This is a genomic window from Kitasatospora sp. NPDC001527, from assembly GCF_040298605.1.
Classification (GTDB): Bacteria; Actinomycetota; Actinomycetes; order Streptomycetales; family Streptomycetaceae; genus Kitasatospora.
Genome location: NZ_JBEPAM010000042.1, coordinates 1 through 56,541, shown reverse-complemented (window position 1 = coordinate 56,541; position 56,541 = coordinate 1). Strand labels below are relative to the sequence as shown.

Below are 56,541 nucleotides of genomic sequence, written 5' to 3'. Positions count from 1 at the left end.
GACGGCCCTGCTGGGCCGCAACGGCGCCGGCAAGACCACCACCGTCAAGGCCGTGATGGGCCTGGTGCCGAGGACCGGGAGCATTCGCTTCGCCGGCACCGAACTCGCCTCCCTTCCCACGCACCTGGTGGTCCGCCAGGGCGTCGGCTACGCCCCGGAGGACCGCGGGATCTTCGCCGGTCTGACGGTCGCCGAGAACCTCCGCCTCGCCGAACGCGGCGGGGGAGAGCCCGACTACCGGCTGGTCCACGAGCTGTTCCCCGAACTCGAACGACGAGCGGGCCAGTTGGCCGGCACGCTCTCCGGCGGGCAGCAGCAGATGGTGGCCATCGGCCGGACCCTGCTCAACCGGAACCGGCTGATCATCGCGGACGAGCCCACCAAGGGCCTGGCGCCGAAGATCGTCGGCGAGGTGGCCGAGGTGCTGGCCCGCGCCGCGCAGGCCGTGCCGGTCCTGCTGGTCGAACAGAACCTCGCCCTGGTCCGCCGGCTGGCCGGGACCTGCGCCGTCCTGGCGGACGGCCGCACCGCCCACCGGGGCGACACCGCCGAGCTGTTGGCCGACGAGGACGCCGCCCGCCGGCTGCTCGGCGTCGGCGGCCGACGCCCCGGTGGCACCGCCCCCGCACCTACGGAGGTGAACCTCTGATGGACACCGTCGTCCTCCTCTCCTGTACCGGGCTGGGCCTGGGAGCGCTGTACTTCCTGGTCGCCTCCGGTCTGTCGCTGATCTTCGGTCTGATGGACGTGCTCAACTTCGCGCACGGCGCCCTGCTCTCGATCGGCGCCTACGCCACCTGGTGGGCGGGGGCCGAGGCCGGTCTCTCCTTCTGGCTCGCCGTGCCCTTCGGCACGCTGGTCGGAACGGCCGCCGCCGTCCTGCTGGAACTCGCCCTGATCCGCCCGCTCTACAGCCGCCCGCGCGACCAGATCCTCGCCACCGTCGGCGTCGGGCTGGCCGTGCCCGCGCTGCTGATGGGCATCTGGGGTGCCGACGCCCGCCCCTTCCCGCAGCCGGCGCTGCTCTCCGGCACCTGGCACGTGCTCGGTGCGACCGTCCCGGTGAACCGCTTCGTGCTCGTGGCCGCGGCCGTGCTGCTCCTGCTCGCTCTGAAGGTGTTCCTCGCCCGGACCCGGTACGGCCTGATCGTCCGGGCCGGAGTCGAGGACCGGGCGATGGTCACCGCGCTCGGCATCGACGTCCGCAAGGCGTTCACACTCGTCTTCGCCATCGGGGGCGCCGCCGCCGCGCTCGGCGGCGCCCTCGGCGGCCTCTACTTCGGTTCGGTCAATCCTGGCCAGGGCACCGGTCTGCTCGTCTTCGCCTTCGTCGTGGTCGTGATGGGCGGCATGGGCTCCGTCACCGGTGCCGCCGTCGCCTCGGTGTGCGTGGGCCTGGTGCAGCAGTTCGCCAACTACTACACCGCCGCCGGCCTCGGCGACCTCTCGGTCGTCGTCCTGCTGGCCGTCCTGCTCCTGGTACGACCCCGTGGACTCACCGGGAGGCTCGCGTGAGTGCAAAGACCCCCGCCGCGAGCACCGGTGGCACCGCCGCCGACCGCACCGCCGGGACCGTTCGTCCCGGCACTGACATCGACGCCGCCGAAGGCCGTCCGGGAGGTCCCGAACGGACTGGAATCGCTCGAACAGGTGAATCGATCACAAATCGCTCGACAATCCTGCGCCGAGGGCTACGCTCGTGGCCGATCGCTCTGCTGATCCTGCTCCTTGTCGCCCCATACAGTGCGCTTCCCGTCCCGGGACTGCTCGACGGCCCGCTCGGCAGCCCCGGGAGTCTCCAACTCATCGCCCTGTGCCTGCTCTACGGGGCCCTCGCCTCCGGCTACGACCTCCTGCTCGGCCGTACCGGACTGCTCTCCTTCGGCCACGCGCTCTACTTCGCGACCGGCCTCTACGCCACCGACCTCGCCATGCTGGAGCTCCGGCTGCCGTTCGCGGCGGCGGCCGTCTTCGGCGTCGCCTGCACCGTCGCGCTGGCCCTGCTGCTCGGCTCGGTCAGCCTCCGCGTCACCGGCATCGGCTTCTCCATGGTCACCCTGGCCTTCGCGCAGGCCGGTTCGATCCTCGTCCAGCGCAACCCCGGTGGCCTGACCGGCGGCGAGGAGGGCCGGTCGGCGCCGGCCGACCGACTGCCCGCCGCCCTCCTGGGCATCGAGAACACCGCCAACCTCTACTGGATCGCCCTCGCCTACCTGGTCCTGACCCTTGCCGTCGTCCACTGGGCCGTCAGCTCCCCGGCCGGCCGGGTCTGGGAGGGCATCCGCGAGAACGAACGCCGGGTCGAGGTGCTCGGACTGCGGCCCTACGGCTACAAGTTGGTCGCCTTCGTACTCGCCGGAGGCCTCGCCGGGGCGGGCGGGGTGATCTACCTGCTGCTCACCGGTGGTGCGACCCCTCAGGCCGCCACGTCGGACGCGACCCTCTCGCTGCTGGTGATGGTCGTGCTCGGCGGATCCGGCACCCGTTGGGGCCCGCTGCTCGGCGGGGTCATCTACACCTGGGCCGGCCACCGGCTCGGCGACCTCGCCAACTCCACGGCCGTCGCCGACCTGCCGGCGATCCTGCGGGTCCCGCTCTCCCAGCCGCTCTTCCTGCTGGGTGGCCTCTTCGTCGCGGTGGTCTACGTCCTGCCGGGTGGCCTGGCCAGGCTGCCCGCCCGGATCCGCGCCGCCCGTTCCACCCGTTCGGCCCGCGCCGCCGGCCGGGTCGCCGTGCCGCCCGGCGCCAACCCCACAGGAGGTAGTCCAGCGTGAGCCAGTCCGAGAGTCCCTCGATACACCGGACGACCGACCGATCCGCCGATCCCGCTCCGCCGCCCGAGCGGTCCGGGGCCCCCGGCGGGCCGGCGGCACCGGAACAGCTGGGCGTCCCCGTCCCCGGCGGGGAACTGTCCGTGCTCCGCTGGCCCGCCACCGTGCCCGGCGCCCCGACCGTCGTGGCCGTGCACGGCATCACCGCGAACGGCCTCGCCTGGTTCGAGGTCGCCCGCCGGCTCGCCGGGCGGGCCACCCTGCTCGCGCCGGACCTGCGCGGGCGCGGTGGCAGCCGGGATCTCGGCGGCCCGTACGGACTGGCTCGCCACGCCGACGACGTGGCGGCCCTGATCGCCGCGCTCGACCTGGGGCCGACCGTCGTGGCCGGCCACTCCATGGGCGCCTGGGTGACGGCCCTGGCGGCCGTCCGCCACCCGGACCTCGTCAGCAGAGTGGTGCTGGTCGACGGCGCGGTCACCTTCCCGCTGCCCGAGGGTGTCAGCGAGGACGGTGCCCTGGCCGCCGTGCTCGGTCCGGCGCTGGCCAGGCTGTCGATGACCTTCCCCGACCGGCAGGCGTACCGCGACTTCTGGCAGCGGCACCCGGCCTTCGCCGACGACTGGTCCGACGGGATCGACGCCTACACCCAGCGCGATCTCGTCGGCGGGGAACCCGAGCTGCGCTCCTCCTGCGTGCTGGCGGCGGTCGAGACCGACGGGGCGCAGGTCCTGCTGGACCAGGAGGCGGCCGCCGCCGTGCACCGGCTGCCCTGCCCGGGCGAGCTGATCTGGGCGGAGCGCGGCCTCTTCGACGAGCCCCAGGGTCTCTACGACGAGAAGCGGCTCGCCGCCCTCGGGCTGGACCACACCCACCCGGTCGCGGTGTCCGGGGTGCCGGACACCAACCACTACTCGATCCTCTGGGGCACGGCCGGTGCCGAGGCGCTGGTCCGGGCCCTGCTCGGCACGGCTCCCGTCGCCGAGCAGCCGACGATCAGCCACTGAGCAGCCGTCGCGACGGGTCAGCCGGCCGTGCCGAGGAAGGACTCCCAGCCGCCGGCCGGCGCCTGTCCGACGTTGAGGGTGCGCAGCTTGCGGAGGGTGGACTGGTCCTGGACCTCCAGCCACTCGACGAGCTGCTTGAAGGAGACCAGCCGGACGTCGGGCTTGCCCGCGATGGTCTTGAGCGTCTCCTCGACGGCGTCCATGTAGATGCCGCCGTTCCACTGCTCGAAGTGGTTGCCGATGAAGAACGGCGCGCGGTTGCCGTTGTAGGCGCGGTCGAACCCGGCCAGGTAGGCGTCCCGGGCCTGGGTGCGCCAGTCGTTGTACTTGGCCGGGTCGCCCTTGGTGCTGCCGGCCGACTGGTTGGCCAGGACGTTGTAGTCCATGGAGAGGACCTGGAAGGAGTGCCCCGGGAAGGGGATGCTCTGCAGCGGGAGGTCCCAGACCTTGCCGTCCTGCACCTTCTGGGGCCAGATCTGCTGGCCGCCCGAGGAGCTGGCGTCGTACTTCCACCCCAGGTTGGCGATGGTCGGCAGCAGGGCTTTCTGCCCCTCCAGGCAGGGGGTGCGGCCGCCGACCAGCTCCTTCCGGTAGTCGAAGGGGAGCGGGTCGACGTCGGTGAAGCCGGTGTTGGTCCTCCACTGGGTCACGAAGCCGATGGCCTGGTCTATCTCGCTCTGCCAGTCCTCGGGGGTCCACTTGTTGACGCCGTTGCCGTCCGAGCGGGTCGAGCAGAAGTGGCCGTTGAAGTGGGTGCCTATCTCGTGGCCGGCCTGCCAGGCCTGGCTGATGAGCTTGAGGGTGTTCTTCACCGCGCCGTCCGACAGGTAGGGGATGTCGGAGGCGCCGACCCCGTGCTTCGGCGGGTGGTACAGGTCGGCCTTGCCCTTGGGCAGGGCGTAGATGCCGGAGAGGAAGAAGGTCATCGAGGCCTTGTGCTCCTCGGCGAGCTTGAGGAACCGGGGGAACTGGCCGTCCTCGGTGGCGCCGGCGCCGTCCCAGGAGAAGACGACGAACTGCGGCGGGCGCTCGCCCGGCTTGAGCTTCTCCGGCTTCGGCTGGTTCGGCTGCGGGCCGGTGTCGGAGGTCGAGCCGTCACCGATCGGCGTGCCCTTGGCCGGGGTCCCGGTGGGGGTGCCCGTGGTGGTCGGTCCGGCGCTGCCCGTGCCGGTGGTGGAGGCCGGGACGGAGCCGGGGGCCGATCCGGTGGGAGCGGTCGGGCCCGAGCCGCCCCCGGAACAGGCCGCCACCGCTCCGAGGGCCGCAGTCGCGGCGGTGGCTGTGAGCACGGTCCTGCGCGAGATGCTGCCCATGGTCTCCCCTGGCTGTCCGGACCGGGTCCTGGTCGCGACCGAGGCCGCGCCGGTCATATCGGACAATTGATTGATTATCCGTCGTTAGCATGTCATGCGAACACGGAGGTCACCAAGGGCCCGCGGTCCGCCGGGACTGAACACGCGGGGTACGCCTGTGCGGGATGCGAAGAAATGTCTTCTGTTGCCGTCCTGTGACGCTTCGCCCGATTCGTGGAAGGGGCGTTCGTGGAGGAACGGCCGCCGAGGCGTCAGCCGAGGGAGAGCCGGCGATTGCGGCGCACGACCCGCGCGATGGCGGTGCTCACCACGGTGGCGGCCGTGCAGGAGACCGCGAGGCTCAACCAGGCGGTTTCGAACCAGTGGCTGTTGAGCCAGCCCAGGGTCACGATGTACGCCGCCCAGATCATCGCGGCCAGTGCGGACCACCGCAGGAAGCGGTGGGGATGCGCGGGGGAGTGGCCGATGGCGAGGTCGAGGATGGTCCGCCCGGCCGGTACGAAGCGGGCGATCACCACCATGGCGGCCGCCGCCCGGGTGGTGCGCTCGTCCAGGGCCTGCTGGACCCGCGCCACACTGGCCGCCAGCTTCGGGCGGTGCTCCAGGCGCCGGTTGACCATCGGCGCACCACGGCGCGCCAGCCGGAGCAGCAGCAGATCGCCGAGGAAGGAGGCCGTGGCCACCCCGAGCCCGAGCAGCACGGGGGCGCCGTCTATCTGGGCCGTCTTGAGCACGGCGAGTATGACGAGCGTCCCGCTGGGAAGAAAGGGGAGGAAGGCGTCACCGAGGACGGCGCAGAGCGCCAGGGCACAGATCCACGAGGATCCGACCAGCGTCGCGATGTCCAAGACCGTTACTCCCTCCAGGCTGCCCGGGGGAGCAGTGGTTGCAGGGGACAACGCTAGCGCCTCGACTTTTCATGCCATGAAGCACCCCGGCTGTGCGCAGGGCCACAGCCGCCGCGTCCCGCAGTCGCCGTGTCCCGCAGCCGGTGCGGCGCGCCTCGGGCGGGGTGGGTGTCCGGCCCTGGGCCGCACATGGCACGAGCCCCCGGAGCGGGGTGCCGCTCCGGGGGCTCGCGGGGATCGGTCGGCGCTGGTCCAGCCCGACGATCTTGCTGGTGAGTGCGGATCCGGTTGGGTGATCCGCCTGAGCCCAAGCCTGCCGGAAGCCGGCCGCCGACCGCGAGCCCTCGGGCTGGCGACTTCCCGCGCTGGCGTGAAGTCGCCACGGGTGTTCGTCCGCTGGCTCTGCGTCAGCCTGCCGGCCCCCGGACGCCCCTCACGGAGCGGCCCGGCCGGCTCGCAGGTCGGACCGCCGGACGGGGAACAAGGGCACCCGGGGGCGGGGTTGACCAGTGTCGGCACCGGCCGCGGCACCGACCGCCACCGGTGGGCAGCACCGGTGGACCGCACCGGCGGACGGTACCGACCACGGCCAGGAGGACGGCAGGCATGACGAGCGAGGACAGGCAGGAGAACCAGCGGGAGAACGGGGCCGGGCAGCACCCCGCGGACGCCATCCGGGGCACCGTCCGGGGAACGGCGCCCGCCCCGCTGTCGATCCTCGACCTGGCCACCGTCGGGGCCGGTCACACACCCGCGCAGGCGCTCGCCGCGACCACCACCCTCGCCCGCAGCGCCGAACAGTGGGGCTACCACCGCTTCTGGGTGGCCGAGCACCACGGCATGCCCGGCGTCGCCAGCTCCACGCCCGCCGTCCTGCTGGCCCACCTCGGGGCCCACACCACCACCCTGCGCCTGGGCTCCGGCGGCGTGATGCTGCCCAACCACGCCCCGCTGGCGATCGCCGAGCAGTTCGGCCTGCTGGAGTCGCTCCACCCCGGTCGGATCGACATCGGCCTCGGCCGGGCCCCCGGCACCGACCAGGCCACCGCCAGGGCCCTGCGCCGGGGCCTCGGCGAGGGCGCCGACGACTTCCCCCGCCAGCTCGCCGAGCTGACCCACTTCCTCGACGGCAGCTTCCCCGCGGGACATCCGTACGAGCGGCTGACGGCCGTGCCGAAGGGGGAGGGGCGGCCGCCGGTCTGGCTGCTCGGCTCCTCCGGGTTCAGCGCCCAGCTGGCCGGCCGGCTCGGCCTGCCGTTCGCCTTCGCGCACCACTTCAGCAGCGCGAACACCGTCCCGGCGCTCGACCTCTACCGCTCGGAGTTCCGCCCCTCGGCGGTCCTCGACGAGCCGTACGCGCTGATCGGGGTGAGCGCGGTCGCGGCCGACGACGAGGCCTCCGCCCGCCGCCTCGCCCGCTCCGCGGCGCTCGGGATGCTGCGCCTGCGCCGGGGCAATCCGGGGCCGATCCCCACCCCCGAGGAGGCCGAGTCCTACCCGTACAGCCCGGTGGAGGCGGACTTCATCGACGAGTGGCTGGGCAATGTCGTCCTCGGCGCTCCGGGTGAGGTCGCCGACGGGCTGGAGGCGCTGCGCAAGCGGACCGGGGTGGACGAGCTGATGGTGACCTCGCACATCCACGGCCACGAGGCGCGGCTGCGGTCCTACGGGCTGATCGCCGAGGCGTACGGCCTGACCGGTACCCGGCCCGCGACCGCCTGAGCGGGCCCGGGGACACCCCGCCCCGGCGGCGCCCCTAGCGCCCGCCCGGGATGTCCCCGGCCTCCCGGACCTCCCGGACCTCGCGGCCGTCCCTGCCCTCGCGGCCGTCGCGGAGTATCGCCGCGACCAGCTCCGCCTCCCCGGGGCGGGCGAAGTACCAGCCCTGGGCGGTGTCGCAGCCGGTGAGCCGCAGCCGCTCGGCCTGGGCCGCGCTCTCGATGCCCTCGGCGGTCACCGTCAGGCCGAGCGTGTGGGCCAGCTGCACCATCGCGCCGACGATCTGCTCGTCGGCGTCACTGCGCCGCGAGCGGAGCTCGGGGAGCTCCGGCCGGCCGCCGGACGGGGCCGGGTCGCGGAACCCCTCGATGAAGGTGCCGTCCAGCTTCAGCACGTGCACCGGGAGCCGGGAGAGGTAGGCCAGGTTCGAGTAGCCCGTGCCGAAGTCGTCGATCGCGATGCGCACGCCCATGTCGGCGAGCGCCTGGAGCGCCTGGAGCGGGCGTCCGCCGGGGCCGAGCAGCGCGCTCTCGGTGATCTCCAGCTGCAGCAGCCGCGCCGGCAGGCCGGTGCGGTCGAGGGCCTGGGCGACGTCGGCGACCACGTCGGAGTCCCAGATCTGGCGGGCGGCCAGGTTGACGCTCACGAAGGTCTCGGTCTCGGGGAACTCGGTGAGCCAGCGCCGCGCCTGGCGGCAGGACTCCTCCAGGACCCACTTGCCGAGCGGCACGATCGCCCCGGACTCCTCGGCGAGCGGGATGAAGCGGTCCGGCGAGAGCGTCCCGTACCGGGGGTGGCGCCAGCGGACCAGGGCCTCGGCGCCGTGCACCGCGCCGTCGGCCAGGCCGACCAGCGGCTGGTACTCGATGGTGAACTCGCCGCGCTCCAGCGCCGGGCGCAGCGCGGTGGCCAGCAGCTGGCGGGTCAGCTGGTGGGCGCCCCGGTCGGGGTCGTAGAGCGTCCACCGGGCCCGGCCGTCGGCCTTGGACCAGTACAGGGTGGCGTCGGCGTCCTTGACCAGGTCGGTGGGCGTGGTCTCGTGCACGGAGCGCTCGACGACGCCGACGCTGGCGGTGACCACCAGCCGGTGCCCGGCCACGTCGAAGGGGCGCTCCAGCGCGTCGAGGATCCGTGCGGCGAGGTCGGTGAGCTGGTCGCTGCCGCGGCTGTCGGTCACCAGGACTGCGAACTCGTCGCCGCCCATCCGGGCGACCAGCTGGGTGCCGTGCGCGGAGAAGCCGCGCCGCAGGCGGGTCGCGACGGCGATCAGCAGCTGGTCACCGATGTGGTGGCCGAGGGCCTCGTTGATCGAGGCGAACCCGTCGAGGTCCAGGTAGCAGACGCCGACCCGGGGCCCGTCCGCCCCGGTCCCGCCGGCCGCGTCCCCGGCGGCCTCGACGACCCCGGCGAGGCCGGCGCCCCCGGCAACCGCCGTAACGGCGGCACCCCCGGCGCCCGCGGCGGGGACGCCGACCGCGCCGGTGGCCCGGTCGGGGGTGAGGCAGGCGGCGTCGAGGCGTTCGAAGAAGTACGTCCGGTTGGGCAGCCGGGTCAGTGGATCGTGCAGGGCCTGGTACTCCAGGCGGTCGCCGAGGCGGCGCTGTTCGGTGATGTCCTCGACCAGGGCGAGCGTGTACAGCGGGCCGCCCTCGGCGTCCCGGATCAGCGAGACGGTCACCTTGCTCCAGACCGTCCGCCCCGCGCGGTGCTTGAGCTGCTTCTCGACCCGGAGCCGCTCGTGCTCGCCGTGCACGAGCGCGCGGAACAGCCGGCGCGGCATGCCCTCGGGGTCGACGATCTCGTGGATGTGGGTCCCCACCAGGTCGTCGACGGTGCGGCCGGTCAGCGCGGCGAAGGCGGGGTTGACCTCGATGATCCGGTCCTCGGGATCGATCAGGGCCATGCCGATGCCGGCGTCGCAGAAGGCGGCCCGCAGCCGGGACTCGCTGGCCCGCAGGGCGGCCAGCTGCCGGTCGTCGCCCCCGGTCACCGGCCGTCCGTCCGTACCGCTGCCGTCCGTGCCAGTGCCGTCCGTGCCAGTGCCGTCAGATCCGCCGCCGTCCGTGCCACCGCCGTGGGTACCGCCGCCGTGGGCGGCGAGCGGGGCCGAGCAGGCGGGGCAGTGGAGGGCGCCGTCGCCGACCGGGTGGCCCTGCGGCCCGGCCAGGGCGGCTCGCAGCGCGCCGCCGGCGGTGCCGGTGGTCCTGCCGTTGGCCGTGCTGCCGGCCGTGCCATTGGCCGGGGCGGCGTGGAGGGCGGGCGGCGGGAGGCGGCGTGGCCGTGGTTCCTCGTGCCGCACGCCTGGGTGGTGTGCGTCGGCCCCCTCGTTCTGGCCCGGCACGGCATGCTCCCGTCCGCTGCTGACGCTTGACGCTGGTCCGGCCGGTCACCCGACTTCGGCGGCCGGCTCCGCGCTCTGCCGCACTCGCGGAGGCCGGACTCCGGTGCGGGACGCTCGGGACGGAGCGGCCGGGTGGAACCCGCCTGAGGAACCGTGAGGAACAGGGCGCTGCGGCCGATCATAAGACGCGATGGCAACGCGCGGTGACCGCCGCCGGAGTGATTCGTCTGGTTTGGGGGCAAGTGTGGTGATACATGCGGACGCCCCCGGTGCACATCACATGATGTGCACCGGGGGCGTGTGCTCCGAGCGTGCGCCCTCGGGCTCCGGTCCAGCGCTGGACGCGCGACCGGCCGCAGCCGTGGGGCGCACCGCGGACCGGGAAGGCCGGTCGGTCGGGTCAGCCGGCCAGGTTGGCCGTGAGGGTGATGGTGGTGCCGGTCAGGGCCTGGCTCACCGGGCAGTTCGCCTTGGCGTCCTCGGCGGCCTTCACGAAGCCGGCCTCGTCCAGCCCGGGCACCTCGCCGGTGACCGTCAGGTGGATGCCGGTGATGCCGGTGCCCGGCTGGAAGGTGACGTCGGCCTGGGTGTCGAGCTTGGTGGGCGGGGTGCCCGCGCCGGTCAGACCGTGCGAGAGGGCCATCGAGAAGCAGGCGGAGTGCGCGGCCGCGATGAGCTCCTCCGGGCTGGTCTTGCCGTTCGGGGCCTCGGCGCGGGCCGGCCAGGAGACCGGGTACTCGCCGATGCCGGACGACGCGAACGTCACCTGGCCCTTGCCGTCGACCAGGTTGCCTTCCCAAGCGGTGCGGGCGGTGCGGGTGGTTGCCACGATCGGTACCTCCGTTACTGAGGAACTGCTGCTTCGTCACGTCCGGTCATGCCGTGACTCAGCCTACGGGCAGGTCGGGGGCTTGCCACAAGTAGCGCACCGGCCCGCCGCGTCCGAAAATGCCCCAGGGGTGCGCGCGGGCCGGGCCGTGCGCGGGCGGACCCCGGCAGCTCGGAGCCCGGTCCGCGGGTCGCTCCGTGTGCCGTCCGTATCGTGGACGGTTGGGCCGAATGGTGCGGGCCCGTGCCGGGCGCCCTGTTAGATTGGCCCGGGCCCGGGCCCGGCCGCAGCACGGTCGGGCGCACCACCGACAGAGCCGCGGAGCCGCCCCGATGACGGACCACCCCACGACCCCCGACGCCGGACTTCCCGAGGGGGTCGACGATGCCGTGCGGGCCGAGCTGACCAGCTTGCGCGAGAGCATCGACAACATCGACGCCGCGGTGGTCCACATGCTGGCCGAGCGCTTCAAGGCGACCCAGCGGGTCGGCCGGCTCAAGGCCGAGCACAAGCTCCCGCCGGCCGATCCGGCCCGCGAGCGCACCCAGATCAAGCGTCTGCGCGAACTGGCCGCGGGCGCGCACCTGGACCCGGTGTTCGCGGAGAAGTTCCTCAACTTCATCATCGCCGAGGTCATCCGCCACCACGAGGCCATCGCGAGCGACGCCGTGACCGGCGGCGCGACCGGCGGTGTGACGGGTGGCGCCCGCGCCTGACGGCCGGCCCCGCCGACGGGTCCCGCGGGGCCGGCGGGATGTCTGGTGCGGGTAAACGACCGATTTCGCCTGGCTCCCCGGTTGGCGTAGCGTGCAGGTTCCCCCGCAGCCGGAGAGTGGAGCAGCGACGATGGCGGTGAACCTGCCCGATACGCACGGCGGCGAGGCCGGGGCCGGGCCCGCCGCCCCGGTCGGGGGCCGGGCCGAGGCCCGGCGGGCGCGCCGCGCCGCCGAGGGCCGCCGGAGCGGGTCGCCGAAGAAGGCGCGCAAGTCCGGTCCCCGCAAGTCCGGCCGCCGGCCGCGGCCGTGGTGGATCGAGATCCCGGCGATGGCGGCGGTCGGCCTGGTGGTCGCCCTGCTGATCAAGACCTGCCTGTTCCAGGTGTTCACCATCCCCTCCGGTTCGATGGAGAACACCCTGCGGATCGGTGACCGGGTCGCCGTGAACAAGCTCGCCCCGCTGACCGGCTGGGAGCCGGAGCGGGGCCAGCCGGTGGTGTTCAAGGACCCGGGGGAGTGGCTGCCGCCGCAGCCGACCGGCGGGAACCCCGTCACCAACGCGCTGGGCTCGGTGCTCTCCTTCGTCGGCCTGGTGCCGCCCAAGGACGACAACTACCTGGTCAAGCGGGTCATCGCGACGGGCGGGCAGACCGTCCAGTGTTCGGGCACCACGCTGACCGTCGACGGCGCCGCGGTCGACGAGCCGTACCTGCACCCCGGGAACGACTCCTGCGCCGGGATGGACTTCGGTCCGGTGACGGTGCCGCAGGGCTACGTCTGGGTCGAGGGCGACCACCGCAGCGACTCCGCGGACTCGCGCTACCACCAGCACGGCCCCGGCGGCGGGGCCGTGCCGGTGGAGAACGTGGTCGGCCCGGTGTCGGCCGTCGTCTGGCCGCTCGGCCACCTCGACTGGTTCGGCTGGGTCGGCCGCTGACCCCGCCCGGGGCGACGCGCCTCGGCCCGTACCCCGTTCCCGGCGCTGCTCCCGGGTTCCGGGCGCCGTTCCCAGCGCGGTTACTGCTGCCGTACTGCCGCCGTTCCTGGCGCCGTTACTGCCGCCGCCCCTGCTCCCGGCCCCGGTGGGCCTCGGCGCCGCCGGCCCGGGCGGGTCGCTTGCCGAGCGCCGTCGCCCCGGCCGGCACCGCCACCGGACGCGGGCCCTCGGCCTCCGCCTGCACGCCCACCGCCTCCGCCTGCACGCCCACTGCCTCCGGCGGCAGGCCCGCCGCCTGCACGCTCACCGCCGGGGCCGGTCCGGACGCCGCCGCCCCGGTGGGCTTGCTCGCCTGGGCGGCGAACGCCCCGGCCAGCACCAGCAGGCCGCCGGCCGTCTGCGGCACGCCGAGGTGCTCGCCCAGCAGCACCCAGGCCAGCGCGGTGGCCACGACGGCCTCCAGGTTGGCCACCACTCCGGCGACCGGCGGCGACAGGTGCTGGACGGCGACGACGCCGGTCAGATAGGCGAGCACGGTCGCGACCAGGACCATCCAGGCCGCCGGGAGCAGCGCGGGCAGGGAGTGCCCGTTCATCACCACGTCCCCGCCGAGCTTGCCCCAGTCCGCCTCCCACGGGCGGGTCAGCGCGGTGAGCACGACCGAGCCGATCAGCAGGCCGTACGCGCTGACGGCGACCGGGTCGATCGGGCGCTCGCCCCGGCGGCCGGCGTCGGCGAGCACGAAGTATCCGACCTGGCAGCAGGCCGCCCCCAGGGCGAACAGCACGCCGAGGGCGTCGAAGCTCAGCCCGTTCCAGACCTCGACCACGCAGGCGAGGCCGGCGACCGCGACGCCCGCGCCGATCGCCGCGCCCCGGCTGATCGGCCGGCGCTGGACGAACCGTACGTAGCCGAGGAGCAGCGGCGGGCCGAGGTACTCGATCAGCAGGGCGACGCCGACCGGTATCCGGGAGATCGCCGCGAAGTAGCAGGCCTGGACGCCGGCTACGGCGAGCAGGCCGAAGCCGATCAGCAGACCCGGGCGTTGCCGGACGGCCGCGCGGTGGCGGTAGGCCAGCGGCAGCAGGACGACGGCGGCGCCGGTGACCCGGAGCCAGACCACGTGGACGGGGGAGAGCCCTGCCTCGATCAGCGGTTTGGCCGCGGTGCCGGAGCCACCGAAGGCGAACGCGGAGACCAGGGCGAGGGTGAGACCGAGGGTCCGGCCGGAGAAACGGCCGGTCAGGGGCTTGGAGCTGTACACCGACGAATTGTGACAGCCGGACCGGAGATTGGTAAGGGGTCATTCCATCATTTGGTCCTGCACGGTCCCGTGCGGGCGCTCACCCGTGCGCGGGACCGCCTGCTCACTCGTGCGCGGGACCGCCCGCCCACCCGTGCGCGGGACCGAACCGACCGCCCGCCTGCCCGATCGCCGCGTGCTCGCTATCCGCCGGATCCGGTCCCGGCCCCGGTGCCCGCGTCCGTCCCGCTGCCGCCGGACCCGGAGCCCGACCCCGACCCCGAGCCACCGGTTCCCCCGGTCGGCTGCGGCGGCGTGGTCGGCCCGGTGGTGGGAGCGGTGGTCGGCTGCGGCGGCCTGGTCGGCTTGGTGCTCGGCTGCGGTGTCGACGGCTGGGTCGGCGCGGTGCCCGACCCGCCGGACCCGGACCCGGACCCGGACCCGGACCCGCCCGAACCGGAGCCGCCCGACCCGGAACCGCCGGACCCCGAGCCCGACCCGCCCGCGCCGCCCGGGGGCTGCGGGGCGGTGGTCGGCCCGGACGAGGGCGCCGTGGACGGCGCCGAGCCCGTGTCGCCGGAAGAGCCGGAACCGCCCTGGCCGCCCTGGGAGGACGGCCCGCCGGACGGCGTCGCCGACCCGTCGGGGGTGCTCGACGGCGTGTTCGAGGGACCGGAGGAGGCACCGGAGCCCGAGGAGCCCGAGGAGCCCGAGCCGCTGCGCGCGGAGTCGTCCGCACCCGAGGGAGCGGGGAAGTCGGCGACCGGCTGGCCCTTCAGGGCGGCCTTCATGTACGTGGTCCAGATCTTCGCGGGGTACTGGCCGCCCGCCGCGCCGTCGATCCCGCCGGTGCCGCTCAGGCTGACCTGCGCGCCGGTGGCCGGGTCCTGACCGAACAGCGCGACCGAGGTGACCAGCTCCGGGGTGTACCCGACGAACCAGACCGACTTCTGGTCGTCCGTCGTACCGGTCTTGCCCGCCGCCGGCCGGCCCAGCTCCTTCGCGCGCCAGCCGGTGCCGCCCTGGTTGCTCACCACGCCCTGGAGCATCGAGGTGACCTCGCGCGCGGTCTGCTCGCTGATCGCCTGGGTGGTCTTGTGCGCGGGCAGCTCGACCGGCTCGCCCTCGCGGTCGACCGACTGCACCAGCCACGGGGTGATCTGCTTGCCGCCGTTGTCCAGCGTGGCGTACACGCCCGCCAGGTCGAGCACGCTCGGGGTGGCGGTGCCCAGCGGGATCGACGGCACCGGGTCCAGCCCGGGGGTGTTGCTGGGCAGGCCGAGCGCGATCGCGGTCTCCCGCACCTTGGCCAGCCCGGTGTCCTGGGCGAGCTGGGCGAAGGCCGAGTTCACCGACCAGTCGGTGGCCTGCTGCAGGGTGATCTGGCCGTAGCTCTTGTCGCCCTCGTTCGGCGGCGCGTACGGGGTGCCCTTCCCGCCGCGGACCTTGCGGCCGCTGGTGCCGTCGTAGACGGTGCGCGGGGTGATGGTCTGGCCGGACTGGGTCTTGGCGTCGTTCTCCAGCGCCGCGGCCAGCGCGATCGCCTTGAAGGTCGAGCCCGCCTGGTAGTCCCGCCGGGTCGCGTTGTCGACGTAGTGCTTGGTGTAGTCGACGCCGCCGTACAGGGCGACCACGGCACCGGTCTTCGGGTCCACGGAGACGGCGCCGGGCTGGGCGGCGGCGTCCTTCTTCCGCTTCTCCGGGTTGAGGGTGTCGTGCAGCTGGGCCTGGACGGCGCCTTCGAGGGCCTGCTGGCGGGCCGGGTCGACGGTCAGCCTGATCGTGTAGCCGCCCTTGGCCAGCTCCGACTCGCTGATGATCTGGTTGGTGGTGAGGTACTCGGTCGCGGCGTTGACCAGGTAGCCGGCCTGACCGGAGAGCCCGAGCTGCGCCTGGGGGCCCCTGACCTCGGGGAACGTGGTGGCGGCCCGCTCCTCGGCGGAGAGCCAGCCCTCCTTCACCATGCCGTCGAGCACGTAGTTCCAGCGGTTGACGGCGTTCTGCTTGCCCGCCGGGGTCGCGGTGGCGACGTCGTAGGCGCTCGGGGCGTTCAGCAGCGCGGCCAGGTAGGCGCCCTGGGCGGCGTTGAGCTCGGAGGCGTCGACGCCGAAGTACTGCTGCGCGGCGGCCTGGATGCCGTACGCGCCGCGCCCGTAGTAGGAGGTGTTGAGGTAGCTGGCGAGGATCTCGTCCTTGCTCTCGGTGGCGTCCACCTTGATCGCGATGAAGAGTTCCTTCACCTTGCGGCTGATCGACTGCTTCTGGCTCAGGTACGTGTTCTTCACGTACTGCTGGGTGATCGTGGAGCCGCCCTGGGTGCCCTCGCCCTTGGCGGTGTTGACGGCGGCGCGGACCAGACCGGGTATGTTGACGGCGCCCTCGTTGTAGAAGTTGCGGTCCTCGGCGGCCAGTGTGGCGTGCTGCGCGGCGGGGGAGACCTTGTCCAGTGCCACGTTCTGCCGGTTGGTCTGGCCGGTCCGGGCGATCACCGAGCCGTCCTGGTAGAGCCAGTTGTTGCTCTGCGCGGTCGCGGCGGCGTGCGCGTCCGGCACCTTCACCAGGGCGATGCCGAGGGCGAAGAGGCCGACCCCGAGCAGCAGCGCGGTCGCGAAGCCGATCAGGGTCATCCGCCAGGTGGGTATCAGTCTGCGCCAGCCGGTGCGCCGGGTCCTGCGGGGCCGACGGGCCTTCGGTCTGCGGGTGCGCTGCGCGCCGCTCAGGGCGATACGGGACAAAGCGGCGGCCTTTCCTGCGGGCGGGCGGCTGAGCGGGCGGCGGGACGCATGGCGGTGCCGTGCCGGCTCGCTCAGACGGGATCGTCGGCGGTCGGGGACCTTTGTCCCTTTTCCGGTTTACAGCCCAGAACGCGCCGAAGGTACCGGTTGGCTCCGCGGCGACGGGAAGCGAGACCGACATCACACACAAATCGGACGTCAATGGGCAGCGAAAAGCCGGGGAGCCCCTCGCTGTGTACGAGAGGCTCCCCGGTGTCGGTGCGCCGCCAGGGACTCGAACCCCGGACCCGCTGATTAAGAGTCAGCTGCTCTAACCAACTGAGCTAGCGGCGCCTGCTGACGGGGAAAACAATACACGCTTCCGGGGGGTGCCTCGAACCGCGCGCGGCGTCACCGGGGCGGAGCTGTCCGTTTCCTCCTGGTTGGGGAGGGGTTTACGGCCGGTTAGGGTGGAATCGTGCCCAGCTCCCACCCCGGTGGCGCCCGTGCGGTCGCCGTCCTGTTGCTGCTCAGCGCGGTCGCGTACACCGCGTGGGTGCTGGAGGTCGTGCTCAGCACCGGGCTCGACCCGGTCCAGGCGTACATCAGCGAGCTGGCCGCCGAGGACCAGCCGCTGGGCGGCCTCTTCCGGGCCACCGACCTGGTCGCCGGCCTCGCGGTGCTGGCGGCCGCCGTCCTCGCCCTGACCACGTTCCACGGCCCGGCCCGCGTCCGTGCCCGCCTCGGAGCCTCCGCCCGCCGCGGAGCCGGCGCCGGAGCCTCCGCCCGCCTCGGAGTCCGCGCCGGAGCCCGCGCCCGCTTCGGCCACGGCGGCCGGAGCCGCTGGGCGGTGGCCGGATGGGCCGCCCTCGCGCTGTTCGGCGCGGCCACCGCCGCCGACTCCCGGCTGCCGCTGAGCTGCGCGCCCACCAGTGACGAGATGTGCGCCGCCCGCGAGACCGCCGGCCTCGTCCCCGCCACCCACACCGCCCACGCCGTGACCAGCAGCCTGGCCATGCTCGGGGCGCTCGGCGGGCTGATCGCGCTCACCGTCGCCGCCCGGCGCCACGGCTGGTGGTCGCCGGTGCGCCGGTACGGGCCGTGGCTGCTGGGCGCCGAACTGCTCGCCACCGGGTGGAGCCTGGGCGCGATCGCCGCCTTCGAGGCGGGCCGCGGCACCTGGGCGCTGGGGGCCGGTCAGCGCCTCCAGGTCCTGCTCGTCGCGCTCTGGCTGGCGCTGCTCGCGGCCGCCCTGCGCCCCGGCGCCACCGCCGGGGAGATCCGCCCCGCCGCCCCTTCGTCCGCCACCGTCCCCGCGCCCACCGTCCCCACGCCCGCCGCCGCCGAGGCCCGGCGGGCCGAGCGGCGGGACCCGGTATGACCGGTGCCCGCCCCGCCCTCCCGTCCGGCGCCGGCCGGGCCGTCTTCCTGCGGATCGACGGCACCCCGCTGCACGTCCGCGCCGAGGGCCGGGGCCCGGCCTGCCTGCTCACCGGGGGACTCGGCAGCAGCTGGTTCGACTGGGACCTCGTCGTCCCCTTCCTCACCCCGTACCGCACCGTGGTCCGCTTCGACCGCCCCGGCTACGGTCTGAGCGCGCCCGAGCCGGCCGACCGGCCGCCGCCGACCGCCGCCGGCGAGGCGCACCGGATCCGGGCCGTGCTGGACGCGCTCGGCCTGCCCGGTCCGTGCACGGTGGCCGGGCACTCGCTCGCCGCCTTCCACGTCGAGGCCTTCGCCCGGCTGTACCCGGCGCGCACGGCCGGTCTGGTCCTGCTGGACGGCAGCGTGGAGGCCGATCCGCGCCCGCTCCCGGCCCCGGGCCTGCGCGATCTCGCGGCGCGCGCCGCCGCCGGGGCGGCCACCGCCGTCGCCGTGCCCTACCTGCTCGGTCCCACCGCGCGCCGGCTGGCCGCGCGGGCCACCACGGTACGGCGCGAGGACCTCGCCCCCGCGCCGCTGGTCCGGCACTGCTACCGCACCGGGCGCTCCCTGCGGGCGCTGCTCCGGGAGAACGCCCGCTACCTGGACGCGGCCGCCGAACTGGCCGGACTGCGCCGCACCGCCCCGCTGCCCGCGGGCCTTCCGGTCACCGTGCTCGCCGCCGACGACGGCCTGCGCGGGCGCCGGACCGAGCAGTGGCTGGCCGCCCAGCGCGACCTGGCCGCGCTGCTCGGCGCCGAGTACCGCCGTACGGCCCCGGCGGGGCACCTGCTGATGTTCGACCGCCCGGACGCGGTGGCCTCGGCGGTCCTGGACACGGTCCGCTGAGGGCCGAAGACGCTCCGCCCCGGTCGCGGGGAACGCCGAAGGCCCCCTCGCTGCTGCGAGGGGGCCTTCGGCCGTCGGTGCGCCGCCAGGGACTCGAACCCCGGACCCGCTGATTAAGAGTCAGCTGCTCTAACCAACTGAGCTAGCGGCGCCTGCTGACCTGGAAGACATTACACGCAGTCGGACCGTTCCGCCGAATCGCCACCGATCGGCTACCGAGGGTGACGGACGGGTCGATCTCAGCGGCTCGCCGGGAGCCGGTTCAGGAAGACCTGGAAGGCATCGGGCCGGACGGCGTTCACGCCGTCGAAGGGGTAGTTCATCTCCTTGATCACGATCAGCACCACGCAGATCATCGCGGTCATGGTCAGCGCCATCGTGAGGTGCAGCCGGACGCTGGAGGTGCCGAACGCGAAGGCGAAGCCGACGGTCAGCACCGCGCCGGCGATCAGCGGGATCCAGAGCAGTGGCGGCACCGCGTCCTGGACCTGGTTGAGCCGGCCGCGGCGTTCGGTGGCCAGGCCCTCGACGTGCTGGAGCGCGTTCTGGAACTGCGCCTGCTGGCGGAAGTCGAGGGGCTGCAGGGCATTGGTGGTGTCACGGATCCGGTACACCAGTTCGGTCATGTTCGGGTCGGTGCGGTGATCGGCCATCAGGTGCCACTCGTCGTCGACGACGGTGTGCGCGTACTGGAGGGTGAGATTGGTCAGCTCGATCCCCGCGGGGCTGTCGAACTGACGGGACGTCCAGTAGAGGCCGGCCAGCTGGTCGGCCTCCCGGAACGTGGTGGCCCGGGCGGCGTCGGCGGCCTCCCAGACGACGATCACCACGAAGGCGAGCAGGACGGCGTAGAGGACGCCGACCATGGCGAAGATGGCCGCCGTCACATCGTTGTGCGGCTTTCGGTCCTCGGCGGACACGAAGCGGGGCAGCAGCAGGAGCAGCACGGTGACGATGGCCATCGAGCCGAACAGGATCGTCAGGTTGGACCAGGTCATAGCAGCAGTTGTCGCACGGCCGCCGGGGGCCTGCCAGGCAGGTGTCCGCCGTTCGGAGGCGCCCGGCCGGGCGGTTCCCTCACCCCTCGGGGAAGTGGCAGGCGGCCTGGTGGTCCGTGCCCGCCGGGCCGGCCGCCGTGAGCGGTGGCGCCTCGTCCGCGCAGCGCCCGCGCGCCGCCGCGTCGAGCCCCGGGTGGACCGGACAGCGGGCCCGGAACGGGCAGCCGGCGTGCCGGACGGTGGGGGAGGGCGGGTCGCCGGCCAGCAGGACGCGGGTGCGGGCGCGTTCGGCGGCCGGGTCCGGCCGCGGGACGGCGGAGAGCAGGGCGCGGGTGTAGGGGTGCCGGGGGCGGTCGAAGACGGCGGACACCTCGCCCTGCTCGACCGTCCGCCCCAGGTACATGACGCTGACCCGGTCGGCGAGGTGCCGGATCACCGAGAGGTCGTGCGAGACGAAGAGATAGGAGAGGCCCAGCTCCGCCTTGAGCGACTGGAGCAGGTTGAGCACCCCGGCCTGGATCGAGACGTCCAGCGCGGAGACCGGCTCGTCGAGCACCAGCAGCCGGGGGCGGACGGCCAGCGCGCGGGCGATCGAGATCCGCTGCCGCTGCCCGCCGGAGAACTGGTGCGGGTAGCGCACCGCGTGCGCCGGGTCGAGGCCCACCTGGCGCAGCAGCGCGGGGACCCGGCGGGCGATCTCGTCCTTCGCGGCGCGCTGGGCGCGCAGCGGTTCGGCGACGATGTCGCCGACCGGCATCCGGGGGTCGAGGCTGGCCATCGGATCCTGGAAGACGATCTGCAGGTCCGACCGCATCCGGTGGGCCTCGGCGCGGGAGAGTCCGGCGGTGTCCCGGCCGAGCAGCTCGATCCGGCCGGACTCGGGGGCGGCGAGGCGCAGCAGTTCGAACAGGGTGGTGGACTTGCCGGAGCCGGATTCGCCGACCAGGCCGAGCGTCTCGCCCTCCCGGATCGACAGCTCCACGCCGTCCACGGCGTGGACCGAGCCGATCCGGCGCTTGAGGACGGTGCCCTTGAGCAGCGGGAAGGTCTTGGTGAGCCCGTGGACCTCCAGGACCGGCGGGCGCCGCTCCCGGGGCACCGGCGGGCCGGCCGGCGCCGGGAGCTCGGGCACCGGGTACACCTCGCCGGGCGCCGGCCGCCGTTCGGCGAGCTCGCCGGCCCGGACGCAGGCGGCCAGGTGGCCGGCGGCGCCGGCCAGCGGCGGTTCCGCCGTGCGGCAGCGGTCCTCCGCCAGCGGGCAGCGGGCGGCGAACGGGCAGCCGTCCGGCAGCCCGGCCATCGGCGCGGGCGTGCCGGGGATCGGGACCAGCGGTCCGCGCCGCCCGTCCAGCCGGGGGACGGCGCCGATCAGGCCGAGCGTGTACGGGTGGCGCGGCGCGGCGAACAGTTCGTCGACGCTCGCCGTCTCGACGACCCGCCCCGCGTACATCACGGCGACCCGGTCGGCCATCCCGGCGATCACCCCGAGGTCGTGGCTGACCAGGACGAGCGCGGCTCCGGTCTCCCGGCGGGCGGTGCGCAGCACGTCGAGCACCTGCGCCTGGATGGTGACGTCGAGGGCGGTGGTGGGTTCGTCGGCGAGCAGCACGTCGGGGTCGTTGGCGACGGCCATGGCGATCATGGCGCGCTGGCGCATGCCGCCGGAGAACTCGTGCGGGAAGCTGTCCAGGGCGCGACCGGGGGCCGGGATGCCGACCAGGTCGAGCAGTTCGGCGGCGCGCCGGCGGGCGGCGGTCCGGTCCAGGCCGGGGCGGTGGATGCGCAGTGCCTCGACGAGCTGGTCGCCGATCCGGTGGACGGGGGTGAAGGCGGAGAGCGGGTCCTGGAAGACCATGGCGATCCGCCGGCCGCGCACGGCGGCCAGTTCGCGCCCGGGCAGGCCGACCAGTTCGCGGCCGTCCAGCCGGACCGAGCCGCGCACGCGGGCGGTGCCGGGCAGCAGGCCGAGGACGGCCAGCGCGGTGACGGACTTGCCGGAGCCGGACTCGCCGACGATGCCGAGGGTCTCGCCCCGGCGCAGGGCGAGGTCGACGCCGCGCACGGCGGGGACGGGGGCGGCGCCGCGCGGGCCGGTGAAGTCGACCCGCAGGTCGCGCACGTCCAGCAGCGGGGTGCCGGCGGCGGTGGTCGCGGTGCCGGCCGCGGCGGTGCTGGTCACGCGCGGGTCCTCTTCCTCGGGGCGTGGTCGGGGGCGCCGTCACGGGTGCGGGCGGGGAAACGGGTGCGGGCGCGGCGGGGCCGGCGGGCGGCCTCGGCCGTGGGGTCGAGGGCGTCGCGCAGCCCGTCGCCGATCAGGTTGACGGCCAGCACGAAGAGCACCAGCAGCCCGGCGGCGAAGTAGAACAGCCAGGGGAAGACCGGGGCCTCGCTGGTGCCGGCGGCGAGCAGGGTGCCGAGCGAGACGTCCGGTGCCCTGACGCCGAAGCCGAAGTAGGAGAGCGCGGTCTCGCTCATCACGGCGCCGCCGACCGCGATGGTGGCGTCGATGATGAGGAAGGAGGCGACGTTCGGCAGCACGTGCCGGGTGATGACGCGCAGCGGGTGGACGCCCATGAACCGCGCGGCGCGGACGAACTCCCGCTCGCGCAGCGAGACCGTCATCGAGCGGACCACCCGGGCGGTGATCATCCAGTTGAACAGGGCGAGCAGGAGCACGAAGGCGAGCCAGCCCGCGCCCTTCAGCCGGGGCGAGACGATGGTGATGACCAGGAAGCCGGGGAAGACCAGCATGAGGTCGACCAGGAACATCAGCAGCCGGTCCGTCCAGCCGCCGAAGTAGCCGGCGCAGGCGCCCACCAGGGAGGCCAGCACGGTCGAGAACAGCGCCACCAGCAGGCCGATGACCAGCGACTTCTGCAGGCCGCGGAGGGTCTGCGCGAAGACGTCCTGGCCGATCCCGTTGGTGCCGAACCAGTGGGTGGTGGAGGGCGGTTGGCGCAGCGCGCCGTAGTCGGGGGTGGCGTAGTCCCAGGGGATCAGGTGCGGGCCGGCGAAGGCCAGCAGGAACAGCAGCAGGACGACGGCGGCGCCGAACACCGCCTGGCGGGCGGCGAGCAGGCGGGCGAGGACGATCCGGCCCCGCCCGGTCGGGCCGGGTGCGGCCGGGCCGGGGGAGACGGGCTCGGCGGGGCCGGTGATCGCGGCGGTCACGGGGTTCCTCCTCGGGTCAGGACCGCACGCGCGGATCGAGCGCGGCGTGCAGGGTGTCGGCGAGGAAGCCGGAGGCGAGCACCACGACCGCCGCGAACAGGTTGACCGCGACGACCGCGTTGACGTCCTGCTCGTTGACGGACTGGATGAACCACTCGCCCATGCCGTGCCAGCCGAAGATGGTCTCGGTGAAGGCGGCACCGGTGAAGATGCCGAGGAAGCTGTAGGCGAACATCGTCGACATCGGGATGACCGCCGTCCGCAGCCCGTGCCTGACCAGTGCCCGGCCCCGGGTGAGGCCCTTCGCCTCGGCGGTGCGCAGGTAGTCGGAGCCGAGCACGTCGAGCATGGTGCCGCGCTGGTAGCGGCTGTAGGTGGCGAGGCCGCCGAGCGCCAGCGAGAGGGTGGGCAGCAGCAGGTGCAGCGCCCAGTCGGCGAGGTGCGCGCCGAGGCCGCCGGTGAGGCCGGGCGTCTCGTACCCGGTGAAGGGGACGACCTCGTGGCCGACGGCGTTCTTGGCGGCGATGGCGCCGTTCTTGAGGAAGAGCGCGACCAGGAAGACCGGGGTGGAGAGCAGGACGAAGGACAGGACGGTCAGCAGCCGGTCGGAGAGCCGGTACTGGCGCACCGCGCTCCACGCCCCGGCGGCGACGCCGAGCACCATGCCGAGCAGGCTGCCGACCAGCAGCAGCCGCAGCGAGACCCAGATCCGGCGGCGGAAGTCGTCCATCACGGGGGTGTCGTGGATGGTGCGGCCGAGGTCGCCGTGCAGCAGCAGGCCGCCGGCCCAGCGGCCGAACCGCTGGACGACCGGGGTGTTGTCGTTCAGGTTGAGGTCGGTGAGCTGGCGCTCGACGGAGGCGGCGGCCGGGCGGGGCACCTTGGCCTCGAAGTAGGCGCGCGGCTGCAGGGCGGCGCCGGCCAGCGCGTACGCCAGGAAGACGGCGGCGACCAGCAGGACGGCGTAGTAGGCGAGCCGCTTGGTCAGGTAGCGGAGCATCAGCGGCCGCCCGGGGTGGGGGCGGGGCCGACGCGTCTGGTGGGCATCGGAGGCGGCCTTCGGGTCGAGGGTGAGGGTCCCGAGGAGAGGACGGGGTCGGGCGGGGGCGGGGCCCGGGGAGCCGGGTCGCGCGGTCACGCGGTCGCGGTTCTTGACCGTGGTCAGGAAAACTCAGCTCAGAGTGTGGCACCGGTGCGCGGCCGCGGTGTTGCGGCCGTGTTGCGCCCGGTTTCGTTTGGACCAGGTGTCAACTCGACCCCTTGGTACTCGCTCTGATCGGCTGTTACGTTCTGTCCCCGGCGCCGACTTGGCTGCCCACGATCAAGCGCCGCCACACCTCGCGGCGCTCGCCTCTCACCGACCGCCGGACATCACGGGGGACCCTCATGGACGCTTCCGCCACACCCGCGCGCCGACTCGGCCGCGCCGCCGCCCTCGCCCTCGCCGTCGCCCTGGCGGCCACCGCGTGCAGTTCGGGCGGCGGCGGTTCGGCGGACCAGGCGGTCAGGAGCGAGGCGCCCGGGCAGGGGTCCATCGACATCAACGCCAAGCCCCTGGACCAGGTCCGCGACGGCGGCGAGGTCCGCTTCCCGCTCTACCAGTGGATCACCCAGTGGAACCCGTTCCAGGTGGACGGCCGCTACGGCGACGCGGTCGAGATCATGCGCACGCTGGAGCCGAGCCTCTTCACCACCGACGAGACCGGCACCTTCAAGCCGGTCGCGGACTACCTGGTGGACGCCAAGGTCACCTCCAGCTCGCCGCAGGTGATCACCTACAAGCTGAACCCCAAGGCCAAGTGGTCGGACGGCAAGCCGTTGGGCTACCTCGACTTCAAGGCCGACTGGGAGGCGACCAACGGGAAGAAGGAGGGCTACAACATCGCCGACTCGGCGGGCTACGAGCTGATCTCCGCCGTCGAGCAGGGCGCCGACCCGTCCGAGGTCAAGGTGACCTTCTCCGAGCCGTACGCCGACTGGCAGAACCTGTTCCGCCCGCTGATCCCGGCGGCCGGGATCGCCACCGCCGAGGACTTCAACAAGGGCTGGGTGGAGCGGATCCCGATCACCGCCGGCCCGCTGAAGGTCGGCACCGCCGACAAGACCGCCCAGACCCTCACACTCGTCCCGGACCCGAACTGGTGGGGCGCCAAGCCGAAGGCGGAGAAGATCACCTTCCGGGTGATGGCGCAGTCGGCGACCACCCAGGCCTTCCTCAACAACGAGATCGACTTCGCCGCGGCCGGCACCGCCACCGCGTACGGGCAGCTCAAGGACGCCAAGGACGCGGTGATCCGTTCCGCCAGCCCGTGGGACGAGGTGCACATCTCCTTCGGCGGCGGCGGTCCGCTGGCCGACGTGAAGGTCCGCCGGGCGCTCGGCAAGGCCCTGGACCGGGGCGCGCTCGTCAAGATCGCCAACAACGGGGTGCCGGTGGAGTTCAAGCCGCTCGGCAATCACATCTTCATGCCCAACCAGAACGGCTACCGGGACAACTCCGGCGAGTGGGCGAAGTTCGACCTGGCCGCGGCCCGGAAGCTGCTGGACGAGGCCGGCTGGAAGGAGGCCGACAGCGGCCGTCCCCGCACCAAGGACGGTCAGCCGCTGACCCTGCACTGGGTGCTCAACGAGTCCACCCCGCAGGCCCAGGTGGACCTCGCCACCGCCGCCCAGGCGATGTGGCTGGCGGCCGGCGTCAAGGTGGAGATCGACAAGGTCGCGGCCAATGACTTCTTCACCAAGTACGTCAACCCCGGCAAGTGGGACATCGCCAGCTGGCGCAACACCGACTCGTTCCCGCTCTCCAGCAGCCTGACCAACTTCCGGCTGCCGCAGGGCGACAACGTCTTCGGCAACTACTCCAAGCTGGGCAGCGAGGAGATCGACGGCCTGCTGAAGAAGGCGGCCGGCACGATCGACCCGGTGGAGGCCGCGAAGCTCTACAACCAGGCGGACGCGAAGATCTGGGAGCTCGGCCACACCTTCGAGCTGTACCAGCGGCCGACCGTGGTCGCGGCCCGCAAGGGGCTCGCCAACTACGGCGCGTTCGGCCTGGCGAGCACGGACTACGCCAAGGTCGGCTGGGAGAAGTAGCCGCGAGGGCGACCCCCGCCGGAGGGGCGACCGTACGGCGGGCGCTGGCGAGCAGCGCGGTGATCACGAGGCCGGTGGCGCGGACACGGGGGGACCGGCACCGCCGCCCCCGCTGTCCCGCCACCCGCCTTGACCTTCCGCGATGCCCGCAGGCCACCCGTGCCGCGGGGACCGTCCCCGGGCCCCGTCCGCTCCGTACCGGGGACGAATCTAGCGGGCGGTCCGGGCCCCGGGGCCGTACGGCACGGGCGCGCCCGGAAACCCGCCGTGCTGTCACCCGGTTCGCGCACCTGGGCGTCAACTGGCGCTGACGAACGGGCTGTCGGGCGCGCCGGGCCGGGCGCCGGTGCGTGCGCGGCGCCCGGCCCGCTGCCAGGATGCGGCGGGTACAGCCCGCCCGTCCGGAGCCCGGAGACCCGTCGATGAGCAGCGATTCCGCCCCCGTGCCGGGCCGGCGCCGGCCCGGTCCGCGCCCCGCCGATCCGCGCCCGGTGCGCCGGATGGTCCCGCGCAGCAGGAACGAGCCGCACCGGGTGGCCACCCCGCTGGAGCTCTTCTTCGACCTCTGCTTCGTGGTCGCCGTCGGCCAGGCCGGACGGGAACTCGCCCACGACCTCGCGGACGGCCACTGGGGCGATGGCCTCACCGGCTACCTCTTCGCCTTCTTCGCCATCTGGTGGGCGTGGATGAACTTCACCTGGTTCGCCTCCGCCTACGACTGCGACGACGTCCCGTACCGGGTGACCACGCTGGTCCAGATCGCCGGTGTGCTGGTCCTCGCGGCCGGGGTGCCGCGGCTCTTCGCCGACCGGGACATCGTGCTGGTGGTGCTCGGCTACGTGGTGATGCGCCTCGCCATGGTCACCCAGTGGCTGCGCGCGGCGGCGGCCGAGGAGGGGGCGGCCCGCGGGGTGGCGGTGCGCTACGCCGTCGGGATCACGCTCTGCCAGATCGGCTGGGGCGTGGTGCTGCTGCTGCCGCACGACGTCCGGACGGTGGTGATCCCGTTCGGGATCCTGGCCGAGCTGGCCGTGCCCGCGATCGCCGAGCTGCGGCTGTCGACCCCCTGGCACCCGCACCACATCGCCGAGCGGTACGGCCTGTTCACGCTGATCGTGCTCGGCGAGACGGTGGCGGCGGCGACCGTGGCGGTGCAGTCCGCGGTGGACGAGCACGAGGGCCTCGGCCGGCTGCTGCCGGTCGCGGCCGGCGGTCTGCTGATCTGTTTCTCGGCCTGGTGGATCTACTTCGCCCGGCCGGTCCACGAGCACCTGCGGTCCAACCGCCAGGGCTTCCTCTGGGGGTACGGCCACTACCTGGTCTTCGGCGCGGCGGCGGCGATCGGCGCCGGACTGGAGGTGGCGGTCGAATCGGCCGTGCACAAGGCGCACGTCTCCGAGACGGCCGCCACCGCGACGGTGACCGTGCCGACCGCGCTCTACCTGCTCACCGTCTGGGGGCTGCACGCCCGGTACGCCAAGACCGGCCCGTTTCAGCTGTCGCTGCTGCCGGCGGCCTCGGTGGCGGTGCTCGCCTGTACGGCGGCGGGCGGCGCCGGTGTCCTCGCGGCGGGCCTGGTGACGGCGGTCACGGTGGCGGCCGGGGTGGCGCTGCACGCCAGGGAGCGCTGAGCGAGGGCCGCCGGACGGTGCTGCGGTGCGCCCTCCCGCGGCTGCCCGTCGCGGGGGTGCTCCTCGTCCCGGCCGTCGGCCCCGTACGGCGGGCCCGTGCCGTTCACCGGCGCTGTCCCGTTGACCGGGGCTGTCCCGTGCGCCGGTGCCGTTCCGTGCGCCGGTGCCGTCCCGTTCGGCCCGCCCCGCGCCGGCTGCCCGTGCGCGCGCGGCGGGTCCGGCGGGGCCGGCCCCAGCAGGCCGCGCAGCACCTCGTCGTGCCCGGCGAGCCAGGCCCGGTACGCCGGGCTGGCCTGGGCGAGGTCCAGGTAGGCCGCCCGCAGCTCCTCGTACAGCGCCTCGCGGGCCGGCGGGCCGAGCGCGCGCGGACGCCAGACCAGCAGCAGCCGCACGGCCAGCGGGTCGCCGTGCAGCCGGCGCGCCACGGTGCCCGGCCCGGGCACGGAGGTCGGCTGGCAGGGGCGGACCGCCTCCCCGGAGGCGACCAGTTCGGCGGCGGTGGCGTTGTCCCGCACCTGGACCACCCGGGGGTTGAGCCCGGCGGCCCGGAACACCCGGCGCATCGCGGCGTACTCGTGGTCGGCGGTCGGGTCCACCATCCAGGTGTCCTCGGCGAGTTCGGCCAGCCGGACGGACGGCCGGGCGGCCGCCGGATGGCCGGCCGCGAGCGCGACGAACTGCGGCTCGCGGGCGAGCAGCACCCGGTGCTCGGCGTCCGGGGGCAGCCGCAGCGGGAAGCCCTCGCTCTCGTGCACGAACGCGACGTCCAGCTGGTCGGCGGCGATCATCCGCAGCAGGGCGTTGGCCGAGATGTCGATCTGGATGGTGGTGTCGGTCTCCGGCAGCCGCTCGTGCAGCCGGCGCAGCCAGGCGGCCACCGCGCGGCTGCCGACGCTGCCGATCCGCAGCCGCCGGGCACGCTCGCCACCGGCCGTCTCCCGGGCCTCCTGACGGGCGGCGGCCACCAGCGCCGCCATCTCGGCGATCACCGGCCTGGCCCGGGACAGCACGGAGTGGCCGAGCGCGGTCGGCCGGCTGCCGGTCTGCTCCCGGGTGAACAGCGTTCCGCCGACGGCCCGTTCGATGCGGTGCAGCTGGGTGGTGAGCGACGGCTGGGTCATGCCGAGCTGCAGCGCTGCCTTGCGGAGGCTTCCGGTGTCGGCGATCGCGCACAGCACCCGCAGGTGTCTCACGTCGAGCTCCACATCGGGGAGCGTAACGGCCGAAACGGGATGACGCCAGGGACATGACAGGCTGTCGGGCCGATGGACGGCTCCGGGGCGGCGCGGGTGCGGGAAGCGCCGGGGCGGCGCGGTGATTGGTCCGGGCTATCGCCGGTTGACATCATCCGCCGGGCCGCCGGCCTGGCCGAAGCTCTGGGGGCAGCACAAGCATTCATCCGATGCCCGCGGCCCGGCCCCCACCGTCCGCGGCGCACTCGCGAATCGGAGCCCCCACATGAACCGTCTGCCGCGCATGCTCTCCGCCGCGCTCGGACTGGCGCTGGCCGCGGGAACGGCCGCGCTGCCGGCCGCCGCCACCGCCGCCCCGGTGGCCGCCCCCGACGCCGGCGCCGCCCGCCACTACACCCCGGGCACCGCCGCGAAGGGCGCGGGCAAGGCCGACGACCGGGCGTTCTTCGAGGCCGTGATGAGGTCCGCGCGGGCCAAGCAGGCCGCCACCCCGTACCTGCTGGCCGTGACCGTGACCTACGACGCGAGCAACGCGCCGTCGTTCGCCTCGGAGATAGCCCGCAGCGCGCAGATCTGGAACGGTTCGGTCGCCAACGTCCGGCTCCAGGAGGGCTCCGACGCCGACTTCGCCTACTACGAGGGCGACGACCCGGCCAACGGCTCCTACGCCAGCACCGACGGCCACGGCCGCGGCTACATCTTCCTCGACTACACCCAGAACCAGGAGTACTCCTCGGTGCGCGTGACCGCGCACGAGACCGGGCACGTGCTGGGCCTGCCCGACCACTACACCGGTCCGTGCAGCGAGCTGATGTCCGGCGGCGGCCCGGGCCCGTCGTGCACCAACGCGTACCCGAACGGCACCGAGCGCAGCCGCGTCAACTCCCTGTGGCGGTACGGCCTGGCCGGCTGATCCGGCCCCCTGACGGTCCGCCTCTCCGGCGGCCCCCGGCGCGCCCCGGCCGGACGACCCCTCCGGCCGGCCGTGCGCACGTCCACCCGCACCACCGCGGCGCCCGCACCCCGCACCACCGCGGCACGGCCTCACCGCCGTACCGCCCCGCCGCCGCATCCCCACCCGGTTCCAACCCCCAACTCCCACCCCTCGACCCGTGACGGGAGCCCCCCCACATGAACCGTGTCTCGCGCACCTTCTCCGCCGCCGTCGGCCTGGCGCTCGCCGCCGGCCTGGCCGCCCTGCCGACCACCGCCTCCGCCGCGCCGGCCCAGGGCTACACGCCGTCCGCCTCCACCTACGCCGGCTCGGCCGCCGAGGACGCCAACAACCAGGCGTTCTTCGAGGCCGTGATGAAGTCCGCGCGGGCCAAGCAGGCCGCCAACCCCTTCCTGCTGGCCGTCACCGTGACCTACGACGCCAGCAGCGCGCCCACGTTCCGCAACCAGATAGCCCAGAGCGCGCAGATCTGGAACGGCTCGGTCACCAACGTGCAGCTGCGGTCCGGTACGGCCGCCGACTTCCGCTACTACGAGGGCAACGACTCCCGCGGCTCCTACGCCAGCACCGACGGCCACGGCCGCGGCTACATCTTCCTCGACTACGCGCAGAACCGGCAGTACAACTCGGTGCGCGTCACGGCCCACGAGACCGGCCACGTGCTCGGCCTGCCGGACCACTACTCGGGCCCGTGCAGCGAGCTGATGTCCGGCGGCGGCCCCGGCACCTCCTGCACCAACGCGTACCCGAACACCACCGAGCGCAGCCGGGTCAACACCCTCTGGCGGAACGGCCTGGCCGGCTGATCCTCCCGCACCGCAGTGGACGGCCCGGTCGCCGGAACCCCGGCGACCGGGCCGCCCCGCATGCGTTCCCGCCCCTCGCGGCGCACCCGAGCAGGGCCGGCGGTGCGCGCCCCACCGTGTCACCGCCGCGCCCGCTCGCGCCGCGACCCCGCCCCGGCGCCTCGGGCCGGTTGTCGGTGCCCCGTGCGAGCATGCGGACCAGGACCCGTCCGCCGCCGACCGCGAGGTGCCCCGCCATGCCCCAGCACGTCCCCGACCGCCTCGAAGACCTGCCCTACGCGGACCACCTGACCCCGCACACCGGGCCGCTGCGCAGCGACGCGCGCTACGACACCGTCCACTTCGACGGCGGCGAGCACACCGACCGGTCGGCGGCCGGCGCGACCTTCCTGGAGTGCGCCCTCACCGGCGTCTCGCTGAGCGGCGTCAAGCTCCGCCAGGCCCGGTTCAACGAGGTCTGGGTGCAGGCCGGCCGATGGGTGGCCTGCGACCTCGCCGACAGTGAGTGGCAGGACAGCGCCGTCACCGGCGGTGTCCTGGCCGGCATCACCGCCCACGGCTCGGCGCTGCGCCGGGTGGTGTTCCGCGGCTGCAAGCTGGAGGCGGTCAACCTGCGCGCCGCCGTGCTGCGCGACGTCGTCTTCGAGGACTGCCTGCTGCGCGACGTCGACTTCGGCGACGCGCGGCTCACCGACGTCACCTTCCCCGGCTCCACCCTGGAGGAGGTCCGGCTGCGCGGCGCCACCCTCGGCAAGGTCGACCTGCGCGGAGCCGCCGCCCTCGGCCTGCCCGACGGACACCAGGGCCTGCGCGGCGCCCTGATCAGCCCCACCCAACTCTTCGAGCTGGCCCCGCAGTTCGCCCAGGCCCTGGGGATCACGGTGCGGGCCTGAGCGGGCGACTCCGCCGTGACAGAGGCTTTGAACGCGTTCACATGAGGAGGTCGGGAGGTTCCGGTCCCGACCCGCGTTCAGCTTCCGGTCGTTCGGTGACGGAAGGGAGAACAGTCCGCCAATCCTGGCGCCCGCACCTGGTGGGGTGGTTCGGGGCGGGTGGAGGATGCTGCGCGATCGAGTGGGCCCCGACTTGTGTGCACAACATCGCCAGTGAAGGGACGGACCGGGCTGATGGCCGAGTTGAGTCGTAGGAAGTTCGTGAGCCTGTCCGGCGCCGCCGCCGCGGGTCTGGCCGTGACCGGTGCCGGGAGCGCCGGCGCCGGGACGCCGGCCGCCGCGCAGGCCCCCGCCGCGGTCCCCGCGTCGGCCACCGCGCCGTCGGCGGCGCCGTCGCGGACCGGCACCCTCGCCGACGCGCGGCACATCGTGATCCTGATGCAGGAGAACCGCAGCTTCGACCACTACTTCGGCATGCTGCGCGGCGTGCGCGGCTTCGCCGACCGCTCCGCCATCCAGATCGCCGGGGGCTACTCCGTCTTCAACCAGCCCAACGGCCTGCTGGCCCGCCAGTACCCGTGGCAGTTCAGTCTCACCAAGCCGGCCGGCGGAGCCGACCCGGAGCGCCTGGCCCAGTGCAACGGCGATCTCAGCCACGGCTGGTCGCGCTTCGCGTAGCACTGGGCATGTGTGGCCTCCCCACCAAGGTAGACAACCGGTGAGGAGTGAGCCCCATGGCCCCAAAGAAGATCAGCGGAACGGAGACCGCGCCGACCACGCCCTACGACGGGTGCGGGATGTGCCTAGTGGGCGTCCGTCGGCTGTCCCGAGTGAAGCGGCACACCAACAGCCCCGAGAAGCAAATGGGGCAGATTCTCAAGTCCGTCGTAGCGGTAGGCGGGCACATCATCGCGTGGGCTGATGACTGGGAGGTGAGCGGGGCGACCGACCCGTTCACCCGGCCCTCCCTCGGCCCGTGGCTGCGTGGAGAACGGGGCCCGTTCGACGGCCTCGCCGCCGCCGCAGTGGATCGTGTCGGCCGAGACGTGTACGAGGGCTTGCGCCTCGCAAAGCTGAACACGGCCGAGGGCCGGATACTGATCACGGCCGACCACGCTGGGGTGTGGGACCTCACGGACATTGCGCAAGAGATGGACTTCACGTTCAAGCTCTTCGCTGCACAGATGGAACACCGGCAGACCAAGAAGCGAGTGCAGGACGAAACGGCCCGTGCCGTCGAAGCCGGACAGGTGAACAGCAAGCCCTCTTACGGGTACCGGAACGTCCGGGACAAGACCGGAAAGATCACCGGCCGCGAGTTCGAACCCGGCGCGCAGACCAGCATTCAGGAAGTCGCCCGGCGGATTCTCGCGGACACAACGGGCAAGGTCACCGGGTACACCGAAGCCGCACGGCTGACCAGGGCAGGCGTGTTGAGCCCGGATGACTGGCGCGCGGTGCTGTACGGCCGTGAACCGCAGGGCAAGCCGTGGAAGGGTGACAGCCTAAAAAAGATCCTCATCTCTGAAAACGCGCTCGGCTTCCGCATGTACAAGGGACGGCCCTTGATCGGCGAAGACGGACGCCCGATCCGGATCGGGCCCGAGCTGTGGAACCGGGCCACACACGAAGCGCTCAAGGCGAAGCTGGCCCCCACGCGGGTGGTCGACGCGTCCAAGCGCGTCCCGAGGGCACCGAGCGGTGCCCTCACGTGCTCGGGACGGATCACCTGCGGAAACTGCAACGAGCCAATCAAACGAAACGGGTGTGTGAACACGGCGAAGGGTCGACACCCGGCGTTCCGGTGCGAGGCGCGGGCGGCCGGCATCCCAACGGCACAGCACTGCAAGCCGGCTCCGGCGATCGGGGTCCCGGACCTTGAGTCTCGGGTTGAACGTTGGTTCCTGGAGCGGTACGGCTCCGCTCAGATCATGATCAAGGTCTTCGACCCCGGCACCGGGTACGCGAACCAGATTGCCGAGCTAAAGGCTGCCAAGGTCCGCCTACAGGCTGACCGGGATGCCAACCTCTATGAGGACCCCGATGACGCAGAGTGGTTCCAGACTCGCTACCGGCAGATCACCGAGGACATTGCCGCGCTCCGTAAGAAGCCCGAGCGGTCCGCCGGGTGGCACATCGTGCCGAGCGGGAAGACGGTCGCACAGGAGTGGGCAGCGTCGGACGGGCCCGCCCGTCGGGAGATGTTGGATGAACATGGCGTCAAGGTCACGCTGTACCCCGTGTGGGGACGGGGGCGGGCAGGGCGAGTGATCATCACAGCCGAGGTAGCCCATGACCCCGCGGCCGAGGTCACCGGAGCGGTCGACGGCGATCCCGCGCGCCCCGAGGCCGGGCACCAGGCCGAGGCGCCAACAGTAGGCCGGACAACTGTCCGCCTCGGCAAGTCGGCTGCGGCGGTCACCGGGGCCTACCAGGCCGAGGCTGTCGCCCTGTCCGACCATGCGCCCGAGGGGGTGTCGAAGCCCGTCCGGGCGGCGTAGCGGCCCTGTCAGCGCCCGAGGTGGTGACGGGTGACGCTGGAGACGCTGAAATCAGGTTTTCTCTACACAGCGGGCTTATAGAGAAGAACCGAAATCTGCCTCACCAACGTCACCTCACCACCCGCGGGTCATCTCTGGCCTCCCCTACAGAGTGAGGGAAGTTCGAGAAGCAGGCGCCGACGGCGCAGGTCATCTCTGGCCTCCCCTACTAAGTGAGGCCGGGACTACCGCGCACCCCACCGACGGGAACCGGCGGACCGAGTTCCCGTGCCTCTCTTGCTGCTCTGCTCGTGCACCACGCATCCTCTCGGGGGTGGCCGCCGGAGTCGTGAGGCAGAGCGCGGGGACCGCACCGCCCGTAGTAACCCGTTCGCCAGGGCGAGCCGAACCGGGGTGCGGTCCCCTTGTCTGCGGGGCTATTCGCCAGGCCGCAGTGCCTCGCGTACCTTATCCAGCCCGGCGGCGCGGATCAGAGGAGCGGTGCCGACTCGGCGCGTGGCCCCGAGGGTGATCACGTCGACCGGATACGTGCCGTCGGCGGCTCGGCGGCGTCCAACATCCGCGGGCAGCCCGAGGATCGCCGATGCGGTGTTCAGGCTGACAGTCGGCGGCAGTTCGTAATTCGGGGCCGTGCCGGTGCCGTCGCCCCGGACGGTGATCACCAGGTCGTCGAGCGGGTCGACACCGGGGCGGATCTCGGGCCTCTCGTTGTCTGTCATGAGTTCAAGTTACCTACCCATGGGGGCCGTTGTGCGCTGTACTGACTGTTCGGACGTGGCGACCCATCGAGGCCGCTGCGCAACGCACCACGGCGCGTTTGAGGCGCGTCCGGCGGTTCGGTCCCGTCGGAGCCGCGCTCGCCGGCGGGCGGCCCGGTTTGATGCCGCGGCGAGGCTGCGGGCCCGGATCGACGTCCGGGGTACGGGCTGGTGCGCCTGGTGCGGCGAGGACTTCCCCGCTGCGGATGTGGATGTCGATCACGTGCGTCCGCTCTCGCAGGGCGGCGAAGACGTTGACCGCAATGTGCACGTGCTGTGCCGTGGGTGCCACACGCTGAAAACCGAGGCCGAGGCGGTGCGCGATGCTGCATGACGAAACGGCCGCCTCGGAGCGGCTGCGCGTCTTCTGGGAGGCTGCGTTGGCCGAGCCGTGCGGCGGACTGCCGAACCTGGACACTCTGCGGTACTTGACTGACGAGGCGTACGCGGAGCTGGTTCCGGCCGCACCGGTTCCTGCGGTGCCGTTCCAGCGCTACATGCTGGGGCCTGAGGAGGTTCACGTTCACGGCCCTGCCGACTCGGAGCGGCTGAGGGCTGTGCTGGCTGCGGTCGACACTGCTGCGGCCCGATCCGGCACCGTGCTGGAGTTCAGCACCGCCGACACGACTAGTGTCGAAGCGATGCATCCGACCCGTGACTACCTGCGGCCGGTCGAGGCTCGGCGCTACGCGGTGTGGGCGGAAGCCCTCTCGGTAGTCGCCAGTCATGCGGAATCTGACTAGACCAGGGCAACCAACAACGCGGAGCACCAGAGGCACAGCACGTGCCACCCCTGGTCGACCGTGTACCGGCCGAAGGGCTGGTCAGCGAACGAGGTGGAGCCGGTGCGGACCATCCACTTGCGGATCGGCCAGCGTCGGTCAAGGAATCCGTGTGTGAGTGCGGAGAATCCGACTCCAGCCACGCAGCCGGCGAGGCCCACCCGCAGGTCGAGCGCGACCACCGCGGCGGCGAGCATCACGACCATTACGGCGTGGTAGCTCACCAGGTGACCGCACAGGGCCCGCCAGGACGCCGCATTCGTCGTGGTGCTGTCTGCCTCGGGGCGGCCCTTGTGTGCCGCCTGGCGGTCCGTCTGCGCGCAGTGATCGGCCCACTGATGGCTCACCAGCAGTGTGCCCAGGACAGCGGCGAACGTGGCTGCGGTGTACATGATCGACCCTTCTGCCGTGGTGGTGGGTGCGCCAGCGTGCCCGAGGTTGGTCCTGCGTTTTGTGCTGCATGAGCAGAACACTCTTAGCGGGATGTGGTATCGCGCGCGGTGGAAGTGCCGGGATCCACGAACGTTCCGCCTCTTCCCGGGTCTGTTGAGGAGGTGCCCCTGTGCCCAAGCGACCCCGTCCCCCGTGCTCGATCCCTGGGTGCCCCGAGTTGACTGCCCGTGGGGGGCGCTGCCCCAAGCACCAGGCCGAGGCGGACGCACAGCGAGGCACGCCGGGCGGAAGCGCGTACGGCCCTCGCTGGCCCCGCATTCGTCGGGCTTACCTCTACGCCCATCCGTGGTGCGTGCTGTGTGCTCGCGTCGCCGTGGTCGCCGACCACTTCCCGGAGTCGCGTCGGTCGCTGGTCGCCCGAGGCGTACCCGATCCGGACGCGTGGTCGCTTCTTCGTCCGCTGTGTACGCAGTGTCACAGCCGCGAGACGGCCGTTCATCAGCCCGGAGGTTGGGCGAGTGAGCGCGTTAAGCCTGTCCGAGGCCCTGACCTGCGGTGACACCCCAGGGGGGTGACTCCCTCCCGGTGCCATAAGGCGCGGCAGGGAGGGAAAAAACTCCGATGGCTAATACAACCATTCTTGTGAGGGTAGCCTAGCGTGTCCATGCCAGGGCGGAAGCCGAAGCCGCACATTGCCGCCGTTCGAGAGGGAACCTACCGCCCCGACCGCCACACCGAGGGCGCCCGCTTCGCCCCCGTCGACCCGATCGAACCTGACTGGGCCGAGCTACTGCCCGGCGACCAGGCCGAGCCCGTACGTGCCCACGCTGCGGCTGTCTGGGCTCGGGTCGTCCCGGCCCTGGTGGTGTCCGCCGGCCTGGTCGACTCACAGCGCGAAGTGGCCGTGGAGTACTGCATTACGGCGGCCCGAATCGCCGAGGGCGAGCGGGAGTTGAGCCGTACGGGCCTGGTGGTCGAGACCGAGCGAGGCAATGTGAAATCGCCGTGGGTGACCATCCTCGGCCAGTACCGATCACACCTGCGGGCGCTGGTGGGAGAGCTTGGGCTTTCGCCCGCCTCGGCCACCAGGATTACCCCGCCGGAGCACGGGGGCGATGATGACGGAGATATCTTCGACTGACGCCCTGCCGGTTCCGCTCGAAGCGCTGCGCGAACTCGGGCTTTCCGAGGACGACATAGCCGAGGCTCTGAAATCTCGCCCGCTTGTCGTCGCCAACCAGCAGCACCAGCAACCAGGCGCGTACTACTCCGTAGAGGCTGCCCGCCGCGCTATCCGTGCTATCGAGAGTATGAAGCACACTAAGGGCCGATGGGGCGGAACGAAACTCAAACTCGCCCCGTGGCAAATCGTGTGGATCATCGCGCCCGTCTTCGGGTGGCTGTGGTACGACCCGGAGATAGGCCGGGCGGTCCGAGCTACCCGAACGGTGTGGATCGAAGTACCGCGTAAGGCGGGCAAGAGCACGCTTAGTTCCGGTATCGGCCTGGTGCTGCTGCTGGCGGATCGTGAGATCGGCGCCGAGGTCTACGCGGCAGCCGGCTCGCTCCCGCAGGCGGAAAGGGTCTTTGACGACGCTAAGCGGATGGCCCTTACGAGTAAGGCAATCCGAGGGCGCGTCGAAGTTCTGCGCGGCGTAATCCGCGTTCCCCGAACCGGCGGTGTCTTCCGGGCCCTTTCCAAAATCGCCGAGACGGCCCACGGTCTGAATGTCTCCGGTGCGCTGGTGGACGAAGTCCACGTGCATAAGCGGCGCGATCTGGTCGACGCTATCGAGACCGGTACCGGTGCCCGGGATCAGCCATTGGTGGTATTTATTACCACGGCTGACGAGGGAACCGAAGGCAGCATTTATGATGAGAAACACACATACACTCGCCGGGTCGCCGACGGGGTTGTAAAAGACCCCGGTCACTACGGCGTCATCTGGGCCGCGGAACCGGGTGACGATCCTTTCTCCGAGGCTACTTGGCGGAAGGCTAACCCGGGCCTCGGGGTATCGCCGAGCCTGGCATACATGCGCCGCGAGGCAGCTAAGGCAAAGTCAACCCCATCATATTTTCCGACGTTCTGCCGGCTGTCGCTCAACATGCGAATGCGAAATTCCACACGGTGGCTTCCGCTAACGCTGTGGGACCAGAACGACGGGGCAGTGGATGAGAAATCCTTTCGCTACCGTAGGGCGTGGGGCGGGGCTGATCTGTCGGCGGTCTCGGACTTGTCGGCATGGGTGCTGGTGGTGGAGTCCCGGAAGCCCGGCGTAGAACTGGAGATCATTCCGCGCTTTTGGCTGCCAGAGGAACGCCTAGCCGAGCTAGAACAGCAACTCATGGTCCCTCTTGGCGAGTGGGTAAATAGCGGGCTGCTGACGTTGACCGAGGGCGACGCGATTGACTATGGCGCTATCGAGCGGCAGATCATCGAGGATTGCAGACGGCTTGACGTACAGCGCGTGAGCTACGACCGGATGTTTGCCGGCCATCTGGTGCAGCGGGTCGAGCAGAAAACCCGCGGTGTCGACGTAGTGCCGATCGCACAGACCTACCTAGGAATGAGCCCGGGCTCTAAGGAGCTGGAGCGGCTACTACGCGAAGGGCAGATCCATCACGGCGGGAACCCGGTCCTGCGCTGGCATGCAAGTGTGGTCGAGGTCTACCGAGACGGCAACGACAACATGCGTCCAGTCAAGCCGGACCGTGATAAGTCGTCGGCCCGTATCGACGGCATTGCAGCCCTTGTGATGGCCCTTGACGGCTACGTGCGTCGACCGCTTAAGAAGGCTCGCGCAGCGAGCGCATAGCGCCCTTCGGCGCATTCAATCCAGCCCCGTCCGGGCGTACTCGGGCGGGGCTTTTTCATGCCCGAGGGGGTGCGTGTGGCCGAATCGCCGCTACAGATGACTACCCGCCTGCGGCGCAAGCTTGAGAAACGCAAGATCAAGGCTCAGCTTTGGGGCGACTACTACGACGGGCGACACCCGCTCAAGTTCGCAAGTCCCGAGTTCCGCGCGCAGACTGGCGGCTTGTTCGACGGCTTCTCGGATAACTGGTGCTCGGTCGTCCCTAACGCCATGATCGAGCGAATGAGCCCGATGGGCTTCCGACTCGAAGACGGCACGGTCGATAAGGCAGCCGGCCGAGCGTGGAAGATGAGTGAATGCGATGTTGAGATCGGTCTCTCAATGCTTGAGAGCCTGGTCTCTGCCCGCTGCTACGCGCTGGTATGGAAGCCCGACGGCGTCACCACAGAAATAACCTTCGAGCCCGAGGCACAGGCCATCGTGGAGTACGTCCCGGGCCGTCGACGGGTTCGCGCCGCGGGGCTCAAGGTCTGGCGGGACGGGGATACCGAGTTCGCAACGCTGTTTCTGCCGGACATGGTGTACCGCTATCAGCGGCACGTGAACGGCGGCGAATGGACGGACCGAACCTCGGGGCTGCTGCGGTCCGAATCCGCGCACTTCCGGAACCCGCTCGGGCTGGTGCCGCTGGTCGAGATTCCGAACCGGACTCGGCTACTCGCGCCGCCGGTCTCCGAGATTCACAACGTCATCCCATTGCAGAATGCCGTCAATGCACTGTGGGCTCACGTTCTCACCGCTGCGGATTCCGTTGCCCTGCCCGCCCGTGCCGTGCTCGGGATGGACCGTCCGGTAAGGGAGATCCTTGACCCGGAGACGGGCGAAGTCGTCGGCGAGGAAGACGAACCGATTGCCAAGTTTCGAAGTGACCGGCTGCTCTGGCTGGAGAAGCCCGGGGCAAGCATCGCCGAATTCTCGGCCGCTCCGCTCTCGGGGTTCATCGAGCTTATCCGCGAGCTGGTCGACCACATCGCCGCGCAGACGCGCACCCCAGGTCATTACCTGGTGGGTCGGCTGATCAATGTTGGCGTTGACGGGCTCGCGCAGAACGAAGCCGGACTAGTTGCTAAGGTCCGCGAGAGGCACCGCTATACCGGTGCTGCTCTGCGCGAGATCATGAGGATTGAAGCCCTCGCGGCCGGCGAACCGAAGCGAGCGGAAGCGCTCCGCCTCGGTGACGTGATCTGGAGAGATCCGCAATTCCGATCTGACGCGCAGTACGCGGACGCCTTGACGAAGCTCAAGAGCATCAATGTTCCGGATGAGGCACTGTGGGAGCGAATCCCCGGCGTGACTCCGGAGGAAATCGCGCGGTGGAAAACGATGCGCGACGACCAGGCCGCGGCAATCCTCGGCGGCAACCTTGCCGGAATGTTCGGCCCTAAGCCGGACCCTGCCGAGGAACCCGGCGCGGAGCCGATCCCCGAGGCCGCGTGATGGTCGACAGTGCCACTTTGGCGGACGTTCGGTACCGAGAGGTACAGATGATTTCCCGGGGCGTTGTCGAGGCCGTACAGGGGATTTGGCGGGGCGTCACACCGGACCGGATCCTCGCTGCGATGCAAGGCGAGGAGGGGGCCGCAATCCTCCGCGCGGTGGTTGCGGGTCAACTCTCAGTGGCCGAGGGCGCGCAGAGCTTCGTCACCGCGGCGATGCTGGCGCAAGGGGCAATGGCGGCTCCGCTCGGCGTGCTCGATCCCGGCGGCCTGGCGGGCATGGCGATGGACGGGCGCCCACTCGCGACCATGCTCTATGTGCCGGCCATCACCAGCGCGCGCGCCCTGGCAGTCGGCGAGACAGCAGAGGTTGCTGCCGCGCGGGGCCTCGCACAGATGGCGCTTCTCGTAAGTACGACGGTGACCGACACCGCCAGGGCGGCGACTTCGGTAGCCATGACCGCGCACCCTCGCTGTCAGGGATACGTGCGAGTGGTCCACGCTCCGGCGTGCGCACGGTGCGTCGTGCTCGCCGGTCGCCAGTACAGCCATTCAACGGGGTTCGCCCGGCATCCGAAATGTGACTGCGGCATGGAACCGCTTGCCGACACCACGAAGCGCCAACCCGTCGACCCTAAGGGCCTGTTCGACCGGATGACCCCGGAGCAGCGGCGCAGGGCGTTTGGGGGTGCGGCCGTTACGGCGATAGAGAACGGTGCCGATGTGGCGTCGGTGGTGAACGCGCGCCGGGGGATGCAGACGGTCACCACTACCCGGGGAACGGTGTCGATCACCTCGGAGTCGACCACGCGGCGTGGGCTCGGTGGCCGGAACCTCGGCGACGCGCAGCGGGTCGACGGAAGCCGATACGCCCGCCGTACCGAGACGCGCATGATGCCGGAGGAGATCTTCCGGCGCGCGAAGACCCGAGACCAGCAAGTCAACTTGCTTCGCAAGCACGGATACATCTTCTAAGGGGGAGCACCATGCCTAACGATCCGAACCCGAACCCGAACCCGAACCCGAACCCGACCGGTCCGGCTGGCGACCCGAACCCGGCTGATCAGGACCCGGCGAAGACCGGCGGCAACCCGGCCCCTAAGGGCGACCAGGACCCGAAGTCCGGCGATCAGGGCGCCGCGCTTGCCGCTGCGGAGTCCGCCCGCGAGGCTGCCGAGAAGCGTGCCACCGAGGCCGAGGCCGAGGCCGCCCGACTCCGCCGTTCGAACGCTGCGACCAAGGGCACCGACCTTGACGCGATCAAGGCCGAGATCCGGCAGGAGTTCGCCGCCGAGCTGGTGCGGGCCGAGGTGCGCGCGGCTGCCGCTGGACGGCTCCGCGACCCGGCCGACGCCCTCGCCCTGGTCGACCTGTCCGCCCTCGCCGGCCAGAACGGCACGGTGGACCAGGCGGCCGTAACTGCCGCTCTGGACAAGCTCATTGAGTCCAAGCCCTACCTTGCGGCCGACAGCGGCGACGCCTCGAAGTGGGGCGACGTGGGCGCCGGTCCGCGTACGTCCGCCGAGGCCGAGCCCGCGAGCCCGTACGAGCGTCTGCGCCGGGTCCAGCGCAGCAACTAGCAAGCACACTCGACCAGTTGGGGCACCGCTTGGCGAGCGAGGCCCCTTTTTCATGCCCAAAATCAGGGGGAAATCTAAATGGCTCTTACCCTTGCCGAGGCTGCGAAGCTGAGCAAGACCGACCTTCAGCGCGGCGTGGTCGAGACTTTCGTTCAGGAGTCTCCAATTCTCGACCGCCTGCCCCTCATGACCATTGAGGGAAACGCCTACGCATACAATCTTGAGGCGACGCTTCCGGGCGTGGAGTTCCGCGCCGTAAACGACAGCTACAGCGAGTCGACCGGTACCGTCAACCAGAAGACCGAGAGTCTGGTAATCCTCGGTGGTGACGCCGACGTGGACACCTTCATTGCGAAGACCCGTGGCGACCTGAACGATCAGCGAGCCATTCAGGAAACGCTCAAGGTCAAGGCTGCGAGCTACAAGTTTCAGGATGCGTTCTTCAACGGTGACGTTACCGTGGACCCCAAGGGATTCGACGGTCTGCGAAAGCGTCTCACCGGAGCGCAGGTTATTTCCGCGGGCACCAACGGACTCGGTCCGATTCTCGGCGGTCACGACTTCTTCGACGCGCTTGACGCACTGATTGCACAGGTCCCGGGCCTGAACGGGTCGAACGGCGCCCTGTACGCCAACCGTAAGATCATCGCCCGTATCGCTTCCTCGGCTCGCCGGCTCGGCGGTTACGAGATGGTGCGCGAGGCCCTTACCGGCAAGATCGTGGCGACCTACAACGGTATTCCGCTACTCGACCCGGGCCAGACCGCCGCGGGCGTCGATATCCTGCCGACCACTGAGACGCAGGGCACCGCCACTGACGCGAGTTCCATTTACGCGGTCAAGTTCGGCCGCTCCGAAGGCGACAAGGCCGTGACCGGCCTCACCAATGGCGGGGTTACCGTTCGGGATCTCGGCGAGCTGGACTCTAAGCCCGCTTACCGGACCCGGATCGAGTTCTTCTGTGGTCTCGCCCTGTTCGGTGGCCAGGCTGCGGCCCGCCTTAACGGCGTGCTCAACAAGTAAGGGGGACGGAATGCCGCCGCGTAAGCGCGCTGCGGCGCCGCTCTCTCGAATTCCGCACGCGGATTCCTGCCCGTCGTCCGTCCGAATCGAGCGCTTTCCGGTGCCCGGTTCGGACGGACCGGCCCGGACCGTCACGCGGTGTCTGGAGTGCGGTGCACAGATCATCACCGACGATCAGCCGAGGGGGACGCCGTGACGAACCTGCCCCCGCTCGCGACCGTCGACCAGCTCTCGGCGTGGATGCAGCGAACTCCGGCCGAGTTGCCCGAGGGTGCCGCCCTGGTGCTCGACGTGGCGAGCCGGATCGTACGCACCGAGGCCCGGTCGGACTTCACCCGCCGCTCGACCACCGCCATGTTCACTCCGCGGGACGGCGTGATCCGCCTGCCGCTGCGGCCGGTTGTCTCGGTCGACGCCGTGACCGTAGCCGGCGGGACGGTTGAGCCCTCGGGCTGGCTGCTGGTCGGTGACCGACTCCGAGTGATGCGGTACCCATACACCCCAGCTCTGGTCACCTACACCTCGGGATACGGCGCAGTACCGGGCGACGTGCTCGCGGTCGTGCTTACCCTCGCGGCCCGGATCATCAACAACCCCCAGGACTTGCGGCAGGAAGCCGTGGGCGGGGTGAGCGTCACTTATGCCTCGGAGACCATCGGGGCCAGCCTCGCCGAGATCGAGCGCGACCAGCTCGCCCGCTATCGGCGCCGGGTCGCCGTGGTGGATCTCGAATGACGCTCCGCTACCGGCAGACCGTAGTAACTCACCGCGCGCCGTTCGTGGTTGACCGCTATGGCAACACCACCGCGGAGCGCGACTGGTCCCGGGCGATCAGTACGACTGTGCCTCGGGTCGAAGTCGTGCCGCAGGAGTCGACCGAGGCCGTTGGTGATCGGCCCGTGGTCGTCACCGGGTGGCGACTGATCACCCGCCACGGAAACGACGTCGACCTACAGCCGGGGGATCGGGTGACCGCCCTCGGCCGGCTGTTGGAGGTCGACGGCGAGCCCGCCCGGTACCAGCTCGGCGGGCACCACCACACCGAAGTGCGGCTCATGGAGGTGGTCGGATGACCGGGTTGAAGAAGTTCAGGCCCAACAAACTCGGGATCCGCAGCCTTATGAAGCTGCCCGAGGTAGGCAGCGAACTCGCCCGTATCGCGCGTCGTATTGCTGCCTCGGCGGGCGCGGGCGGCGGTATCTACAAGACCGACCAGGAAACGGGTCGGATCCGAATCCGAAGCGCAGTCATGGGAAATTACGACTTCGAGAACTCGGGCGGGCGCGAGGGTTCCCGGCGGGATCTGCTCCGCGGGCTGGACGGCGCCGATGACTAGGCCCGTGATCCTGATGCCGGATGCGGTTGCCGTGGTGACTGGGTACCTGCGGCAGGCACTTGCCGTCGTCGGGCACCCTGTGCTGGTTGTCTCCCGAGTTCCCTCGGTCCGCCCGCCGGAGTTCGTCCGGGTCGAGCGGGTCGGGGGCACCAGGGCGACGGTCGTTTCTGACCGGCCCCGGCTCGATATCCACGCATGGGCCGAGAGCGAATCCGCGGCGCACGATCTTGCCGCCCTGGCGCGCGCGCTGCTCGACTCGATCCCGGGCGTCCGAGACGAAGTCACGGTGTATCGGCTTACCGAGGTCGGTGGGCTCATGTGGATGCCCGACGACGAGTCCGGGAAGCCCCGCTATGCCTTTGCTGTCGAAATCCACATGCGGGGCCGGGTGCTTCCCGCGATGAATCTTCTCAAGGGGGATGAATGACGCTCAACGCAAATCAGGTGCGCGTGGCCATCACCGGCGCCGCGTACACCGCACCGAAGGGATCGACCGCGCCGACCGACGCAACGTCGCCATGGCCGGATGGTGCGGTCGATATCGGTTGGATCAGTGATGACGGAATCACCGAGTCCAACTCTGCCGACGTTACCGAGATCAAGGCTTGGCAGGGCGGGGCTACGGTCCGAAAGGTCGTCAGTTCCTCGGAAATGACGTTCAAGTTCACTGCTATCGAGACTTCCAGGACGACCCTTGAGCTGTACCACAAGGGGTCGAAGGTCACGGGCACCAGCGGTAAGGCGGTGCTTGCCGTCAAGGCGCCGGGGCCGGATCGCCGGCTGTTTGGGTTCGATGTTATCGACGGGGCCTCGCACATCCGAATCGTAGTCCCCGACGGCGAAGTGACCGAGGTCGGAGACCTGGTTTACAAGGGGGACGAAGCCCTGGCCTACGAACTCACCATCACGGCATACCCGGCTGCCGACGGCACGGTGTGCGTGAAGTTCTCCGACGACCCCGCGTGGCTGTCATCCCCGGAGCCGTAAGCCTTTTTGCCCCTGCCGCAGAAACGTTCCTGCAAGATTGTGAGGTAGCCCCCTTGAGTGATGCTTTCGATCTCAATGCGTGGATGGCCGAAGCCGCCCGCGAGCCCTTCCGCTTCCTACTGGACGGGAAGACCTTCGTCCTCCCAGCAGCCGGCGATCTGGATAAGTCCATACTGGCCGCGGTGAACGTCGACAACCCGTCCGCCACCGATATCATCGCGCTGCTACAGGCTGGCCTCGGCGACCAGTGGGTGGAATTTGACGCGCTCCCCGTGCCACTCTCGGCGGTCGGTGAGCTGTTCCGGCGCTGGCAGCACCACCAGGGCGTGACGCCGGGGGAATCCGAGGTCTCGCCGAGTTCCTGACCGAGCACGGCGAGGCGATAGAAGCCGATTTCCAGAGGTACTACGGGACCGATATTCGGGACCTCTGGCGGCCCGGGTCCGGGCTGACGTGGCGCCGCCTCAGGGCGCTTATCACGGGCCTGCCGCCGGATTCCGCATTGGCCCGATCACTGGCCGGCCCCGACGCCGGGTGGACGCTCGAAACCCAGCTACTCGCGGCCGTTCACGACCGGCTTTCCGAGGCGAATTGGCAGCGCGGCAACGCTGGGAGCAAGAGCCCGAGCCGGCGACCCGACCCGATTCCCCGCCCTGGCGTCAAGGCGGCTGGTCGGATCGGTACGACTAAGCGCAGCCCGCAGGAAGTCGCCGCGTATCTGTCGCGATTCCAGCCGGCCGCCGGGGGTGGCTGATGGCTGTTGAAGTCGGAATGGGCTATCTCAGCATCGTTCCCGAAGTCGAAGGGTTCGGCCGAGAGCTAGAGCAGCAGGTCACAGGGCCTACGGCGCAGGCTGGCGATGCCGCGGGACAGGCAGGCGGCGCGGCGGCCGGCGAGGGCTTCACGGGAAAGCTTGGCGGCTTTCTCAAGGGATCTCTGCTGACGGTCGGCCTGGCAGCCGCGGCAGTCCTAGTAAAGGGATTCTCCGATGCTCTTGATCAGGGCGCTATCAACGGCAAGATCCAAGCTTCTCTAGGAAATACGCCCGAGGAAGCATCCCGGTACGGTAAAGCTGCCGGACAGCTTTATGCGCACGGTGTCACAGAGAATGTCGAGGAGGCCGCACAGGCGATATCCGGGGTGATGCGGTCAGGCATCCTTCCCCCGGAAGCAACCAATGCACAAATTGAGTCCATCACTCAAAAGGTGACGGACCTTTCCAGCACTTTTGAGCTGGACCTAGGCCAGACCAGTAACGCGGTCGGCCAAATGCTCAAAAACGGTTTGGCCAAAGACGGCACAGAAGCCCTAGACATTCTCACCAGGGGAATGCAAGTCATGGGCCCTCGGGCCGATGACATGGCCGATACCTTCAACGAATACAGTACCAAGTTTCGTGATCTAGGCCTTTCTGCCACTGATGCCATGGGGCTCATGTCTCAGGGTATGCAGGCGGGTGCGCGCGACACCGACACGGTCGCCGACGCGCTCAAGGAATTTCAGATCCGGGCCACCGACGGGTCAAAGTCCAGCGCCGAGGCCTATAAAGCGATCGGCCTTAATGCCGAGGAGATGACCCGCAAAATTGCTGCGGGCGGTCCTGGTGCGCGCGAGGGCCTACAACAGGTACTTGACGGCCTCAAGGCAATAAAGGATCCAGCCGAAAAGTCGGCTGCATCCGTCGGGCTTTTCGGTACGAAGAGCGAGGATTTGGGACAGGCGCTCTACGCGCTTGACACAAATACCGCAGTCAAGGCCCTGGGTGACACCGCGGGCGCTGCCGAGAAAATGGGCACAGCGCTGCACGACAACGCGGGTGCAAAGATCGAGGCGTTCAAGCGGGGGCTTGAGGTCGGGCTGACGAATTTCATCGGAGACCGTGTGCTTCCGGTGCTGGAGAGGTTCGCCAGCTTTGTGGGAACCGCCCTGGGCCCGCCGCTACAGGCCGCCTCGGATTCGGTCCGGCTTTTTATCGGGGCGTTCACGGGCGAGGGTGCGGATGTCAACCTGCCTACGGCGTGGATCAACCCGATCATCACGGCGGGCGCCACGGTCCGGACGGTCTTCGACTCCGCCGTTGGCGGTGTCCAAGGGTTTGCAGCCGCGTTCACTGCGGGCGGGTCCGCCGTACAGGCGTCAGGCTTTGCCGGCGCGCTGGAGCGGGCCGGACTGGTGGCGCGCACTGTCTGGGAAGTGATCTCGGGGTTCCTCGTTCCGACGCTGCTGGAACTGTGGAGCACTGCCGCCGGGGCCGTGATTCCGGTCGTAACCCGGCTCGCGTCGATTCTTACCGGCACCGTCTGGCCGGCTGCCATGTCGGTCTACCAGGCGATATCCGAGAACTTGCGGCCGATTTTTGCGGCGCTGTCAGAGTTCGTTTCTCAGCGAGTTGTCCCTGCCTTTCAGTCGGTTAGTGGAAAGCTTTCTGAGTTCGTAGACAAAGCACAGCCTGTGATCTCGGTCGTATCATCTGTCTTGTCCTGGCTTGGCCGCCTGGCGGCCGACATCTTGGGAACCACGATCCCGGTGCTGGTTCGTCTGGCAGGCCCCGTGTTCTCCGGGATTTTCTCGGCGGTAGGCCTGGCGATCGACTGGATAGGAAGCCTGATCGGTTTTTTTGGTCGCTTTGCTACTTCTGTTCGAGATGCGGGCCGCCCGGTGACCGAGTTCGTGTCGAACTCGATCGGAAAGTTGGGCGAGTTCGTCACCTGGGTCGGTGGCATCGGGATAAAAGTGATGGATTCGATAGGTAATCTTCGCAGCCTTTTGTCCGAGAAAGGCAAAGATGTCGCGCGCGGCCTGCTTGACGGAATCCAGTCCATGGGATCCTGGCTGACCGATCAGCTCAAATCGTGGGCTCTGAAGATCATTCCGGGGCCTATCGCGTCCGCGCTGGGGATCAGCTCGCCCTCCCGCGTGATGGCGGCCCGTGTCGGTCGCTGGATCCCTGCGGGCATCGCCGAGGGCGTCGACCAGGGCGAGCCCGAGTTGACCGCGCGACTCCGGGCCCTGGTGACCGTCCCGGCCGTTCGAGTGCCCGTCCCGGTGCTGGCCCCGGCCGGCTCCGCGGCGACCAGCTCGGCGGGGCCGTCGGTCACGGTCAACGCCCGCACCGAGGCGAACCCGTACGACATCGCGCGACAGGTGGCGTGGCAACTGCGAATGGGGGTGGTGTAGTTGGCGGCTCCGACCTACGCCGCGGAGCCATGGACGATGGAACTCGGCGGGGTTCTGCTCGGCGGGGCCTCGGCCGTGGTCCTGCACGAACCGGACGGCATTCTCGACAGCCCGGACCTGCGGACCGTACGCACAACCCGGATCGGCCGGGACGGCATGCGGCTCGGGGACGACCGGCTCGGCGGGCGCAGCATCACGCTGCGGATGACCGTGCTGGACAGCCCGGAGACCCGGGCCCGTCTGCTGGCGGTGCTCCGGCCCAACGCTGACACGGTGCTGCGATTCGCCGTGCCGGGGGTGGCTGGCGGTGCGGCCCGCGCAGCCGTGCGGGTCGGCGAACGTGGCACTCCGCTGGACGCACTGCACATCGCGGGTGCCGTCCGGATTGATGTGGAGTTGCAGGCGGCTGATCCGTACCTCTATGCGGACCAGGTGTCGACCGGGGAAGTCCGGCCGGATCCGCCGCGCGGCTGGGGCCGCCTGTTTCCTCTCCGGTTTCCGTTCCGGTTCGTCCGTCCTACGGGTGACTCGGCTGCGGCGGACCTGGTGGTGCGCGGGACAGAGGACGTCTGGCCCGTGATCACGCTTCCGGGACCGCTCGCCCACCCGGTGATCACCAACCGGGCGGGTGAGCGGCTGGTGATCGATCTGGACATCCCGGCCGGCGAATCGCTGGTGGTCGACACAGGGGCGCGCACGGTGCGGCTGAATGGCGCTGACCGCTACGGGTCGCGAGCCCCGGAGTCAGTGTGGTTCCCCCTGCGGCCGGGAGCGAACCGGTGGGTGGTCAACGACATGTCCGGGTCGAACGCCGTTGTGGCATACGTGAGTTGGCGTGACGCATGGCTGTGAAAAGGGGGGAACTATGGCAGGACTGCGGGCGCCGATCTGGCTGCCCAAAGGCGAGTATGACGCGATCGACGCACGGGGATCGCTGGCGGACCTGCGGGGCGTAAACGTCGGGGTTATGCCGGGGGCGGACGGGCGCGGGTTCGCCGTGACCGCCGTCTCGGGCAGCTCGGCGCGCGTGGCTGTCGCTGGCGGGCGAGCGTGGATCCCGGTCACACGGTCCGGAGTCCGGGTGGAGCGGCATGCCGCGCTGGTCGAGTTGCCCACTCCCGGCGTCGAGTTCCCGTTGGCGCCGTCATCGCCGACCGGTGACCGAACAGACCTCATCGTGACCCGCCTGGCCGCAGACACCGACGCAACCCCGTTCGCCGAGGTGCCGCTGAGTGGCTACGTGCCCGGCACGCTGGCGGCGGGATGGGCGGTGGACGTCGTACAGGGCATCGAGGGCGGCGCGGTGCCCCCAGTCCCGTTCGACTCCTACCTACTGCTGGCCCGGGTGCGGGTGCGACGCGGGGCAACGTCGCTGACTGCCGCGGACATCGAAGACATGCGGTGGTCGGGGCAGGGGGATCCCACCGTGCTGGCTCCACTGCGGACCGCGCCGGGACAGAGCGTCAGCGCGGCAGCGTCGTCGACATCCCGCGGCGGACTGGTCTACGCCACCGACGAAGACCGGATGTATGTGCGTACGGCCTCGGACGTCCGGCCGCTCACCTACCGGCCGAGCCTGATGCCCACGGCCACCGGCAAGGGAAGCACTGGGTGGTGGTCTGCCGACTTCCCCGACGGTGGTGACGGGCGCATGCTCTGGTGGGAGGGCCCCGCCGTCCCGTACGCCCGAATCGGCACGCTGGCCTATCAGATGCGCTGGGCCAGCCCGGGCGGTGGCCGGCTCGGCTGGACGTCCGTCTGGATCCGCTCGGCCGGGGTGATGCAGTACGAATCGCCTCGGGTCTACTCCGACGGAGCAGGTGTCCATCAGGGCGTTGCGCACGTGACCGTACCCGCCGGACAGCCGCTTTCCGTCGTGGCCTATCTCTACGGTCAGGGCGGCTGGGCCCAGTTCGACTCATGGCAGAGCGACGGCGGTCTGTTGCTACTCCCCGCTGAGTGAGGGGTGGCAGGTGGCGCAGTACCGAGTTCTGTTCGTTGAGTTCGCTACGGGCGGCGTCTGGGGCGAGCTGCCAGTGTCCGAGGTGCGGTGCACGTCGGTGGCGAGCGGTGTTGGAGCAGCGACCCTGGTCACTGATCTGGTGTCGTTTCCGTGGTCGGTGCTCACGCCGTGGCGGACGCTGCTGTATGTCCAGCGCGGGCAACAGGTCATCTGGGGCGGCCCGCTGCTGGGGTTCGCCGTCGATCTGGAGTCCGGCCGGGTAACCCTGTCGGCGGTCGGACTGTGGGAGTACTACCGGCGCCGACAGATCACCAGGACGGTCACGTTCACACAGCTTGACCAGGGCCTTATAGCGCGTCGGCTGGTCGAGGACTACGCGGACGGCACCGGGTCGATCCCGTGGAACACGGGCCCCGCTGCGCTGCGGTGGGACGGCTCCGAGGTCACGGGGGTGCCGCGGGACCGCACGTATTACGCCCATGAGCGCAAGGGTGTCGGCCAGGCGGTTGAAGCCCTCGGCGCGGTGGCCGACGGCTTCGGGTTCCGGATCGACTACGGGTGGCTCGGTGGGCGGATCACCAACACCGTGCACCTCTACCCGCCCGGGGGCGAGCCCACGGACGTCGTACTCGAACACGGGGCAACCGCAACAATTCCGAGCCTGACGGTGGACGGCGCAGCCATGGCAACCGAGGCCGCGGTGACCGGATCCGGCGACGCGGAGACCCAACTGGTGCGCTGGTGGTACAACCTGCCCGCCGAGACCGATCCGAGCCGGCGAATCCCTCGGCTGTCCGTGGTGGAGTCGCACCAGGACGTCACCGTGCCGGACACGCTCACCGGCTACGCCCGCCGGCTGATTTCCGCGGGGGCGGCAGCCGTGACCATCCCCGCCGTCCGGCTTCATCCGGACACCTATCCCGGTCCCGGTGACCTGCGGGTGGGACACCAGGCGCAGGTACGCGCCGCTGTTGCGGGTCACGTCCTGGTCGACGGCACCTACATGGCTGCCGAAGTCGAGATCAAGGCGGACGGAACGGGCGAGGAGACGACTGTACGCATGGTGCCAGAGGAGGCCTTTGCCGATGTGGGGACCCCAGCAACTCCATAGCCTGGCGGCAGAGTTCGCCAACTTGCGGCGCCGGATCGAAGTCCTGGAGCGTACGCCGCGCACCGTACGCGATGATCCACTGTCGATGGCCCCGGCTGACTGGTCCGGCGGACCTACGTGGCGTGCGCTTGCGCAGATCGACACCAGCGGAATCACGCACCCGGTGATCCGGGCGGACCTGCGGACCACGGTGACCGGAACAGGTTCGGTGGAGCTAAGGCTGTTCGACGTCGACACCGGCCGGACGACCGGCACAGCCGCGCTCACCGCGGGGCAGAGCTGGTGCCGCGTCGAGTGGAGGCACGGACTCGACGGCGCCCGCGGACCTTGGCGCCGAGTCCTGGTGCAGGCCCGGATTGCCTCGGGCGCGCCCGCCCTGGCGGTCATGCTCGGACTCGCAACGGGAGTGCCGCCGAGCACCGCACCCGCAGCCACCCCGGCCGGGGCATGGACGACGCCGCCCGCCCCTGCCGGCTACTAGACAGAGGGGAGAGCACATGCCCGATGGGCACGCGTATGACCTGTCGATCATCGTCCCGCCCGAGGACGTCCGAGCGGTCGTCACGTACGTGACGGGCCGGGACCCGGGGCCGCCGGACGCTGCGGCCGTCGCACGGGCAGGCGAGGAGCTGACGCGGGCTGCCGAAGCCGCCGTGGTCGCCTTGCTCCGCCGATGCGTTGACTACCGGCCGCTCGGCGCGAGCGTGACCGTGCGCCGTGAGGAGGTGGACCCGAATGCCCGTATCCCACTCCCCGGAGCCGACCCCGCCTGATGCCCTCGGCGTGGTGTCGATCGGCGCTCGCGAAATCTACGACGAAGTCATCGGCCTACGGGCCGAGGTGCGCAGCATCGGTCAGCAGGCCGAGGGGGTGCGGGCCGAGCTGGACGACCACGAATCACGGCTCCGCAGTCTGGAGTCATGGCGGTACGCGCTGCCGGTCGCCGCACTGAGTGGGGTAGGTGGCGCCCTGGTGGCCATCGTTCAGGCGGTCGCCAAGTAGCGCGGAACAGAAGCGAGTTCAGTACATCCGAGCCCCGTCCGGGCCGAACCGGGTGGGGCTCTTGCATGCCAACGACAGGGGGAAACAGTGCAGTTCGTCTCTCGCGCCGAGTGGGGCGCACGTCCACCGCGTAACGGCCACCCGGCGGTGCTTGCCAACCGGGGCGTCAAGGTTCATTACCTGGGCACCAGGTACAGCACGGGCGACCACAGCACGTGCGCGCCGTACATGCGCAAGCTTCAGCGAGACCATATGGACGGCAATGGCTGGGCCGACTTCGCCTACAACCTGGGTGTCTGTGAGCACGGGTTCGTGTTCGAGGGGCGCGGGCGCAACGCGCAGAACTCGGCAAACGGGAATACGGCGCTCAACAGGGATCACTTCGCTGTGCTGGCGTTCGTCGGCGACAGCGGCCACACCAGCCCGACCGCCGACCAGATCAACGGCATCCGCGACGCCATTGCCTACCTGCGGGCCCACGGCGCGGGCCGGGAGATCCGCGGACACCGGGACGGCTACGCAACCGACTGTCCCGGCGTGCCGCTGTACTTGCTGGTGCAGTCCGGCGAGCTGGAGCCGGCCGCCGACTCGGGAAACCCCCCGTCTGGCGGGTTCGTCCCGTTCCCGGGCGCCGCGTGGTTCCGGAACGCCCCCCGCTCGCCGATCATCACCGCCATGGGCCGTCGGCTGGTGGCCGAGGGGTGCTCGGCCTATTCGTCCGGCCCCGGCCCTCAGTGGACCGAGGCCGACCGGAAGTCGTACGCGCTGTGGCAGCGCAAGCGAGGGTTCTTCGGCTCGGACGCGGATGGCTGGCCCGGTAAGACCACGTGGGATGCGCTCCGCGTGCCCGCCGCCTGATCACGCAGCGTCGCAGCCGAGTGTCCAACATGCGCCGGTAACCGGATCTGCAGCTGCTCAACTCATCTACACACAGTTACTACAGAGGAGAAGCCATGTCTTTCGCGAAGTCCAACCCCGCCCGCCTGTACGCCGTGTTTGTCGCCGCGCTCGCCCTGGTCGCGCATTACGTGCCGTCCCTGCCGGTTGCCCTGGTACTCGCCCTGGCGGCGGCTGTTCTCGGCGTCGGCGAGACCGTGCAGCGGGTCGAGGACCGGAAGACGGCCGAGGCCCTGGCGCAGCCGGCTCCGGCCGAGGATGACGGCCAGGCGGACGCGCAGCTCGCCCTCCCGTTCGAGGTGGATGGCGAGTGACGTACAGGCATGTGGCGCTGCTCGGCAAGGCACGCGCCGGTAAGGATGCCATCGGGGCCCGACTCGCACAGCGGTATGCGTTCGTCCGGGTGGCGTTCGCCGACCCTTTGCGGGAACTTGCGCTCGACCTAGACCCGATAGTGGCGACCGAGCCGACCGACTACGGCCCCATGCCCCTCCGACTGTCCGACCTGGTGGCAGGCCACGGGTGGGATGTCGCCAAGGGGGCGTACCCCGAGGTGCGGAGGTGTCTTCAGCGGCTCGGCACCGCGGTACGCATGCACGACCCGGACTACTGGCTGCGCATCGCGCTGGAGCGGGTGACGGTCGCCGAGCGCTGGAGCATCCCAGTAGTGATCACGGACGTGCGGCACGCCAACGAACTCCAAACCCTGCGCGAGCGCGGCGCCCTGGTGGTCCGGGTTGTCCGGCCCGGTGTCGATGGGCTCGCCGGCCCCGAGGCCGAGCACATCACGGAAACGGCACTGGATCAGGTCGAGGCCGACGTGACCGTGATCAACTCCGGCTCGCTCGCCGACCTTCACCAGCGGGTCGACACGCTCGCCGTCTGGCAGGACTGACAGCGGGGTGACGGGTGACGCTGGAGACGGTGAATCTGGGTTCTTTCTCGACGGGGAGCACATAGAAGAACCTGGTTTTCGCCTCACCAGCGTCACCCCGCCACCCCCCAACACCGAGGGGGAATACATGGCCGGACGCATCCGGACCATTCAGCGCGGGGGCTCACGGTGGTACGTGAACTCAGAGACCGCGATCAAATACCCGGGCGTGACCTCGGTCATTGCCATGCTTCCTAAGCCGTTTTTGGTCCATTGGGCGGCCCGCATGGCTGCCGAGACAGCGGTGACCAGCCTTGCCGCCGTACAGTCGATCGCCGAGCGGGACCCCGAGGGCGCGATCGACTACGTTCGAAACGCTCACCTGCGGTACACGAAGGCCAGGGCGAAGCTGGGCAGCGATGCGCACGACCTTTTCGAGCGCATGGCGCGAGGCGAGTTCGTCGGCCGGGTACACCCCGACCTAGAGCCCTACAAGGCCGGTTTCGCCGACTTCCTCAAGGCCGTTAACCCCGAGCTGGTGCGCGCCGAAGATATCGCCTGGTCGAGCACTCACGAGTACGCCGGATCGTTTGACGCGATCCTCCGTGTCTGGCTCGACGCCGAGGGCAAGCCGACTCCGGACCGAAGCGGCGTTCCGCACCTTCTTATTGTCGACTGGAAGACTTCGAAGTCGACTTACCCGGACGTGGCTTTGCAGATGGCTGCCTACTCGCACGCCGATCTCATCATCTCCCCGGACGGCACCGCCGAGCCCATGCCGACTTTTGACGGCGGGGCCGTGCTGCACATCACCGGAGAGGACTGGAGTTTCAAGCCGGTCCGCACCGACGACGAGATTCTCACCGTGTTCCTCACGCTGCGGCGCGTTTTTGACTGGGACCGCGAGACCAGCCGGACCGTGCTTGGCCGAGCTATCGCCAAGTCGGCTCGCCGGCTGGTGACCGGCACGGAGCGGCGAGCCCGATAGACCATTCTGCAGGACGCAATTTCAGGGGCAGGCCAATCGGGCCGCGCCCCTTTTTTCTCGCCCAAAATCAGGGGGATATCAGTATGGCTATGCGCATCTTCGAGACCGACCCGGACGCGAAGCCGCGGGCGACGTTCAGCGATGACACCGTGGGCCGCTTCCACTCCGGGAAGTCGGTCGACAACCTTCCCGTCGCCCTTGACGAGTGGCGGGTGTCGACTGGTGACCCCGAGGTGGCCGAGGCTATCGCGCAGCTCCTCGGCGGAACCCCGGAGGAGACCGACACCGACAAGGAAAATTTCATTATCGTCGACACCGACGCCGCTAAGGTGCGCGTCATCATCGACGGCGCCGCGGCGATTTCCTCGGACCTCAAGCTCTGGAACGGCTCGGCTCTTATCCATCACTGCGACGGCGTCGATTTCCTGAGCCCCGAGGAAGATAAGGGAAAGCCTTGCCGGTGCCCGGAGTTGATGGTTGACCGCAAGGCGGCTGCCAAGGCCAAGCGCGGCCCCTCGCCGTCCGTCTCCGTTACTTTCCGGCTCGCCGATGACCCGGATCTCGGAACTTTCAAGTTCGTGACCGGTTCATGGAAGCTCGCCGAAGTGCTGTACGAGGTGGAAAACGCGCTCGACCGAATCGGCACCGAAGCCCTGTGCTCGCTGGAGCTGGAGCGCGTGGAGTACACCACTAAGCGAGGCCGGGACGTTTCCTATGTCAAGCCGGTAATCCGGGTTCTCAAGAGCTGGAACGACGCTCTCGCGGACCCGAAGAACTAGGCCGGCTGGGGCCCCGAGGCAGTTCCTCGGGGCCCCTTCTGGGAGGGGATCTGAATGCCAATCCTTGAGCTGTGCGCCGGGGTCGGCGCCCTCGGCGTAGTGGCCGAGCACATCATGTCTGACCAGGTGCGATACGTCGCAGAGACCGACCCGGGCGCCTGTGCGGTGCTCGCCGAGCGGTACCCCGACGCGCCGAACCTCGGCGATGTCACACAGATCGACTGGACCTCGCTAATCGGCAAGGTCGACGTAATCACGTCCGGTTTCCCGTGCCAGGGAATCAGCAACGCCGGACACCGAAAGGGGCTGGAGGATGAGCGTTCGGGGCTTTGGTACACGGTCCTTGAAGCGATTTGCACACTACGACCCCGAGTCGTCTTCCTGGAAAACGTTTCGGCGATTTCCCGCCGTGGGCTCGCGGAAATCCTCGGAGGGCTTTCCGAGGCAGGGTATGACGCTCGATGGTGTTGCATTCGAGCATCAGATATCGGGGCAGCCCACCACCGGGACCGCTGGTTCTGTGTCGCGGTTCCTAAAGACGCCCACGGCGAATTTGGGAGTGAATGGCGGAGCGCAGCACCCCGAAAAGCGGAAGGGCCGTGCCGCTCCCACTTCTGCGGGGGGGG

General features: G+C 70.8%; 53 protein-coding genes, 2 tRNA genes and 2 pseudogenes (1 of these 57 only partly in view). 42 read left to right on the top strand and 15 right to left on the bottom strand.

The features are described from left to right. From ABT238_RS29605 to ABT238_RS29590, 4 genes are all read left to right on the top strand, one after another. On the top strand, positions 1–649 hold the 3' portion of the coding sequence (locus ABT238_RS29605; protein ID WP_350800306.1) for an ABC transporter ATP-binding protein. The gene continues 122 nt to the left of window position 1, outside the view; only the last 649 of its 771 coding nucleotides appear in the window; its start codon lies beyond the left edge, outside the window; it ends in the stop codon at positions 647–649. Further along, positions 649–1,515: a branched-chain amino acid ABC transporter permease gene (locus tag ABT238_RS29600; protein ID WP_350571818.1), complete on the top strand. Its 867-nt coding sequence runs from the start codon at positions 649–651 to the stop codon at positions 1,513–1,515. Before ABT238_RS29605 ends, ABT238_RS29600 begins: the two co-directional genes overlap by 1 nt. A 161-nt stretch (positions 1,516–1,676) precedes the next feature. Next, positions 1,677–2,774: a branched-chain amino acid ABC transporter permease gene (locus tag ABT238_RS29595; RefSeq protein WP_502891475.1), complete on the top strand. Its 1,098-nt coding sequence runs from the start codon at positions 1,677–1,679 to the stop codon at positions 2,772–2,774. Between the two features lie 140 nt (positions 2,775–2,914). Further along, positions 2,915–3,778, top strand: coding sequence for an alpha/beta fold hydrolase (locus ABT238_RS29590; protein WP_350571820.1), 864 nt, complete (start codon positions 2,915–2,917; stop codon positions 3,776–3,778). Between the two features lie 17 nt (positions 3,779–3,795). Here the strand turns inward: ABT238_RS29590 and ABT238_RS29585 are convergent, their stop codons facing one another. Together ABT238_RS29585 and ABT238_RS29580 are read right to left on the bottom strand one after the other, a co-directional pair. Beyond that, positions 3,796–5,091 carry a polysaccharide deacetylase family protein gene (locus ABT238_RS29585; RefSeq protein ID WP_350571822.1) on the bottom strand — a complete coding sequence of 432 codons (1,296 nt, stop codon included), beginning with the start codon at positions 5,089–5,091 and terminating at the stop codon, positions 3,796–3,798. A gap of 251 nt (positions 5,092–5,342) precedes the next feature. Beyond that, positions 5,343–5,939, bottom strand: coding sequence for a DedA family protein (locus tag ABT238_RS29580; protein WP_350571824.1), 597 nt, complete (start codon positions 5,937–5,939; stop codon positions 5,343–5,345). A 606-nt stretch (positions 5,940–6,545) separates the two neighbouring features. Between ABT238_RS29580 and ABT238_RS29575 the strand changes: the two genes are divergently transcribed. Next, positions 6,546–7,661 (top strand): LLM class flavin-dependent oxidoreductase, encoded by a 1,116-nt coding sequence (locus ABT238_RS29575; protein ID WP_350800273.1) that lies wholly within the window; start codon positions 6,546–6,548, stop codon positions 7,659–7,661. Between the two features lie 34 nt (positions 7,662–7,695). Here the strand turns inward: ABT238_RS29575 and ABT238_RS29570 are convergent, their stop codons facing one another. Beyond that, positions 7,696–9,957, bottom strand: a complete 2,262-nt coding sequence (locus ABT238_RS29570) for a putative bifunctional diguanylate cyclase/phosphodiesterase (protein ID WP_350800258.1) — start codon at positions 9,955–9,957, stop codon at positions 7,696–7,698. 442 nt (positions 9,958–10,399) lie between these two features. Continuing rightward, positions 10,400–10,828 carry an OsmC family protein gene (locus tag ABT238_RS29565; protein WP_350571830.1) on the bottom strand — a complete coding sequence of 143 codons (429 nt, stop codon included), beginning with the start codon at positions 10,826–10,828 and terminating at the stop codon, positions 10,400–10,402. Between the two features lie 332 nt (positions 10,829–11,160). Here ABT238_RS29565 and ABT238_RS29560 point away from each other — a divergent pair, with 332 nt between their 5' ends. After that, entirely contained in the window at positions 11,161–11,544 is a 384-nt protein-coding gene (locus tag ABT238_RS29560) for a chorismate mutase (protein WP_350800237.1), read from the top strand. A 130-nt stretch (positions 11,545–11,674) separates the two neighbouring features. After that, positions 11,675–12,481: a signal peptidase I gene (lepB, locus tag ABT238_RS29555; protein WP_350571479.1), complete on the top strand. Its 807-nt coding sequence runs from the start codon at positions 11,675–11,677 to the stop codon at positions 12,479–12,481. A gap of 115 nt (positions 12,482–12,596) precedes the next feature. Here lepB and ABT238_RS29550 read toward each other — a convergent pair whose 3' ends face one another. The 3 genes from ABT238_RS29550 to ABT238_RS29540 form a co-directional block, all read right to left on the bottom strand. Next, entirely contained in the window at positions 12,597–13,745 is a 1,149-nt protein-coding gene (locus ABT238_RS29550) for an EamA family transporter (protein WP_350571477.1), read from the bottom strand. Between the two features lie 182 nt (positions 13,746–13,927). Then, entirely contained in the window at positions 13,928–16,351 is a 2,424-nt protein-coding gene (locus ABT238_RS29545; RefSeq protein ID WP_350800213.1) for a transglycosylase domain-containing protein, read from the bottom strand. 367 nt (positions 16,352–16,718) lie between these two features. Continuing rightward, a tRNA-Lys gene (locus ABT238_RS29540) sits at positions 16,719–16,792 on the bottom strand. Positions 16,793–16,916: 124 nt separating this feature from the next. Between ABT238_RS29540 and ABT238_RS29535 the strand changes: the two genes are divergently transcribed. Together ABT238_RS29535 and ABT238_RS29530 are read left to right on the top strand one after the other, a co-directional pair. After that, entirely contained in the window at positions 16,917–17,819 is a 903-nt protein-coding gene (locus tag ABT238_RS29535; protein ID WP_350800199.1) for a DUF998 domain-containing protein, read from the top strand. Further along, positions 17,816–18,709: an alpha/beta fold hydrolase gene (locus ABT238_RS29530; protein ID WP_350800193.1), complete on the top strand. Its 894-nt coding sequence runs from the start codon at positions 17,816–17,818 to the stop codon at positions 18,707–18,709. Before ABT238_RS29535 ends, ABT238_RS29530 begins: the two co-directional genes overlap by 4 nt. Before the next feature lie 78 nt (positions 18,710–18,787). Here the strand turns inward: ABT238_RS29530 and ABT238_RS29525 are convergent. From ABT238_RS29525 to ABT238_RS29505, 5 genes are all read right to left on the bottom strand, one after another. Beyond that, positions 18,788–18,861, bottom strand: a tRNA-Lys gene (locus ABT238_RS29525). Between the two features lie 87 nt (positions 18,862–18,948). Continuing rightward, positions 18,949–19,707 carry a bestrophin-like domain gene (locus ABT238_RS29520; protein WP_350571471.1) on the bottom strand — a complete coding sequence of 253 codons (759 nt, stop codon included), beginning with the start codon at positions 19,705–19,707 and terminating at the stop codon, positions 18,949–18,951. 79 nt (positions 19,708–19,786) lie between these two features. Continuing rightward, positions 19,787–21,886, bottom strand: coding sequence for a dipeptide ABC transporter ATP-binding protein (locus ABT238_RS29515; protein ID WP_350800177.1), 2,100 nt, complete (start codon positions 21,884–21,886; stop codon positions 19,787–19,789). Next, a complete protein-coding gene (locus ABT238_RS29510) occupies positions 21,883–22,878 on the bottom strand; it encodes an ABC transporter permease (RefSeq protein WP_502884389.1) in 996 nt (331 codons plus the stop codon). Before ABT238_RS29510 ends, ABT238_RS29515 begins: the two co-directional genes overlap by 4 nt. A 16-nt stretch (positions 22,879–22,894) precedes the next feature. After that, positions 22,895–23,878, bottom strand: a complete 984-nt coding sequence (locus ABT238_RS29505; RefSeq protein WP_350800167.1) for an ABC transporter permease — start codon at positions 23,876–23,878, stop codon at positions 22,895–22,897. 386 nt (positions 23,879–24,264) lie between these two features. Between ABT238_RS29505 and ABT238_RS29500 the strand changes: the two genes are divergently transcribed. Together ABT238_RS29500 and ABT238_RS29495 are read left to right on the top strand one after the other, a co-directional pair. After that, complete coding sequence (locus ABT238_RS29500) at positions 24,265–25,971, top strand: ABC transporter family substrate-binding protein (RefSeq protein WP_350571468.1); 1,707 nt, start codon at positions 24,265–24,267, stop codon at positions 25,969–25,971. A 422-nt stretch (positions 25,972–26,393) separates the two neighbouring features. Continuing rightward, positions 26,394–27,602 carry a low temperature requirement protein A gene (locus ABT238_RS29495; protein ID WP_350571466.1) on the top strand — a complete coding sequence of 403 codons (1,209 nt, stop codon included), beginning with the start codon at positions 26,394–26,396 and terminating at the stop codon, positions 27,600–27,602. 371 nt (positions 27,603–27,973) lie between these two features. Here the strand turns inward: ABT238_RS29495 and ABT238_RS29490 are convergent. Next, positions 27,974–28,780, bottom strand: a pseudogene (locus tag ABT238_RS29490) (LysR family transcriptional regulator); the annotation flags it as partial. Positions 28,781–29,060: 280 nt separating this feature from the next. Between ABT238_RS29490 and snpA (ABT238_RS29485) the strand changes: the two are divergent. The 5 genes and pseudogenes from snpA (ABT238_RS29485) to ABT238_RS29465 all read left to right on the top strand — a co-directional run bounded on the left by snpA (ABT238_RS29485) (position 29,061) and on the right by ABT238_RS29465 (position 33,950). After that, entirely contained in the window at positions 29,061–29,708 is a 648-nt protein-coding gene (snpA, locus tag ABT238_RS29485) for a snapalysin (protein WP_350571465.1), read from the top strand. Positions 29,709–29,926: 218 nt separating this feature from the next. Further along, positions 29,927–30,556 carry a snapalysin gene (gene snpA / locus ABT238_RS29480; RefSeq protein WP_350800135.1) on the top strand — a complete coding sequence of 210 codons (630 nt, stop codon included), beginning with the start codon at positions 29,927–29,929 and terminating at the stop codon, positions 30,554–30,556. A gap of 236 nt (positions 30,557–30,792) precedes the next feature. After that, positions 30,793–31,449 carry a pentapeptide repeat-containing protein gene (locus ABT238_RS29475; protein WP_350570273.1) on the top strand — a complete coding sequence of 219 codons (657 nt, stop codon included), beginning with the start codon at positions 30,793–30,795 and terminating at the stop codon, positions 31,447–31,449. A 234-nt stretch (positions 31,450–31,683) separates the two neighbouring features. Further along, positions 31,684–32,115: pseudogene (locus ABT238_RS29470) on the top strand (alkaline phosphatase family protein); the annotation flags it as partial. 68 nt (positions 32,116–32,183) lie between these two features. Next, positions 32,184–33,950 (top strand): recombinase family protein, encoded by a 1,767-nt coding sequence (locus tag ABT238_RS29465; protein WP_350800124.1) that lies wholly within the window; start codon positions 32,184–32,186, stop codon positions 33,948–33,950. A gap of 416 nt (positions 33,951–34,366) precedes the next feature. Here the strand turns inward: ABT238_RS29465 and ABT238_RS29460 are convergent, their stop codons facing one another. Continuing rightward, positions 34,367–34,669, bottom strand: coding sequence for a hypothetical protein (locus ABT238_RS29460; protein WP_350800118.1), 303 nt, complete (start codon positions 34,667–34,669; stop codon positions 34,367–34,369). Between ABT238_RS29460 and ABT238_RS29455 the strand changes: the two genes are divergently transcribed. Together ABT238_RS29455 and ABT238_RS29450 are read left to right on the top strand one after the other, a co-directional pair. Next, a complete protein-coding gene (locus ABT238_RS29455) occupies positions 34,668–35,042 on the top strand; it encodes an HNH endonuclease (protein ID WP_350800115.1) in 375 nt (124 codons plus the stop codon). The two genes, ABT238_RS29460 and ABT238_RS29455, sit on opposite strands and share 2 nt — an antisense overlap. Further along, positions 35,032–35,451, top strand: a complete 420-nt coding sequence (locus ABT238_RS29450) for a hypothetical protein (protein WP_350800099.1) — start codon at positions 35,032–35,034, stop codon at positions 35,449–35,451. The genes ABT238_RS29455 and ABT238_RS29450 overlap by 11 nt, the downstream gene beginning before the upstream one ends. Here the strand turns inward: ABT238_RS29450 and ABT238_RS29445 are convergent. Further along, a complete protein-coding gene (locus ABT238_RS29445) occupies positions 35,448–35,882 on the bottom strand; it encodes a DUF3307 domain-containing protein (protein WP_350800095.1) in 435 nt (144 codons plus the stop codon). The two genes, ABT238_RS29450 and ABT238_RS29445, sit on opposite strands and share 4 nt — an antisense overlap. Positions 35,883–36,547: 665 nt before the next feature. Here ABT238_RS29445 and ABT238_RS29440 point away from each other — a divergent pair. From ABT238_RS29440 to ABT238_RS29325, 24 genes are all read left to right on the top strand, one after another. Then, positions 36,548–37,024, top strand: coding sequence for a P27 family phage terminase small subunit (locus ABT238_RS29440; protein ID WP_350800461.1), 477 nt, complete (start codon positions 36,548–36,550; stop codon positions 37,022–37,024). Continuing rightward, the gene (locus ABT238_RS29435) at positions 36,999–38,702 is read left to right on the top strand and encodes a terminase large subunit (protein ID WP_350800087.1); all 1,704 of its coding nucleotides are present in this window, start codon (positions 36,999–37,001) and stop codon (positions 38,700–38,702) included. Before ABT238_RS29440 ends, ABT238_RS29435 begins: the two co-directional genes overlap by 26 nt. Before the next feature lie 75 nt (positions 38,703–38,777). Next, positions 38,778–40,199, top strand: coding sequence for a phage portal protein (locus tag ABT238_RS29430; RefSeq protein ID WP_350800074.1), 1,422 nt, complete (start codon positions 38,778–38,780; stop codon positions 40,197–40,199). 122 nt (positions 40,200–40,321) lie between these two features. Then, positions 40,322–41,173: a VG15 protein gene (locus ABT238_RS29425; RefSeq protein WP_350800056.1), complete on the top strand. Its 852-nt coding sequence runs from the start codon at positions 40,322–40,324 to the stop codon at positions 41,171–41,173. Between the two features lie 11 nt (positions 41,174–41,184). Beyond that, entirely contained in the window at positions 41,185–41,778 is a 594-nt protein-coding gene (locus ABT238_RS29420) for a hypothetical protein (protein ID WP_350800048.1), read from the top strand. Between the two features lie 78 nt (positions 41,779–41,856). Beyond that, positions 41,857–42,801 (top strand): major capsid protein, encoded by a 945-nt coding sequence (locus ABT238_RS29415; protein ID WP_350800042.1) that lies wholly within the window; start codon positions 41,857–41,859, stop codon positions 42,799–42,801. A gap of 192 nt (positions 42,802–42,993) precedes the next feature. After that, entirely contained in the window at positions 42,994–43,536 is a 543-nt protein-coding gene (locus ABT238_RS29410; protein WP_350800033.1) for a hypothetical protein, read from the top strand. After that, a complete protein-coding gene (locus ABT238_RS29405; protein WP_350800026.1) occupies positions 43,533–43,874 on the top strand; it encodes a hypothetical protein in 342 nt (113 codons plus the stop codon). The genes ABT238_RS29410 and ABT238_RS29405 overlap by 4 nt, the downstream gene beginning before the upstream one ends. Further along, on the top strand, positions 43,871–44,137 hold the full coding sequence (locus tag ABT238_RS29400; protein WP_350800020.1) for a hypothetical protein: 267 nt from the start codon (positions 43,871–43,873) through the stop codon (positions 44,135–44,137). The genes ABT238_RS29405 and ABT238_RS29400 overlap by 4 nt, the downstream gene beginning before the upstream one ends. Positions 44,138–44,150: 13 nt before the next feature. Then, complete coding sequence (locus ABT238_RS29395; RefSeq protein WP_350800454.1) at positions 44,151–44,564, top strand: hypothetical protein; 414 nt, start codon at positions 44,151–44,153, stop codon at positions 44,562–44,564. Next, on the top strand, positions 44,561–45,124 hold the full coding sequence (locus ABT238_RS29390) for a phage tail tube protein (protein ID WP_350800014.1): 564 nt from the start codon (positions 44,561–44,563) through the stop codon (positions 45,122–45,124). Before ABT238_RS29395 ends, ABT238_RS29390 begins: the two co-directional genes overlap by 4 nt. Positions 45,125–45,177: 53 nt before the next feature. Further along, positions 45,178–45,489, top strand: a complete 312-nt coding sequence (locus ABT238_RS29385; RefSeq protein WP_350800009.1) for a hypothetical protein — start codon at positions 45,178–45,180, stop codon at positions 45,487–45,489. Positions 45,490–45,877: 388 nt separating this feature from the next. Further along, entirely contained in the window at positions 45,878–48,301 is a 2,424-nt protein-coding gene (locus ABT238_RS29380; protein ID WP_350800004.1) for a phage tail tape measure protein, read from the top strand. 36 nt (positions 48,302–48,337) lie between these two features. Continuing rightward, complete coding sequence (locus ABT238_RS29375; protein ID WP_350799994.1) at positions 48,338–49,153, top strand: phage distal tail protein; 816 nt, start codon at positions 48,338–48,340, stop codon at positions 49,151–49,153. Between the two features lie 13 nt (positions 49,154–49,166). Then, positions 49,167–50,264: a hypothetical protein gene (locus ABT238_RS29370; RefSeq protein WP_350799985.1), complete on the top strand. Its 1,098-nt coding sequence runs from the start codon at positions 49,167–49,169 to the stop codon at positions 50,262–50,264. 10 nt (positions 50,265–50,274) lie between these two features. Then, complete coding sequence (locus tag ABT238_RS29365; protein WP_350799978.1) at positions 50,275–51,375, top strand: phage tail family protein; 1,101 nt, start codon at positions 50,275–50,277, stop codon at positions 51,373–51,375. A gap of 497 nt (positions 51,376–51,872) precedes the next feature. Further along, the gene (locus ABT238_RS29360; protein ID WP_350799972.1) at positions 51,873–52,148 is read left to right on the top strand and encodes a hypothetical protein; all 276 of its coding nucleotides are present in this window, start codon (positions 51,873–51,875) and stop codon (positions 52,146–52,148) included. Positions 52,149–52,158: 10 nt separating this feature from the next. Next, complete coding sequence (locus ABT238_RS29355; protein ID WP_350799965.1) at positions 52,159–52,377, top strand: hypothetical protein; 219 nt, start codon at positions 52,159–52,161, stop codon at positions 52,375–52,377. A gap of 87 nt (positions 52,378–52,464) precedes the next feature. After that, on the top strand, positions 52,465–53,235 hold the full coding sequence (locus tag ABT238_RS29350) for a peptidoglycan-binding protein (RefSeq protein ID WP_350799959.1): 771 nt from the start codon (positions 52,465–52,467) through the stop codon (positions 53,233–53,235). A 95-nt stretch (positions 53,236–53,330) separates the two neighbouring features. Continuing rightward, on the top strand, positions 53,331–53,588 hold the full coding sequence (locus ABT238_RS29345) for a hypothetical protein (RefSeq protein ID WP_350799941.1): 258 nt from the start codon (positions 53,331–53,333) through the stop codon (positions 53,586–53,588). Beyond that, positions 53,585–54,169, top strand: a complete 585-nt coding sequence (locus ABT238_RS29340) for a deoxynucleotide monophosphate kinase family protein (RefSeq protein ID WP_350799931.1) — start codon at positions 53,585–53,587, stop codon at positions 54,167–54,169. The genes ABT238_RS29345 and ABT238_RS29340 overlap by 4 nt, the downstream gene beginning before the upstream one ends. Positions 54,170–54,296: 127 nt before the next feature. Then, positions 54,297–55,136, top strand: a complete 840-nt coding sequence (locus ABT238_RS29335; RefSeq protein ID WP_350799924.1) for a hypothetical protein — start codon at positions 54,297–54,299, stop codon at positions 55,134–55,136. A gap of 89 nt (positions 55,137–55,225) precedes the next feature. Next, complete coding sequence (locus ABT238_RS29330; protein ID WP_350799914.1) at positions 55,226–55,915, top strand: recombination directionality factor; 690 nt, start codon at positions 55,226–55,228, stop codon at positions 55,913–55,915. 54 nt (positions 55,916–55,969) lie between these two features. Then, on the top strand, positions 55,970–56,541 hold a 572-nt coding region (locus ABT238_RS29325), incomplete at its 3' end, for a DNA cytosine methyltransferase (protein ID WP_350799905.1).

Excerpts from the sequence above, each read along its gene's own strand:
- ABT238_RS29600 (WP_350571818.1), top strand. The coding sequence starts at position 649 with ATGGACACCGTCGTCCTCCTCTCCTGTACCGGGCTGGGCCTGGGAGCG.
- ABT238_RS29585 (WP_350571822.1), bottom strand. The coding sequence starts at position 5,091 with ATGGGCAGCATCTCGCGCAGGACCGTGCTCACAGCCACCGCCGCGACT.
- ABT238_RS29575 (WP_350800273.1), top strand. The coding sequence starts at position 6,546 with ATGACGAGCGAGGACAGGCAGGAGAACCAGCGGGAGAACGGGGCCGGG.
- ABT238_RS29560 (WP_350800237.1), top strand. The coding sequence starts at position 11,161 with ATGACGGACCACCCCACGACCCCCGACGCCGGACTTCCCGAGGGGGTC.
- lepB (WP_350571479.1), top strand. The coding sequence starts at position 11,675 with ATGGCGGTGAACCTGCCCGATACGCACGGCGGCGAGGCCGGGGCCGGG.
- ABT238_RS29545 (WP_350800213.1), bottom strand. The coding sequence starts at position 16,351 with ATGACCCTGATCGGCTTCGCGACCGCGCTGCTGCTCGGGGTCGGCCTC.
- ABT238_RS29530 (WP_350800193.1), top strand. The coding sequence starts at position 17,816 with ATGACCGGTGCCCGCCCCGCCCTCCCGTCCGGCGCCGGCCGGGCCGTC.
- ABT238_RS29520 (WP_350571471.1), bottom strand. The coding sequence starts at position 19,707 with ATGACCTGGTCCAACCTGACGATCCTGTTCGGCTCGATGGCCATCGTC.
- ABT238_RS29505 (WP_350800167.1), bottom strand. The coding sequence starts at position 23,878 with ATGCTCCGCTACCTGACCAAGCGGCTCGCCTACTACGCCGTCCTGCTG.
- ABT238_RS29500 (WP_350571468.1), top strand. The coding sequence starts at position 24,265 with ATGGACGCTTCCGCCACACCCGCGCGCCGACTCGGCCGCGCCGCCGCC.
- ABT238_RS29495 (WP_350571466.1), top strand. The coding sequence starts at position 26,394 with ATGAGCAGCGATTCCGCCCCCGTGCCGGGCCGGCGCCGGCCCGGTCCG.
- snpA (WP_350571465.1), top strand. The coding sequence starts at position 29,061 with ATGAACCGTCTGCCGCGCATGCTCTCCGCCGCGCTCGGACTGGCGCTG.
- snpA (WP_350800135.1), top strand. The coding sequence starts at position 29,927 with ATGAACCGTGTCTCGCGCACCTTCTCCGCCGCCGTCGGCCTGGCGCTC.
- ABT238_RS29475 (WP_350570273.1), top strand. The coding sequence starts at position 30,793 with ATGCCCCAGCACGTCCCCGACCGCCTCGAAGACCTGCCCTACGCGGAC.
- ABT238_RS29465 (WP_350800124.1), top strand. The coding sequence starts at position 32,184 with ATGGCCCCAAAGAAGATCAGCGGAACGGAGACCGCGCCGACCACGCCC.
- ABT238_RS29455 (WP_350800115.1), top strand. The coding sequence starts at position 34,668 with ATGAGTTCAAGTTACCTACCCATGGGGGCCGTTGTGCGCTGTACTGAC.
- ABT238_RS29460 (WP_350800118.1), bottom strand. The coding sequence starts at position 34,669 with ATGACAGACAACGAGAGGCCCGAGATCCGCCCCGGTGTCGACCCGCTC.
- ABT238_RS29450 (WP_350800099.1), top strand. The coding sequence starts at position 35,032 with ATGCTGCATGACGAAACGGCCGCCTCGGAGCGGCTGCGCGTCTTCTGG.
- ABT238_RS29445 (WP_350800095.1), bottom strand. The coding sequence starts at position 35,882 with ATGTACACCGCAGCCACGTTCGCCGCTGTCCTGGGCACACTGCTGGTG.
- ABT238_RS29440 (WP_350800461.1), top strand. The coding sequence starts at position 36,548 with ATGCCAGGGCGGAAGCCGAAGCCGCACATTGCCGCCGTTCGAGAGGGA.
- ABT238_RS29435 (WP_350800087.1), top strand. The coding sequence starts at position 36,999 with ATGATGACGGAGATATCTTCGACTGACGCCCTGCCGGTTCCGCTCGAA.
- ABT238_RS29425 (WP_350800056.1), top strand. The coding sequence starts at position 40,322 with ATGCAAGGCGAGGAGGGGGCCGCAATCCTCCGCGCGGTGGTTGCGGGT.
- ABT238_RS29420 (WP_350800048.1), top strand. The coding sequence starts at position 41,185 with ATGCCTAACGATCCGAACCCGAACCCGAACCCGAACCCGAACCCGACC.
- ABT238_RS29415 (WP_350800042.1), top strand. The coding sequence starts at position 41,857 with ATGGCTCTTACCCTTGCCGAGGCTGCGAAGCTGAGCAAGACCGACCTT.
- ABT238_RS29405 (WP_350800026.1), top strand. The coding sequence starts at position 43,533 with ATGACGCTCCGCTACCGGCAGACCGTAGTAACTCACCGCGCGCCGTTC.
- ABT238_RS29400 (WP_350800020.1), top strand. The coding sequence starts at position 43,871 with ATGACCGGGTTGAAGAAGTTCAGGCCCAACAAACTCGGGATCCGCAGC.
- ABT238_RS29395 (WP_350800454.1), top strand. The coding sequence starts at position 44,151 with ATGCCGGATGCGGTTGCCGTGGTGACTGGGTACCTGCGGCAGGCACTT.
- ABT238_RS29390 (WP_350800014.1), top strand. The coding sequence starts at position 44,561 with ATGACGCTCAACGCAAATCAGGTGCGCGTGGCCATCACCGGCGCCGCG.
- ABT238_RS29380 (WP_350800004.1), top strand. The coding sequence starts at position 45,878 with ATGGCTGTTGAAGTCGGAATGGGCTATCTCAGCATCGTTCCCGAAGTC.
- ABT238_RS29375 (WP_350799994.1), top strand. The coding sequence starts at position 48,338 with ATGGAACTCGGCGGGGTTCTGCTCGGCGGGGCCTCGGCCGTGGTCCTG.
- ABT238_RS29370 (WP_350799985.1), top strand. The coding sequence starts at position 49,167 with ATGGCAGGACTGCGGGCGCCGATCTGGCTGCCCAAAGGCGAGTATGAC.
- ABT238_RS29360 (WP_350799972.1), top strand. The coding sequence starts at position 51,873 with ATGCCCGATGGGCACGCGTATGACCTGTCGATCATCGTCCCGCCCGAG.
- ABT238_RS29345 (WP_350799941.1), top strand. The coding sequence starts at position 53,331 with ATGTCTTTCGCGAAGTCCAACCCCGCCCGCCTGTACGCCGTGTTTGTC.
- ABT238_RS29335 (WP_350799924.1), top strand. The coding sequence starts at position 54,297 with ATGGCCGGACGCATCCGGACCATTCAGCGCGGGGGCTCACGGTGGTAC.
- ABT238_RS29330 (WP_350799914.1), top strand. The coding sequence starts at position 55,226 with ATGCGCATCTTCGAGACCGACCCGGACGCGAAGCCGCGGGCGACGTTC.